50 protein-coding genes, 1 tRNA gene and 3 pseudogenes (2 of these 54 only partly in view) are annotated in these 56,912 nt (G+C 72.1%); 28 read left to right on the plus strand and 26 right to left on the minus strand.

Annotated features, from left to right (window positions below; all coding sequences use genetic code 11):
* Positions 1-810, plus strand: partial view of a peptidoglycan-binding domain-containing protein gene (locus tag OG738_RS28640; RefSeq protein ID WP_329045507.1) — the 3' portion only. The gene continues 30 nt to the left of window position 1, outside the view; the window shows 810 of its 840 coding nt (coding positions 31-840); its start codon lies beyond the left edge, outside the window; its stop codon occupies positions 808-810.
* 314 nt (positions 811-1,124) lie between these two features.
* Positions 1,125-1,943, plus strand: coding sequence for an LLM class flavin-dependent oxidoreductase (locus tag OG738_RS28645; protein WP_329045508.1), 819 nt, complete (start codon positions 1,125-1,127; stop codon positions 1,941-1,943).
* Here OG738_RS28645 and OG738_RS28650 read toward each other — a convergent pair.
* Positions 1,897-2,841, minus strand: coding sequence for a threonine/serine dehydratase (locus OG738_RS28650; protein ID WP_329045510.1), 945 nt, complete (start codon positions 2,839-2,841; stop codon positions 1,897-1,899). The two genes, OG738_RS28645 and OG738_RS28650, sit on opposite strands and share 47 nt — an antisense overlap.
* 80 nt (positions 2,842-2,921) lie before the next feature.
* Here OG738_RS28650 and OG738_RS28655 point away from each other — a divergent pair, with 80 nt between their 5' ends.
* Together OG738_RS28655 and OG738_RS28660 are read left to right on the plus strand one after the other, a co-directional pair.
* On the plus strand, positions 2,922-3,809 hold the full coding sequence (locus OG738_RS28655) for a LysR family transcriptional regulator (protein ID WP_329045512.1): 888 nt from the start codon (positions 2,922-2,924) through the stop codon (positions 3,807-3,809).
* 177 nt (positions 3,810-3,986) lie between these two features.
* Complete coding sequence (locus OG738_RS28660) at positions 3,987-4,910, plus strand: hypothetical protein (RefSeq protein WP_329045513.1); 924 nt, start codon at positions 3,987-3,989, stop codon at positions 4,908-4,910.
* A 12-nt stretch (positions 4,911-4,922) separates the two neighbouring features.
* On the opposite strand, the gene OG738_RS28665 is transcribed toward OG738_RS28660, so the two are convergent.
* Positions 4,923-5,846, minus strand: coding sequence for a LysR family transcriptional regulator (locus OG738_RS28665; RefSeq protein ID WP_329045515.1), 924 nt, complete (start codon positions 5,844-5,846; stop codon positions 4,923-4,925).
* A gap of 73 nt (positions 5,847-5,919) precedes the next feature.
* On the opposite strand from OG738_RS28665, the gene OG738_RS28670 reads away from it, so the two are divergent.
* The 3 genes from OG738_RS28670 to OG738_RS28680 are packed head-to-tail and all read left to right on the plus strand — an operon-like array spanning position 5,920 to position 8,331.
* Positions 5,920-6,822, plus strand: a complete 903-nt coding sequence (locus tag OG738_RS28670; protein WP_329045516.1) for a DMT family transporter — start codon at positions 5,920-5,922, stop codon at positions 6,820-6,822.
* Positions 6,823-6,859: 37 nt separating this feature from the next.
* A complete protein-coding gene (locus OG738_RS28675; RefSeq protein WP_329045517.1) occupies positions 6,860-7,756 on the plus strand; it encodes an NAD(P)H-binding protein in 897 nt (298 codons plus the stop codon).
* Complete coding sequence (locus OG738_RS28680; RefSeq protein WP_329045518.1) at positions 7,753-8,331, plus strand: CPBP family intramembrane glutamic endopeptidase; 579 nt, start codon at positions 7,753-7,755, stop codon at positions 8,329-8,331. Before OG738_RS28675 ends, OG738_RS28680 begins: the two co-directional genes overlap by 4 nt.
* On the opposite strand, the gene OG738_RS28685 is transcribed toward OG738_RS28680, so the two are convergent.
* Positions 8,328-9,392 (minus strand): serine hydrolase domain-containing protein, encoded by a 1,065-nt coding sequence (locus OG738_RS28685; RefSeq protein WP_329045520.1) that lies wholly within the window; start codon positions 9,390-9,392, stop codon positions 8,328-8,330. The genes OG738_RS28680 and OG738_RS28685 overlap by 4 nt on opposite strands.
* Positions 9,393-9,547: 155 nt before the next feature.
* Here OG738_RS28685 and OG738_RS28690 point away from each other — a divergent pair, with 155 nt between their 5' ends.
* A complete protein-coding gene (locus OG738_RS28690) occupies positions 9,548-11,335 on the plus strand; it encodes a glycoside hydrolase family 76 protein (RefSeq protein WP_329045521.1) in 1,788 nt (595 codons plus the stop codon).
* 46 nt (positions 11,336-11,381) lie between these two features.
* Here OG738_RS28690 and OG738_RS28695 read toward each other — a convergent pair whose 3' ends face one another.
* Positions 11,382-11,858, minus strand: coding sequence for a MarR family winged helix-turn-helix transcriptional regulator (locus OG738_RS28695; protein WP_329045522.1), 477 nt, complete (start codon positions 11,856-11,858; stop codon positions 11,382-11,384).
* An 82-nt stretch (positions 11,859-11,940) separates the two neighbouring features.
* On the opposite strand from OG738_RS28695, the gene OG738_RS28700 reads away from it, so the two are divergent.
* Complete coding sequence (locus tag OG738_RS28700; protein WP_329045524.1) at positions 11,941-12,582, plus strand: FMN-dependent NADH-azoreductase; 642 nt, start codon at positions 11,941-11,943, stop codon at positions 12,580-12,582.
* 18 nt (positions 12,583-12,600) lie between these two features.
* Here OG738_RS28700 and OG738_RS28705 read toward each other — a convergent pair whose 3' ends face one another.
* A complete protein-coding gene (locus OG738_RS28705) occupies positions 12,601-13,320 on the minus strand; it encodes a M24 family metallopeptidase (protein ID WP_329045525.1) in 720 nt (239 codons plus the stop codon).
* A 104-nt stretch (positions 13,321-13,424) separates the two neighbouring features.
* Here OG738_RS28705 and OG738_RS28710 point away from each other — a divergent pair, with 104 nt between their 5' ends.
* Positions 13,425-13,934 carry an ATP-binding protein gene (locus OG738_RS28710; protein WP_329045527.1) on the plus strand — a complete coding sequence of 170 codons (510 nt, stop codon included), beginning with the start codon at positions 13,425-13,427 and terminating at the stop codon, positions 13,932-13,934.
* Between the two features lie 67 nt (positions 13,935-14,001).
* On the plus strand, positions 14,002-14,628 hold the full coding sequence (locus OG738_RS28715; protein ID WP_329045528.1) for a response regulator: 627 nt from the start codon (positions 14,002-14,004) through the stop codon (positions 14,626-14,628).
* Here the strand turns inward: OG738_RS28715 and OG738_RS28720 are convergent.
* Positions 14,609-18,001 carry an indolepyruvate ferredoxin oxidoreductase family protein gene (locus tag OG738_RS28720; protein ID WP_329045530.1) on the minus strand — a complete coding sequence of 1,131 codons (3,393 nt, stop codon included), beginning with the start codon at positions 17,999-18,001 and terminating at the stop codon, positions 14,609-14,611. The genes OG738_RS28715 and OG738_RS28720 overlap by 20 nt on opposite strands.
* Positions 18,002-18,160: 159 nt before the next feature.
* On the opposite strand from OG738_RS28720, the gene OG738_RS28725 reads away from it, so the two are divergent.
* A complete protein-coding gene (locus OG738_RS28725; RefSeq protein ID WP_329045531.1) occupies positions 18,161-18,607 on the plus strand; it encodes an Lrp/AsnC family transcriptional regulator in 447 nt (148 codons plus the stop codon).
* A 1-nt stretch (position 18,608) separates the two neighbouring features.
* Positions 18,609-18,929 carry a hypothetical protein gene (locus tag OG738_RS28730; protein WP_329045532.1) on the plus strand — a complete coding sequence of 107 codons (321 nt, stop codon included), beginning with the start codon at positions 18,609-18,611 and terminating at the stop codon, positions 18,927-18,929.
* A gap of 119 nt (positions 18,930-19,048) precedes the next feature.
* Here the strand turns inward: OG738_RS28730 and OG738_RS28735 are convergent, their stop codons facing one another.
* Entirely contained in the window at positions 19,049-20,677 is a 1,629-nt protein-coding gene (locus tag OG738_RS28735; protein ID WP_329045534.1) for a thiamine pyrophosphate-binding protein, read from the minus strand.
* Positions 20,674-21,447 carry a cyclase family protein gene (locus tag OG738_RS28740; RefSeq protein WP_329045535.1) on the minus strand — a complete coding sequence of 258 codons (774 nt, stop codon included), beginning with the start codon at positions 21,445-21,447 and terminating at the stop codon, positions 20,674-20,676. The genes OG738_RS28735 and OG738_RS28740 overlap by 4 nt, the downstream gene beginning before the upstream one ends.
* Before the next feature lie 327 nt (positions 21,448-21,774).
* Here OG738_RS28740 and OG738_RS28750 point away from each other — a divergent pair, with 327 nt between their 5' ends.
* Positions 21,775-24,828: an RICIN domain-containing protein gene (locus OG738_RS28750; RefSeq protein ID WP_442875816.1), complete on the plus strand. Its 3,054-nt coding sequence runs from the start codon at positions 21,775-21,777 to the stop codon at positions 24,826-24,828.
* Positions 24,829-24,954: 126 nt separating this feature from the next.
* Here the strand turns inward: OG738_RS28750 and OG738_RS28755 are convergent, their stop codons facing one another.
* The 3 genes from OG738_RS28755 to OG738_RS28765 form a co-directional block, all read right to left on the minus strand.
* Positions 24,955-26,313, minus strand: a complete 1,359-nt coding sequence (locus OG738_RS28755) for an IS701 family transposase (RefSeq protein WP_329045537.1) — start codon at positions 26,311-26,313, stop codon at positions 24,955-24,957.
* Positions 26,314-26,378: 65 nt separating this feature from the next.
* Complete coding sequence (locus tag OG738_RS28760) at positions 26,379-27,224, minus strand: SAM-dependent methyltransferase (RefSeq protein ID WP_329045539.1); 846 nt, start codon at positions 27,222-27,224, stop codon at positions 26,379-26,381.
* 77 nt (positions 27,225-27,301) lie between these two features.
* On the minus strand, positions 27,302-27,496 hold the full coding sequence (locus OG738_RS28765) for a hypothetical protein (RefSeq protein WP_284742694.1): 195 nt from the start codon (positions 27,494-27,496) through the stop codon (positions 27,302-27,304).
* Positions 27,497-27,694: 198 nt separating this feature from the next.
* Here OG738_RS28765 and OG738_RS28770 point away from each other — a divergent pair, with 198 nt between their 5' ends.
* Both OG738_RS28770 and OG738_RS28775 read left to right on the plus strand, forming a co-directional pair.
* On the plus strand, positions 27,695-28,429 hold the full coding sequence (locus tag OG738_RS28770; protein ID WP_329045543.1) for a sugar phosphate isomerase/epimerase family protein: 735 nt from the start codon (positions 27,695-27,697) through the stop codon (positions 28,427-28,429).
* Complete coding sequence (locus OG738_RS28775; protein ID WP_329045545.1) at positions 28,426-29,529, plus strand: Gfo/Idh/MocA family protein; 1,104 nt, start codon at positions 28,426-28,428, stop codon at positions 29,527-29,529. The genes OG738_RS28770 and OG738_RS28775 overlap by 4 nt, the downstream gene beginning before the upstream one ends.
* Here OG738_RS28775 and OG738_RS28780 read toward each other — a convergent pair.
* Positions 29,526-30,113 carry a TetR/AcrR family transcriptional regulator gene (locus OG738_RS28780; RefSeq protein ID WP_329045546.1) on the minus strand — a complete coding sequence of 196 codons (588 nt, stop codon included), beginning with the start codon at positions 30,111-30,113 and terminating at the stop codon, positions 29,526-29,528. The genes OG738_RS28775 and OG738_RS28780 overlap by 4 nt on opposite strands.
* 96 nt (positions 30,114-30,209) lie before the next feature.
* Between OG738_RS28780 and OG738_RS44740 the strand changes: the two are divergent.
* The 3 genes and pseudogenes from OG738_RS44740 to OG738_RS28790 form a co-directional block, all read left to right on the plus strand.
* Positions 30,210-30,350, plus strand: a pseudogene (locus tag OG738_RS44740) (DeoR family transcriptional regulator); the annotation flags it as partial.
* A 151-nt stretch (positions 30,351-30,501) separates the two neighbouring features.
* Positions 30,502-31,014 carry a DeoR/GlpR family DNA-binding transcription regulator gene (locus OG738_RS28785; protein ID WP_442875817.1) on the plus strand — a complete coding sequence of 171 codons (513 nt, stop codon included), beginning with the start codon at positions 30,502-30,504 and terminating at the stop codon, positions 31,012-31,014.
* Positions 31,011-32,201, plus strand: a complete 1,191-nt coding sequence (locus OG738_RS28790) for an MFS transporter (protein WP_329045548.1) — start codon at positions 31,011-31,013, stop codon at positions 32,199-32,201. The genes OG738_RS28785 and OG738_RS28790 overlap by 4 nt, the downstream gene beginning before the upstream one ends.
* A 34-nt stretch (positions 32,202-32,235) precedes the next feature.
* Here OG738_RS28790 and OG738_RS28795 read toward each other — a convergent pair whose 3' ends face one another.
* Positions 32,236-33,162: a cation diffusion facilitator family transporter gene (locus OG738_RS28795; RefSeq protein ID WP_329045549.1), complete on the minus strand. Its 927-nt coding sequence runs from the start codon at positions 33,160-33,162 to the stop codon at positions 32,236-32,238.
* A gap of 55 nt (positions 33,163-33,217) precedes the next feature.
* On the opposite strand from OG738_RS28795, the gene OG738_RS28800 reads away from it, so the two are divergent.
* Positions 33,218-33,568, plus strand: a complete 351-nt coding sequence (locus OG738_RS28800; protein ID WP_329045550.1) for an ArsR/SmtB family transcription factor — start codon at positions 33,218-33,220, stop codon at positions 33,566-33,568.
* Here OG738_RS28800 and OG738_RS28805 read toward each other — a convergent pair.
* Together OG738_RS28805 and OG738_RS28810 are read right to left on the minus strand one after the other, a co-directional pair.
* Complete coding sequence (locus tag OG738_RS28805; RefSeq protein WP_329045551.1) at positions 33,565-34,368, minus strand: MerR family transcriptional regulator; 804 nt, start codon at positions 34,366-34,368, stop codon at positions 33,565-33,567. The genes OG738_RS28800 and OG738_RS28805 overlap by 4 nt on opposite strands.
* A 7-nt stretch (positions 34,369-34,375) precedes the next feature.
* A complete protein-coding gene (locus OG738_RS28810; RefSeq protein WP_329045553.1) occupies positions 34,376-35,635 on the minus strand; it encodes an amidase family protein in 1,260 nt (419 codons plus the stop codon).
* A gap of 108 nt (positions 35,636-35,743) precedes the next feature.
* On the opposite strand from OG738_RS28810, the pseudogene OG738_RS44745 reads away from it, so the two are divergent.
* The 4 genes and pseudogenes from OG738_RS44745 to OG738_RS28830 form a co-directional block, all read left to right on the plus strand.
* A pseudogene (locus OG738_RS44745) lies at positions 35,744-36,010 on the plus strand (maleylpyruvate isomerase family mycothiol-dependent enzyme); the annotation flags it as partial.
* On the plus strand, positions 35,976-36,314 hold the full coding sequence (locus OG738_RS28820) for a hypothetical protein (RefSeq protein ID WP_329045556.1): 339 nt from the start codon (positions 35,976-35,978) through the stop codon (positions 36,312-36,314). The pseudogene OG738_RS44745 and the gene OG738_RS28820, both read left to right, overlap by 35 nt.
* 150 nt (positions 36,315-36,464) lie before the next feature.
* The gene (locus tag OG738_RS28825; RefSeq protein ID WP_329045557.1) at positions 36,465-36,644 is read left to right on the plus strand and encodes a hypothetical protein; all 180 of its coding nucleotides are present in this window, start codon (positions 36,465-36,467) and stop codon (positions 36,642-36,644) included.
* Positions 36,645-36,696: 52 nt separating this feature from the next.
* Positions 36,697-37,143 (plus strand): nitroreductase family deazaflavin-dependent oxidoreductase, encoded by a 447-nt coding sequence (locus OG738_RS28830; protein WP_329045558.1) that lies wholly within the window; start codon positions 36,697-36,699, stop codon positions 37,141-37,143.
* Positions 37,144-37,467: 324 nt separating this feature from the next.
* Here the strand turns inward: OG738_RS28830 and OG738_RS28835 are convergent, their stop codons facing one another.
* The 3 genes and pseudogenes from OG738_RS28835 to OG738_RS28845 form a co-directional block, all read right to left on the minus strand.
* Positions 37,468-38,097, minus strand: coding sequence for a maleylpyruvate isomerase family mycothiol-dependent enzyme (locus OG738_RS28835; protein WP_329045559.1), 630 nt, complete (start codon positions 38,095-38,097; stop codon positions 37,468-37,470).
* 68 nt (positions 38,098-38,165) lie between these two features.
* Complete coding sequence (locus OG738_RS28840) at positions 38,166-38,966, minus strand: ANTAR domain-containing protein (protein WP_329045560.1); 801 nt, start codon at positions 38,964-38,966, stop codon at positions 38,166-38,168.
* A gap of 66 nt (positions 38,967-39,032) precedes the next feature.
* Positions 39,033-39,472, minus strand: a pseudogene (locus tag OG738_RS28845) (Hsp20/alpha crystallin family protein).
* A 103-nt stretch (positions 39,473-39,575) separates the two neighbouring features.
* Here OG738_RS28845 and OG738_RS28850 point away from each other — a divergent pair.
* Together OG738_RS28850 and OG738_RS28855 are read left to right on the plus strand one after the other, a co-directional pair.
* A complete protein-coding gene (locus OG738_RS28850) occupies positions 39,576-40,184 on the plus strand; it encodes an HSP18 transcriptional regulator (RefSeq protein WP_329045562.1) in 609 nt (202 codons plus the stop codon).
* 38 nt (positions 40,185-40,222) lie between these two features.
* Positions 40,223-40,402: a hypothetical protein gene (locus OG738_RS28855; RefSeq protein ID WP_329045563.1), complete on the plus strand. Its 180-nt coding sequence runs from the start codon at positions 40,223-40,225 to the stop codon at positions 40,400-40,402.
* On the opposite strand, the gene OG738_RS28860 is transcribed toward OG738_RS28855, so the two are convergent.
* From OG738_RS28860 to mdlC, 3 genes are read right to left on the minus strand one after another with little or no spacing between them, the layout of a single operon-like run.
* On the minus strand, positions 40,403-41,614 hold the full coding sequence (locus tag OG738_RS28860; RefSeq protein ID WP_329045564.1) for an MFS transporter: 1,212 nt from the start codon (positions 41,612-41,614) through the stop codon (positions 40,403-40,405). It lies immediately after the preceding gene.
* Between the two features lie 19 nt (positions 41,615-41,633).
* Entirely contained in the window at positions 41,634-43,061 is a 1,428-nt protein-coding gene (locus OG738_RS28865) for a benzaldehyde dehydrogenase (RefSeq protein WP_329045566.1), read from the minus strand.
* Between the two features lie 2 nt (positions 43,062-43,063).
* On the minus strand, positions 43,064-44,638 hold the full coding sequence (mdlC, locus tag OG738_RS28870) for a benzoylformate decarboxylase (protein ID WP_329045567.1): 1,575 nt from the start codon (positions 44,636-44,638) through the stop codon (positions 43,064-43,066).
* 96 nt (positions 44,639-44,734) lie between these two features.
* On the opposite strand from mdlC, the gene OG738_RS28875 reads away from it, so the two are divergent.
* A complete protein-coding gene (locus OG738_RS28875; protein WP_329045569.1) occupies positions 44,735-45,628 on the plus strand; it encodes a LysR family transcriptional regulator in 894 nt (297 codons plus the stop codon).
* Here OG738_RS28875 and OG738_RS28880 read toward each other — a convergent pair.
* Positions 45,625-46,407 carry a cellulose-binding domain-containing protein gene (locus tag OG738_RS28880; protein WP_329045570.1) on the minus strand — a complete coding sequence of 261 codons (783 nt, stop codon included), beginning with the start codon at positions 46,405-46,407 and terminating at the stop codon, positions 45,625-45,627. The two genes, OG738_RS28875 and OG738_RS28880, sit on opposite strands and share 4 nt — an antisense overlap.
* A gap of 1,178 nt (positions 46,408-47,585) precedes the next feature.
* Between OG738_RS28880 and OG738_RS28885 the strand changes: the two genes are divergently transcribed.
* Positions 47,586-47,669, plus strand: a tRNA-Leu gene (locus tag OG738_RS28885).
* A 143-nt stretch (positions 47,670-47,812) separates the two neighbouring features.
* Here the strand turns inward: OG738_RS28885 and OG738_RS28890 are convergent.
* The 4 genes in view from OG738_RS28890 to OG738_RS28905 are tightly spaced (each overlapping or abutting the next) and all read right to left on the minus strand, a layout consistent with a single transcriptional unit that may run on beyond the window.
* Entirely contained in the window at positions 47,813-49,927 is a 2,115-nt protein-coding gene (locus OG738_RS28890; protein WP_329045572.1) for a DEAD/DEAH box helicase, read from the minus strand.
* Positions 49,924-51,249 carry a BREX system ATP-binding protein BrxD gene (gene brxD / locus OG738_RS28895; protein ID WP_329045574.1) on the minus strand — a complete coding sequence of 442 codons (1,326 nt, stop codon included), beginning with the start codon at positions 51,247-51,249 and terminating at the stop codon, positions 49,924-49,926. Before brxD ends, OG738_RS28890 begins: the two co-directional genes overlap by 4 nt.
* The gene (gene pglZ, locus OG738_RS28900) at positions 51,246-53,930 is read right to left on the minus strand and encodes a BREX-2 system phosphatase PglZ (protein WP_329045576.1); all 2,685 of its coding nucleotides are present in this window, start codon (positions 53,928-53,930) and stop codon (positions 51,246-51,248) included. The genes brxD and pglZ overlap by 4 nt, the downstream gene beginning before the upstream one ends.
* Positions 53,927-56,912, minus strand: the 3' portion of a protein-coding gene (locus OG738_RS28905; protein WP_329045578.1) for a PglY protein. It continues 806 nt past the right edge of the window; the window shows 2,986 of its 3,792 coding nt (coding positions 807-3,792); the start codon falls outside the window, past its right edge; it ends in the stop codon at positions 53,927-53,929. Before OG738_RS28905 ends, pglZ begins: the two co-directional genes overlap by 4 nt.

A 56,912-nucleotide genomic window follows, 5' to 3' on the forward strand; every position in this document is an offset into this window, starting at 1 on the left:
CTGACTTCCGCGGCGCTGGCGGCGTTCGCCGTGGCCGTACCGGCGCAGGCCGCGCCCGCGGCCACGACGGCGCTGCCCACGGCGAACATGGAGGCCGTGCTGAAGGCGGCCCAGATCGACCCCCGCCGCGCCGACGACACCCAGACGCCGGGCGCGCACGACAGCGTCCTGCTGGTCGAGCAGGCACTGCAGGCGAAGGGCCTGCTGGCCGCGAACTACGTCGACGGCTACTTCGGCACCACGACGATCACGGCGTACTCGCAGTACCAGAAGTCGTTGGGCTACACCGGGATCGACGCTTCCGGCCTGCCGGGCGCGACGTCGCTGGAGAAGCTGGGCGAGGGCCGGTACACGGTGACGTCCCCGGTGTCCGCCGGCAGCCGCGTGGCCTTCCGCGGGGTCACGATCAACACGCGCACCAAGGCGATGCTGCTGGCGGCCGAGAAGATCGCCGGGATCACGGTCAGCCTCACGCAGGGCTCGTACAACCCCGGCGGCGTCGACGCTTCGGCCGGCACGCACGACGGCGGCGGCGCGATGGACATCTCGGTGTCCGGGATGTCGTCGGCCACCCGGACGACCCTGCTGAAGGCGCTGCGCAACGTCGGCTTCGCGGCCTGGTACCGCACGCCGGCGGAGGGCTTCGCCTACCACATCCACGCCATGGCGATCTCCGACCCGGATCTTTCTTCAGGCGCGCAGCACCAGACTGGGGACTATTACCTTGGTATGAACGGACTTGCCAATCGTGGTGCCGATGACGGGCCTTCGGTGGCCAAGGTGACTTGGGAGGAGTATCAGCGGGGCTGAGTTCAGGATGCGGCTTCGCCGTTGCGTGGGAAATCGGTGCTTCTTGTGGTCCTTTCTCGTTCGGTGCGAGAGCCCCGGTTCCCCACGCGGCGGTGAGTCTGGCGTGGCTCTTGATGATCACCTGACGGCACCCCGATCCCTGCCGTGGCGAGCGGCACCCAGGGCCCGGACGGCCCCAGCCTAGTGCGCGCAGACTTCGCAGTCCGTACCCGCGCCATGTCCTCTCGTGGTCGTTCCTCCGGCGATCCGCACTGGCACCACCGCCCGCCGCGGTGGTTTGATCGAAGTACCACTCACACCTTGGGGGTTCTTCGATGGCCAAGAAACCGTTCCGGTTCGGCGTGGTCGCGACTGCGGCCGAAGGGGGCGCGAAATGGCTGGCCACCGCCCGACGCGCCGAAGAGCTCGGCTACTCCACCCTGCTCTGTCCCGACAACCTCACCATGCCGACGCCCACCGCCGCGCTCGCGGCGGCCGCTGCCGTGACCACTGAGCTGCGGGTCGGCTCCTTCGTCCTCGCCAGTCCGCTGCGGACCTCGCGGGCCGCGGCCTGGGAGTCGCACAGTCTCTCCGTCGTGACCGGGAACCGGTTCGAACTCGGGCTCGGCACCGGGCTGCCGACCATGCGGCAGCAGGCCGAAGAGCTGGGGCTGCCCTATGGCTCGGGTCAGGAACGGCTCGACTCCATCTCCGAGACCATCGACCACGTCCGGCGGCTTGACGGCGACGGGCACACCCCCGTGTTGATCGCCGCCGGTGGGCCGAAGGCGCGTCGGCTCGCCGGGGCGAAAGCCGACATCGTCACGCTCGCCGGTGGGGTGCTGACCAGCCGGGACGAGATGGCCGGCTACATCGGCGAGATCCGTGACGCGGCCGGGGAGCGGGACGTCGAGCTGGCGTTGAACATCTTCGTCGTCGGTGAGCAGGTGCCGCCGTGGATCCGAGGGTTCATCGGCGTCGATGCCGAGACGCTCATCGAGCACGACTCGCTGACCATGATCCGCGGCAGCCTCGACGACATGGCCGGCGAGCTGGAGCGGCGGCGCGAGGAACTCGGCATCTCCTACATCACCGTCAACAGCGCCTTCATCGAAGAGTTCGCGCCGCTGGTGGCGCGGCTGTCGGGGAAGTGAGCGTCGCCGGGTCGGTGTTCGCGCCGCAGAGCAGCACGGCGACGCGTTCGCCCGGCGCCGGGCGGTAGGCGCCGGTGCGCAGCGCCGCGAAGGCCGTCGCGCCGCCGGGCTCGACAGCCAGGCGGTAGCGGTCCCACAGCGCCGCCCGCGCCTCGACGATCGCGGCGTCGTCCACCAGCACCGATCCCACGCCCGTCCGGGTCGCGACGGCGAACGCGATGTCGCCGAGCCGGGACGCGCCCAAGGAGTCCGCGGCGACGCCGGACACCTCGACCGCGACCGGTTCACCCGCGGCCAGGGCCGCGTTCAGCGTCGGCGCCGTGCGCGGTTCGACGCCGATCACCCGTGCCCGGCCTTCGACCGCGGCCGCGATGCCGGCCAGCAGCCCGCCACCGCCGACCGCGACCAGGATCGTGTCCAGTCCGTCGACGTCGGCCAGCAGCTCGAGGCCGGCCGTGCCCTGGCCGGCGCAGATCTCCGGCTGGTCGTAGGCGTGGCAGAAGAGCGCGCCGCGGTCCGCCGCGTCCTTCACCGCGGCGTCGTAGGCGTCCGCGTACTTGGTGCCGACCAGCTCGACCGCCGCGCCCAGCTGCCGCAGCTTCGCCACCTTGACCGCGGGCGCGTTCGCCGGGACGTAGACCCGCGCGGCGACCTCGAACTCCCGCGCGGCGTAGGCGACCGCGAGCCCGGCGTTGCCGCCCGAGGCGGCCACCACCCCGGCCGCCGACAGCTCGCCCGCGGCGATGATCCGGTTGAACGCGCCGCGGGCCTTGAACGAGCCGGTGTGCTGCAGCTGCTCGAGCTTGAACCACACGCCGTCGTCGGCGAAGACCGGCGTCCGCCGGACCCGGCCCTCGATCCGTGCTGCGGCCTGTTCGACGTCCGAAGTTCCGATCATGGGCCTCAGCATGCGCGGCGAGAGCCATAAGCACCAGCGACGTCTTCTACGCTGGCCTTAGCGATGCTTATGGAGGTCCCGTGCTCGACGCCCACCGCCTGGCCCTGCTCGCCGAGGTCGCGCACGCCGGATCGATCGCCGGGGCGGCCCAGCGGCTGTCCTTCACGCCGTCCGCCGTGTCGCAGCAGCTGGCCAAGCTCGAACGCGACGTCGGCGCGCCCCTGCTGCACCGCAACCCGCGTGGCGTCACCCTGACCCCGGTCGGGGCGGCCCTGCTGAGCCACGCGGAGACCATCGTCGGGGAGCTGCGCACCGCCGAGCGGACGGTCCGCGCCCTGCTCGGCGAGGAGCCGGCGCAGCTCACCGTCGGCACGTTCGCGAGCGCGGGCAGGACGCTCGTGCCCGCCGCGCTCGCCGAGTTCCGCCGCGACCACCCCGCCGTCGCGCTGCGGCTGCTGGACCTCGAACCGCCCGACGGGTACGGGCTGGTGAGCTCGCGCGACCTCGACCTGCTGATCACCCACCGCTATCCGGGCGCGCTGCTGCCCGACCCGCGCGGGCTGACCCGTTCGCTGCTGCGCTCGGAGCGGTTCCGGCTGATCCTGCCCGAAGGACACCCGAAAGCCCGCGTCCGCCGGCTGACGCTGCGGGCCCTGGCGGGGGAGGACTGGATCTCCGGCAGCCCGGGCGTGCCCAACCGCGCCTGCCTCGACCAACTCGCCGACGCCGCCGGCGTCACCCTCGGCGTCGCCTACGAAACCCGGGATTACCAGGTGATCCTGGCGCTGGTCGAGGCCGGCCTCGGCGTCGCGTTCGTGCCGGAGAGCGTGCTCGACCGGGTGGGGCAGGCGCGGATCGAGGTTCGTGACGCCGCCGACGCCCGGCCCGCGCGGGACATCTTCCTGGTGCACCACCGGCGGCCGGGGAAGCTGGTGGCCGAGATGGTCGAACGGCTCGGTCCACAATAGACAGACGTCCTTGATACCTCCCCAACGCGCAGTCTTCGCTGCCCGCCGGACCGTCCGCAGCGCACTGCCGCAGCACGCCCGCGGCCCGCACGCTGAAGGCCGTCATACCGGACACGGACAGGGGAGAACATGGTGGTGTGGTCAGGAAAGAGATGGGCACGCGGGCTCGGGATCGTCGTGAGCGGTCTCGCCGCGGCGCTCTGCGCGGTCGTCCCGGTGGCCGAGGCGGCGCCCGCGGCGTCGTCGGGGCAGTGGGTCGTCACCGACTACTCGGGCAACTTCGTCCGGGGCGGCGGGGTCACGTCGTACACGAAGCTGGGCACCGGCCGGTACGAGGTGACGTTCGACCGGAACGTCGCGGGCTGTTCGTACGTGGCGACGGTGGCGGATCCCGGGAACGGCCTGGTCTACAACCCGGGTCTGGTGTTCACGGCCGGTGGGCACAGCAGTGTCAACGGCGTGTACGTGGAGACGAAGAACCTGGGTGCGGGGCTGGCTGACTACCCGTTCCAGCTGCAGGTCCAGTGCGGTGGCCTGTGGGTGGCGACCAACTACTCGGGCAACTTCGTCCGGGGCGGTGGCGTCACGGGCATGACGCGGCTCGGGCCGGGGCGCTACGAAGCCACGTTCAACCAGGACGTGAGCGGGTGCACCTTCGCCGCGACCGTCGCGGATCCCGGCAACGGCCTGGTCTACAACCCGGGTCTGGTGTTCACGGCCGGTGGGCACAACAGTGTCAACGGCGTGTACGTGGAGACGAAGAACCTCGGTGCCGGGTTGGCCGACTATCCGTTCCAGTTGCAGGTCCAGTGCGGCGGGCTGACGGTGGCGAGCGACTACTCGGGCAACTTCGTCCGGGGCAGCGGCGTCACCGCGTTCACCCGCCTCGGCGTCGGGCGTTACGAAGCGACGTTCGACCGGAACGTCGCCGGCTGCTCGTACGTCGCGACGGTGGCGGACCCCGGCAGGAACCTCGTCTACTCCCCGGGTCTCGTCTTCACCGCCGGTGGGCACAGCAGCCCGAACGGCGTCTACGTCGAGACGAAGAACCCCGGCGGCGGGCTGGCCGACTACCCGTTCCAGCTGCAGGTCGCCTGCTGATCAGGTTCCGCTTCAGCCGAGGGGCCGCCCCGCGCTTTCGAACCGCGCGGAGGCGGCCCTGAGGGCGTCGAGGCACGCGCGCACCGCACCGCGATCCTCTTCGCCCGCCCGGCAGATCGCGTAGATGGTCCGGGTCAGCGCCGGGCGCGTCGCCAGGATCCGGACGCCCTCGGGTTGCTGCTCCCGGGCCAGGCGCGGCACCAGCGCGGCGCCGACGTTGCCCGCCACCAGCGCCAGCTGCGTCGGGTACGCGCCGACCGTGCAGCTGATCCGCGGCTCGAGGCGTTGCTTGCGCAGCACCTGCACCAGCCACTCGTAGCAGCCCGATCCGGCGCTCCAGCCGATCCACGGCAGATCGTCCACTTCGGACAGATCGACCGTCTTGCGGTGCGCGAGGCGGTGCCCGGCGGGCAGTGCGAGGTCGGCGACGTCGGAGAACAACGCGATCCGCGTCGTCGCGGGCGGGAGCACCGTCGGGCGGTCCGCCCAGCTCTCCAGCACCGCGACGTCGAGGTCGCCGGCCAGCACGCGGGGCATCGTCTGCTCCGCCTCGCCTTCGTGCAGGGTCACGGCCAGCCGCGGGTGCTGCGCCGCGAGCGTCGCCAGCGCGGGCGGCAGCAGCGCGTGCACCGTCGTCGGGATCGCGCCGACCCGCAGCGGCCCGATGACGTCCTCGCGCAGCAGGTCCAGGTCCGCTTTCGCCTCGGCCACCTGCGCCAGGATCCGCTCGGCGTGCCCGGCCAGCACCTGGCCCGCCTTGGTCAGCCGGACACCACGGCCGCGCGGCTCCAGCAGCCGCTGCCCGGCCTCCCGTTCCAGCTTCGCCAGCTGCTGCGACACCCCCGACGGCGTGACGTGCAGGGACGCAGCCGCCGCAGCGACCGAGCCCTGGGTGGCGACGGCGTGCAGCGCACGCATCCGCTCGAGTCCGAACACAGTAGCGATACTACCGGGTTTCCCGCAGAAACATTCGCTTGTCCTTGACAGTCGTGACCCGCACGCTGGAGGCGTGACCACGACCGAGCCCCGTTCCACGACCGCGCCGTTCACCGAGCGCTTCGACCCGCGCCTGCTGGCCGCGCTCGGCAGCTTCTGCATCTCCCTGTCGTCGGTCTTCATCAAGGTCTCGCACGCCAGCGGCAGCACGAGCGCGTTCTGGCGGTGCCTGCTGGCCCTGCCGGTGCTGCTCGCGCTCGCCGCCCGGGAACGGCGGAAGTCGGGGCCGGCGCCCCGCGTGCTCCTCCCGCTGCTGGCCGGCACCGGCCTCGGCCTGGACTTCGTGCTGTGGGGCGAGGCGATTCCGCGGATCGGCGCCGGCATCGCGACCGTGCTGCTCGCCGTCCAGGTGGTCATCGTGCCGCTGCTGGCGTTCGCGTTCTTCCGGGAGCGCCCGGCGAAGCGGTTCCTCTTCGCCGTGCCCGTGCTGCTCGGCGGCATCGTGCTCGCCGGTGGCTTCGCCGGGAGCGGCTCGTTCGGCCCGGACCCGGTCACCGGAGCCGTGTTCGCGATGCTTGCCGGTGCGGGGTACGCCGGTTACCTCTTCCTGATCCGGCTCAGCGGCGGCGCGGGCGCGCAGGCGCAGTCGCTGGTGCTGGCGACGGCCTCCGCGGGCGTCGTCGCCGTCGTGCTCGGTGTCCCGAGCGGCACGCTCGACCTGAGCCCGGGCCTGGAGACGTTCGGCTGGCTGGTCGCGCTCGCCGTCGTGGGTCAGCTGATCGGCTGGATCCTCATCTCCGCGGCACTGCCCCGGATGCCGGCCACCACCGGCGCGACGCTGATGTTGCTGCAGCCGGTCGGCGCGGTGCTGCTGGGCATCGGCCTGCTGGGAGAGACGCCGAGCGTGCTGCAGCTCGTCGGCTGCGCGGGCGTCGTCGCCGCGGTCTGCTTCGCCGGGCGGACCCGCCGCGGATGACCTGCGGGCCGGGGCCGTCCCGGCTACCGTCGGTGGAATGCGCGTACTGGTGGCCGGGGCTTCGGGGTTCGTCGGCAGCCGGTTGTGCCCGGCGCTGGCGGAAGCGGGGCACGAGGTCCTCGCGATGACCCGCCACCCCGCGAAGTACGACGGCGCCGGGACGCCCGTCCGCGGCGACGTCGCCGACGTCGGCTCCCTGCGTGACGCGCTCGAGGATGCCGAAGCCGCCTATTACCTGGTGCACTCGCTCGACAGCGCGGACTTCACGCGCCGCGACGCCGACGCGGCCCGCGCGTTCGCCCGGGCGGCGTCGGACGCGGGCGTGCGCCGGATCGTCTACCTCGGCGGCCTCGGGGACGACGACGACACGCTGTCGGAGCACCTGGCCAGCCGACGCGAGGTCGAGCGGCTGCTGGGGGAGACCGGGGTGCCGGTGACCGTGCTGCGCGCCGGGATCGTCATCGGGCACGGCGGGACGTCGTGGGAGCTGACCCGCCAGCTGGTGGAGCACCTGCCGGCGATGGTCACGCCGCGCTGGGTCGGCACGCGCACCCAGCCGATCGCCATCGCCGACGTCGTCCGGTACCTGGCCGGCGTCCTCGACCACCCGGAGGCGGAAGGCCGGACGTTCGAGATCGGCGGCCCGGAGGTACTGGCCTACCGGGACATGCTGCAGCGGGTCGCGGCGATCGAGGGGCGGCCGCTGGTGATCGTGCCGGTGCCGCTGCTTTCGCCCCGGCTGTCGTCGTACTGGCTTTCGCTGGTCACCGACATCGACGTCACCACCGGACGGGCGCTGATCGACTCGATGACGAACGAGGTCGTCGTGCGCGACGACGCGATCCGCCGGATCGTCGAGTTCGAGCCGATGGGCTACGACGAAGCCGTGCTGCAGGCGCTGGGCGAGCGGGCGAAGAGCAGGCGGTCCGCGTGAAGAAGGCGCTCCTCGCCGGGGTGACGGCCGCCGGGTCCGTGCTGCTCGGCGCGTCGCTGGCCAGCCCGCCGGGGTCGCGCCGGTTCCCGGTGCTCACGGCGTCGGTCGCGGCGACGTGGTTCGCCGGCGCCGGACCGGTGCCCCGGGGCCGCCGCGACGTCGTGCAGCCGGTCCTGGCCGGGGCCGGCGCGTTCGGCGTGTTCTACGGCTGCGCGCTGGTGGCCCGCCACGTCCCGCCGCTGCGGCGCGCGATCACCGGCGTGCTTTCCCACGCCCACCGCGGTTCGACGCCGTCGGTGGTGGCGACCGCGCTCGTGACGGGCGCGGCGGAGGAAGTCTTCTTCCGCGGCGCGCTGTACGACGCGTTCGGCGCCCGCCGGGCGACCGCGATGTACGTCCTTTCGACGACGGCGACCCGAAACCCGGCGCTGGTACTGGCATCGGCGGTGATGGGGACGCTCTTCACCGTGCAGCGCGGCCGGTCCGGCGGGGTGCAGGCACCCCTGCTGACGCACGTGGTGTGGTCGGCACTCATGTTGCGCTTCCTGCCGCGCCTGTTGCCGCCGGAACGCTAGGCCGTGATCGCTTCGTAGGCGGCCAGCACGACGCCCAGCCCGCGGCTGTATCCGTCGTCCCAGAGTGCCTGGTTCATCACGTACGACACGGCCAGGCGGTGGTCCGCGTCGGCCAGGACGATCGAGCCACCCCAGCCGCCCCACGTGCACGTCCGGTTCTCCACCCGGAAGCCCAGGCCGTAGCGCATCGGCGCGCCGAGGACGCGGTCTTCGCCGTGGAACTGCTCTTCGAAGACCCGTTCGGCCCCGGCCGGCGACAACAGCCGTACGCCGCCGGAAACTCCTTCGCACGCCAGCACCGACTGCACGGCGGCGACCGAGCGGGCGTTGCCGAAGCCGTTGATGGCCGGCACTTCCGCACGCCGCCAGGCCTCGGTGCGGGAATCCGAGACGCCGACGAGGAAGCCCGGCGGCTTGTCACCCTGCGGGTCGGCGATCAGCGGGGCGACGCGGTGGTCGTGCTCGGCGGCGAGCCCGATGTGGAAGTCCGCGCCCAGCGGGCCGGCCACCTCTTCGGCGAAGAACGTGCCGAGGCTGCGCCCGGTGACGCGGCGGACGACTTCGCCGACCAGGAACCCGAAGGTGACCGAGTGGTAGCCGCCGGCGGTACCGGGCTCCCACGCCGGAGCCTGCGCGGCCAGCCGTGCCGTCACGCCCGGCCAGTCGAAGAGGTCCTCGACCGTGATCGGGCCGTCGAAGTCCGGCAGGCCCGCGGTGTGCCCGAGCAGGTGCCGGACCCGCACGGATTCCTTGCCCGCGGCCGAGAACTCGGGCCAGTACCGCGCGACCGGCGCGTCGAGGTCGAGGTCGCCGCGGTCGGCCAGGACCAGTGCGCACAACGCGGTCATCGTCTTGGTGGTGGACCAGACGGTGGTGATGGTGTCGCGTTCCCACGGCACCGTGCGCGCGGTGTCGAGGTAGCCGCCCCACAGGTCGACCACCGGCTCGCCGTCCACGAACACGGCGACCGACGCACCCACGTCGTCGGTGGCGAGCGACGCCGCCAAGACGTCCTGCACTTCGCTGAACCGGTCTTCGCAGCTACCGCTGATGTCGGCCACGGCGGCCAGCCAACTCCGTCCGGCCGGGCCGCACCACTCATTTTCCGCGGTCGCGAATCTTTGTCCGGAACAAGCCAGAACCGGGGGAAATCCTTCAGAACCGCGGCCGGAGTTCCTATCCTGGAGCGCACCCCGGTGCGTGGAGAGGGATGTCGATGCGGACATTGCTCGTGCTGCTGCTCGTCCTCGGTTCCCTGGTTCCGACGTCCCTCCGGCCCGCCGCCGCGGCCACGGCGGTGTGCGTGACGTCGTGCGACACGCTCGATCCGTCGCGGGCCGCGCGGGAGAGCTTTCCCTTGCCCGACCTGGTGATCAACGGCCGCGTGGTGCGGCTGCACGCCTCCGACCCCGACGGCATGGCGTGGGCGAGCATCGACAACGGCGTCGCCGGCGACGCCGTCTGGCTCGACCGGTCCTGGGACGGCGGTGCCGGCTGGGAAGGCCTGCTGGGCAAGGCGAGCATCCCCGGCACGTGGACCGGCACCCGCACGCTCATGTACAACCTCACCGACCCGGCGAACCACCGCCGCGGGCTGGTCCGGGCGTGCGGGGACGCGCAGGGCGTCGCGTGCACCGCGTGGATCTACCCGGACGTCTGCGACGCGGCGTGCGACCGCACCGCGCCGGGCACCGGGGACAGCCAGCCGGTGGCCCCGACGACGCTCTTCGGCCGCACGATCCGGCTCCACTTCGACGGCCGGGGCCTGGCGTGGGCCGGGATCGAAGCCGGCGGTGCCGGCGACGAGATCTGGCTCGACCGCTCCTGGGACGCCGGCGCGAGCTGGCCGGACGGCTCCTCGCTGGGCCGCACGAGCGTCGCGCCGGGCGCGACCGGCACGCACACCACGGCGTTCGCGACGCGGGACCCGCGTGGCCGGCTCTACGGCGGCGCGGTCCGCGCGTGCGGCCGCGAAGCCACGCACGCGCAAGGAAGCTGCACGGCCTGGGCGCGTCCCGCGACGACCCGGGCCGCCGGCGCGCTCGACGCGCTCATGTGGTCCTACGAGCCGTACCCCGCGTGGTGGCCGTCGAGCTGGTGGAACTCGGCGGTCGCGGTGACGGCGGTGGCCGACGCGGGCGGGTTCGACGCCGCGCTGGCCCGCACCTTCGACGTCAACCGCGTCGCTTTCCCCGCCGGAGCAAGGAGTTCCGACGCGATCGATGGGGACTTCGTCAGCCGGGCCGTCGACGACAGCGCGTGGTGGGGCCTGGCCTGGATCGCCGTCTACGACCGCACGCACGACCCGCGCTACCTCACCGAGGCGACGACGATCGCCAACTACGTCACCGGGTTCTGGGACACCGGCAGCTGCGGCGGCGGGGTCTGGTGGAACCGCGAGCGGACGTACAAGAACGCCGTCACGGCGGGGTTGTACCTGCGACTGACCGCCTCGCTGCACCTGCGACTCTCGGGCGACACAGTCTGGAGCGGGCGGGCCCGGACCGCGGGCGACTGGTACCTGAACAGCGGGCTGATCAACTCCGCCGGCCTGGTGAACGACGGCCTGACGTCGTCGTGCGCCAACAACGGCCAGACCGTCTGGACGTACAACCAGGGCCTCGGCATCGGCGGCCTGCTGGAGCTGTGGCGCGGCAGCGGCGTCCAGTCCTATTTGGACGCGGCGAAGCGGCTCGCGGACGCGGCGATGGCGCGGCTCACCTCCGGCGGCGTGCTCGTCGAGTCCTGCGACACCGGCACGAGTTCCTGCGACGACAACCAGAAGCAGTTCAAGGGCGTCTTCCTGCGCTACTTCGGCGATCTCGCCACGGCGACCGGTTCGGCCACCTACCGCGCGTTCGCGCAGAAGCAGGCGGACACGCTGTGGGCGGCCGACCGCGACCCGCTGAACCGGATCGGCCAGCGCTGGACCGGGACGACGCCGAACGTGACCGACTGGCGGACCCAGGCGTCCGGGCTCGAAGCGGTCCTGGCGGCAGGGTAGGCCCGCAGCGCGGCGTGCCGCCCGCGACGTCGCCGCCGGCCGAGGGTCAGCAGGTCGGGGGCGCGGCCTCCGTGCAGGCTTCCACCTCGGTCTTGCTCGTCGCCTGGTGGAGCAGTTCGTAGAGCTGCTCGCGCTGGCCGCCGCTCAGCCCGCACAGCACCTCGTCCTCGACCGCGGCGAGCGCGAACTCGGCCCGGGCGAGCAGCTTCGCCCCGACGCCGGTGAGCTCCACGACGTGGCGCCGCCGGTCGACGGTCGAGCGGCGGCGTTCGATCAGGTTCTCGGTCTCGAGGTCGTTGAGCAGCCCGACGACGTTCGTGCCGTCCATCTGCAGTGTCTTCGCGAGGTCCTGCTGCGAGCTGCCGCCGAGGTCGCGCAGGACCGTCAGGGCGATCAGGTGGCGCGGGCGCAGGCCGAGCGGGGCCAGCACGGACTCGCTGCGCAGCCGCATCCGGCGCGAGAGGTGGTCGAGCAGCGCTCCGCACCGGTGCGGCGGCTGGTTGAGGACCGGCAGCGAGGTCATGCGCCCAGTATATGGGCACTCCAACGGTCGATGTGCTATTAATGGTTTGTCTTACATCAACGATCTATGGACGGCTAACGACATGGCGCATCTCCTCCACATCGACTCGAGCATCCAGGGCGAGCGCTCGGTGAGCCGCCGGCTCAGCGCGCGGGCCGCGGCCGCGTGGCGGGCCGCCCACCCGGACGGCACCGTCACCTACCGCGACCTGGGCGCGAACCCGCTCCCGCACCACGACGCGGCCGGCGGGCTGGCCGCCATGGTGCCGCCCGAGCAGCACACGCCGGAGCAGGCGCGGGTGTGGGCCCGGACCCAGGAGGTCATCGACGAGGTCCGGGCGGCCAACACGGTGCTACTGGGCCTGCCGGTCTACAACTACGCGGCGCCGAGCAGTGTCAAGACGTGGGTCGACCACCTGATCGCCCCCGGGCTCTCGGTCGACGCGGAAACGCGGGCCGGGCTGCTCGGCGGCCGCGAGTTCATCGTGCTGGCCTCGCGCGGCGGCGGCTACGGCGAAGGCACGCCCCGCGAGGGCTGGGACCACGCCGAACAGTGGCTCCCGCACGGCATCTCGACGATCGGCCTGGAGCCGCGGTTCATCACCGCGGAGCTGACGCTGGCGCACGTCAACCCGGCGATGGCGGAGCTCATCCCGCTGGCCGACGCGAGCCTCGCGACGGCCGAGAAGACCATCGACGACTTGTGGGTGCCGGCGCGCGTCTGATGGGCGGTGGGCCGGGCGTCACGAGTCCGCGGCGCTCGGCCCCAGCGTCAGCAGCTGCTCGAAGAACCCGCCGATGCCCCGTTCCCGGTCCACGAGGTGGACCTCGAGGATCCAGTGCGAGGTCCGGCCGCCCGAGTCCGGCCGCCGCATCGGGCCGTCGCTGCCTGGGGCGATGTACGAATCGATCTTGGCGCCGTCGATCGTCTCGTGCGGGAACCGGCCGACCAGGTGGCCCGCGATCTCGCCGCCGAACTCCCAGCCCGCTTCCCGCGCCAGCTCCACCATGTGCGCGTACAGCTCGGCGCCGGTGATGTCCGGCCGCGCGGCGAAGTACGCGCGCCCGGCGTCGAAGACCGGTGCCAGAGCCGAGCGCAGCCGGTGCTTCACCGGGTCGTCGCCGAGGACGAACGTGCGGCCGAAGTCCGCCTCCCAGTCCTCGAAGATCGGGCCGAAGTCGGCGAACACGATGTCGTCCTCGGCGAGCACCCGGTCCGGCGGGTTCTCGCGGTACGGGCGCAGCGTGTTGACGCCCGCGCGGACGATCCGCTTGTGCCAGTAGCGGCGGATCCCGAGCAGGTCACCGGCCAGGTCGCGGATCGCGTCGCTCGCCTCGGTCTCCCGGACACCCGGTGCCAGGATGCCGCGGTCGGCCACCGCCGCGAACAGCTCGACGGCCTTCTCCTGCGCGTCCAGCAACCGTTCGGCGCGCAGTTCCTCGTCTTCGACGACATCGCCCATGACCCCGACGGTAGCAACGTGGGTACAGCCGGTACCGTGCCGCCGGAGGCCGGGTGGCAAGATGCCGTGACCCGGACAGTCGACCTGGGCGAGGAAGGTCAGGTTTGAGCGCGCACACCTCCCAGATGGACGATATCCGGCTGGTCGCGCAACCGAGCGCGCTGCCGGTCACGGAACTGTTCGTCCGCCTGATTCTCACCGACTGGTCCCTGATGCCGATGCTGGACCAGGTGACCGCCACCGCGAAACGGCTGGTCGAGACCGTGATCGACGCCGGCGACCCGCGGTCACCGGCCTTCGTGACGCTGCGGCTGCGGCTGCGCGCCGAGGTGCTGGTGGTCGAGGTCGACGACGACGTGCCCGGCCTGCCGGAGCCGAAGGTCGCCGGGCCCGGCGAGCGGGTGGGCGTCACGCCCGGCCCCGGCGGCGCCCGCACGACCTGGTGCGAGCTGGAACTGCCCGGCGGGATCAACGCCAGGCAGGTGCGCCTGCCGCGGCGCCAGGACCGCCGCACGCTGGTCGACGAGCCGGTCTCGGGCGATCCGGTGGCCGCCGACCCCGAGGTGCTGGAGCGCCTGCTCACCCGGCTGAGCGGCTGGTCCGGCCAGAGCTGAACCGGTTCCGCGTCCCGATCCGTGCATCCAGGCAGGGAGAGGACGTGGAGGCGAGGAGGCAGCCGTCGTGCGGATCGTGATCGCGGAGGAAGACGCCCTGTTGCGCGAGGGACTGGTGCTGCTCCTGCGCAGTGAGGGCTTCGACGTCGCCGCCGCCGTCGACCACCCCGGTGACCTGCTGGCCGCCGTGGCCGCGGAGGCACCGGACCTGGCCGTCGTCGACGTCCGGATGCCGCCGACGTTCACCGACGAAGGCCTGCGGGCGGCCCTGGAAGCGCGTCGGCTCGCGCCCGGGCTGGCGATCCTCGCGCTCTCGGCGTTCATCGAGGACGGTTACGCGGGCGACCTCCTGGCCGCCGGGGGAGGCGGTGCCGGCTACCTGCTCAAGGAGCGCGTCGGGAAGCCGGAAGAGTTCCTCGACGCCCTGAAGCGCGTTGCCGCCGGGGGCACGGTGCTCGACCGCGACGTCGTCGCCGTCCAGCTCGCCCGGCCGCGACCCGGCGACCCCGTCGGCACGCTCACCGCCCGCGAACGCGAGGTCGTCGCACTACTGGCCGAAGGCCACTCGGTGCCGACGATCGGGCGGCTGCTCGGCATCGGCACCGCGGCCGCCCGGCAGCACGCCGGGGACGTCAGCGCGAAGCTGCGCGTCCCCGACGAGGCCCAGGCGATGCTCAGCTACCTGCGGGCGTGAGGACCTCGGCCTGCTTCGCGCGGTACCGGGCGACGTTCGCCAGCTTGACGTCCTCGTAGCCGCGCACCAGGTCCGGCAGCTCGGCCAGCGCCAGGATCCGCGCCCGGTCGGCGTCGGCCGCCTGGAAGGCCGTCAGCACCATCCCGCGGTAGTCCTCGATCAGCTCGCGCTCCACCCGCCGCACCTCGGCGCGGCCGAACGGGTCGAGCCGGGTGCCGCGCAGCCGCCGCAGCGCGTGCAGCAGCCGGAACGCCGGGCGGAACCACGGGCCGAGGCTGATCTTGCGCTTCATCCCCAGCGCGCGCAGGACCGGCGGGTGCAGGCGGTAGGCGTATCGCGTGCCTTCGCCGAACTGGTCTTCCAGACCCGCTGTGAACGCGGGGTCCAGCGAGAGCCGCGCGACCTCGTACTCGTCCTTGTACGCCATCAGCTTGTACAGGTGCTTCGCGACCGCTTCGGTGATGTCCGTCGGCCCGTCCTCGAGCACCCGCACCTGCTCGACGTACTCCGCGTACGCCCGCGCGTACCGCTCGTCCTGGTAGGCGACCAGATCCGGGACCCGGACGTCGAGCAGGCGCGCCAGCTCCGAACCGGGCTCCGCGTGCACCAGCTCGCGCACGGCGGGCTGCGCGACGGGACGCGCGGTAACCGATGGCGACGTGAGCGCGCCGGGGTCGGCGACCAGCTGACGGCCGCGGCGGAAGGCCTGGAGGTTCGCGGCCACCGCCGTGCCGTTGAGCTCGATCGCGCGCTCGATCACCGCGGCGGGCAGCCCGATCGCGCCGGTCTGGAAGGCCGCGCCGAGCTGCAGGACGTTCGCGAACTGGTCGTCGTCGAACAGCTCCTCGGCCAGGCCGCGCGCGTCGAGGGACACCGTGCGTTTCGTCGCCGCTTCCAGCGGTGCCAGGACGCTGCCGGGGTCCGGGAAGGACACCGTCGTGTCGACGACCATCCGGCCGGTCGGCACTTCGGTGGTCGAGACGACGGCGGTGGTGCGTGCCGCGTCGGCCACGCCGAGGTTCGCCGCGTCCGCTCCGACGAGCGCGTCGCACGCCAGGTAGAGGTCGCATTCGCCGGTGGCCAGCTTCGGGGCCTGCTCGACCGGTTCCGCCGTCACCTTCAGGTCGGACACGACCGCGCCGCCCTTCTGCGCCAGCCCGGTCTGGTCGAGCGTGCGGACGTGCCGCCCGTCGAGGACCGCGGCGGTGGCGAGGATCTGGGTCACGGTGACCACGCCGGTGCCGCCGATCCCGGTGATCCGCACGGTGAAGTCCGTGGCGGACGCCGGAGGCGCGGGGACGGCGTCGGTGGCCAGCTCGCCGAGCTTGCGCCGCTGCTTCTTCCCGGTCGGCACGACGGTGACGAACGACGGGCAGTCGCCGGCCAGGCAGGAGTAGTCGACGTTGCACGACGACTGGTGGATCGCGGTCTTGCGGCCGAACTCGGTGGCCACCGGCTGCACCGACAGGCAGTTCGACTTGGTGCCGCAGTCGCCGCAGCCCTCGCAGACCCGCTCGTTGATCACCACGCGCGTCGCGGGTGCGACCTGCTTGCCGCGGCGGCGTTTCCGCCGCTTCTCGGCCGCGCACTCCTGCTCGTGGATGAGCACGGTGACGCCCTTGACGCCGGCCAGTTCTTCTTGTGTGCGAAGGAGTTCCGTGCGGTCGCGGACCTCGACGCCGGCGGGCAGCTTGCGGCGGCGCAGCCGCGCGGGCGCGTCGCTGGTGATCACGACCCGCTTCGCGCCCTCGACGAGCAGCAGCTCGGCGACCTTCTCCACCGGCAGCCCGCCGACCGCGTCCTGGCCGCCGGTCATCGCCACGGCGGAGTTGTAGAGCAGCTTGTAGGTGATGTTCACGCCCGCCGCGACCGCCGCGCGCACGGCGAGGCTGCCGGAGTGGGTGAACGTGCCGTCGCCGATGTTCTGGACGAAGTGCTCGGCCTCGACGAACGGCGCCATGCCGATCCACTGCGTGCCCTCGCCGCCCATCTGCGTCACACCGAGGACGGTGCCGACCTGGTCGGGCTCCATGAACAGCGCCATCGTGTGACAGCCGATGCCGCCGCCGACCAGCGTGCCCTCGGGGACCTTCGTCGACGAGTTGTGCGGGCAGCCCGAGCAGAAGTACGGCGTCCGGGCGAGCAGCGGCACCGAGATGCGCTCGCGGCGACGGCGTCCCCGGTAGGCGTCGACCGACGGGATGCCTTCGGGAAGCCGTCGCGCCAGGCCGGCCGCGATGCCGTCCGGGTCCAGTTCGCCCAGCTCGGTGAACAGCGTCCGGCTGTCGGCGTCCTTCTTGCCGGTGATCGCGGGCGCGCCGGGAACGCCGTAGAGGACCTCTTTGAGGGCCGTCTCGAGGAACGCGCGCTTCTCCTCGACGACCACGATCTCGTCGAGGCCGTCGGCGAACTCGCGGACGATCCCGGGTTCGAGGGGGTGGATCGCGCCGAGCTTGAGCACGCGGATGCCGTGCTGCCGCAGGGCTTGCGCGTCCAGCCCGAGCGCGCGCAACGCCTGCTGGAGGTCCAGGGAGGACTTGCCGGCGGAGACGATGCCGATCCGGTCGGCCGGGCCGCGCGCGGTGATCCGGTTGACCCCGCTCGCGCGCAGGTAGTCGAGCACGAGCGGCAGCCGGACGGTGAAGAGGCTGCGTTCGAGCTCGGCGAGGCTGGTGCCGAGCAAGCGCGACGTCGGCGTGTGGCGGTAGGCATTGGCGATTTCCGGGGCTGTCCACTGTGGACTGACGGTCGCGGTGCCCGAGGCGTCGGCGACGTTGGCGACGACCTTCAGCGACGTCCAGACCCCGGCGGCCCGGGACAGCTCGACGGCGTGCATGCCGAGGTCGAGGACGTCCTGGGAGTCGGCCGGGTAGAAGATCGGGATCGCGAGGTCGGCGAGGGCGAGCTCGGAGGCGCAGGGGACGGTCGAGGACTTCGCGTTCGGGTCGTCGCCGACCAGCGCGACGGCGCCGCCGCGCGGGTCGGTGCCGGCCAGGTTGGCGTGCCGGAGGGCGTCGGTGGCGCGGTCCAGGCCGGGAGCCTTGCCGTACCAGAAACCGGTGACGCCGCGCCGCCCGCCGGCGCCCGCGACGAGCTGGCTGCCCATCACCGAGGTCGCGGCCAGCTCCTCGTTGAGGCCCGGCCGGTGCACGACGTCGTGCTTCTCCAGCAGCTTCGCGCGGCGGCCCAGTTCGAGGTCGTAACCGGCCAGCGGCGAGCCCTCGTAACCCGAGACGAACACGGCGGGGTCGCCGCCGCGGGCGCGGTCGTGGCGGACGCGGTCGAACAGCAGCCGGACCAGGGCCTGCACCCCGCTCAGGTGCACGGTCCCGGCTTCCCGCAGGTAGCGGTCCTCCAGCGTGAACGTCTCCACGGCGCGGGCCTCCTTCGCGTCGGTTGTGCTTCGGAGCACACTGCGGCGCTGGTCACCCTTCACGCAACGGCCGGGGCCGGATCGAGGTGTTACACGCAAAGTTCAGCGTATCCAGCGACGGGGTGGTCCCGATTTTTGCGTCCGTTTACGCTCGGCCGCATGACCGAAGACCTGCTCGACGCGACCGACCACGAGATCCTCGGCCTGCTGCGCGAGGACGCCCGCCGGACGCTGTCCGACATCGCCGGCCGGGTCACGCTGTCGACGGCCGCGGTCAAGCGCCGCATCGACCGGCTCCGGGAGACCGGCGTGATCACCGGGTTCACCGTGCAGGTCGACCACGCGAAGCTCGGGTGGGGGATCGAGGCGTTCACCGAGCTGAGGTTCGTCGGGAACACCAAGGTCGCGGAGATCCTGCGCACCACCACGCGGATGCCGGAGGCACAGGCGGTGTTCACGATCGCGGGCGACCCGGACGCGCTGGTGTGGCTGCGGGTGCGCGACATGGCCCACCTGCAGAAGACGATCGACGAGATCCGCCGCCACCACCAGGTGACCGGCACGAAGACGCTGATCGCGCTCGAGTCGTGGTCGCGGGGGAGCTGACGTGCGCGTCACGCTCGCGCAGCGCCCCGACCTGGCCGAAGCGACGCGCGTGTACGCCGCCGAGACCCGGGCGGACGGCTTGCCCGCCGATCGCTGGCTCCGCACCCACGTCCGGGCCGGCGGCCGGATCGAGGCCGTCGCGCCCTGCTCCGCGACGGTCCAGGCACCTCTCGAAGACTGGCGACGGTGGACCGGGCTGCCGTTCGACCGCGACGGGGGAGTTCTCGTCCCGGGTGCGCTCGCTCCGGTGTTCGTGTCGACGGCCCAGGACTTCGCGGTCTACGTTGAGCCGAACGTCTGGGTGTCGCACCGCGTGGGCTAGCCGCGCAGCAGGACGTACGTCACGCTCGAAGGAGTTTTCGGCCACTCGAGCCCCGTCGGCGGGTGCGGCCACCAGCGTGGCGGCGGCGTCGGCCGGCATCCAGCGATGCCCGGGCCGGGTCAGTGCTTGAACGCCTCCGCGAGCCACCACGCCCCGCCGTCGTCGGCGATCTTCGCGTCGATCACCAGGGGCGCGGTGCGCGGGCCCGCGAGCCACTCGCGCACCGCGAAGAGGTCTTCGGCCGAGCGCACGGTGACGCCGTCGGCGCCGAAGCCGCGGCCGATCGCGGCGAGGTCGGAGTCGGGGAAGCGGACCGTGGTCAGGTCGGCGTCGCCGAAGTGGTGGATCTCCGCGCCGTACGCGGCGTCGTTGTAGACGATCACCACCAGCGGCAGGCCGAGCCGGACGGCGGTGTCCAGTTCGGACAGTGCCATGTGGAACCCGCCGTCGCCGGTGCCCAGCACCGGCAGCCGGTCCGGGCGGGCGAGCGCGGCGCCGATCGCGGTGCCCAGGCCCAGCCCGATGCTCTGGAACGCCTGCGTGAAGCAGAACCCCTGCTCGTCGGGCACCGAAAGGTACGCGCTCGGGTAGCCCATGAAGTTGCCGGAGTCGATCGAGACGATCCGCTCGACGGGCAGCAGCTCGTCCAGGAGCTTGCTCAGCGTGCGCGGATCGATGCGGCCCCCGCGCGAGAGGTCGTCGTGCTCGACGTCGGTCCAGCGGCCGGCCGCGATCCGGGCGGCGACGTCCTCGGTGCGGTAGCCCACCGCCTTGTGGTCGCCCAGCTCGCTCAGGACGTCTTCCGCGGTGCACCCCGCGTCGCCGACGACGCCGAGGTCGATCGGCCGGTGCGCGCCGAGGGCGCTCTGCTCGAGATCGACCTGGACGAGCCGCGCGTGCGGGCTGAGCAGCTTCCCGTGGCGCGTGGTCCACATGTTCAGCGCGCAGCCCCAGCCGACGACGAGGTCGGCGCCCACGATCAGCTCGGCGGCCGTCGGCGAGGCGAACCCGCCCGAGATGCCGAGCGCGAACGCGTCGCCGTGGAAGAGCCCGTGCGCGACGGCCGACGTCGCCAGCAGCGCGCCGCAGCGCGAAGCCAGCTCGCGCACCGGTTCCCGGCTCCCGCGGGCGCCGCGGCCGGCGATGAACACCGGCCGCTCGGCGGCGATCAGCAGGTCCGCCAGGTCGGCCGCCGCGCCGATGTCCGGCCGCATCGGCGCCGGCCCGGCGATCGGGGGCACCGGCTCCGGCGGTTCGGGTGCGGACTGGACCTGGACGTCGAGCGGCAGGTTCAGCACGACCGTCCGGCGCTGCTGCAGCGCGGTCCGGAAGGCCCGCACGGTGTCGGCCACCGCGCTCGCCGCCGAGTGCACGCGCTCCGGCACCGCGCCGACCGCGGTGGCGAGACCGTCCTGGTCGACGCGGAAGTTCGACAGCACCGACGCGCTCGCGGAGTCGGCGGCGACGACGATCATCGGCGTCCGGCTCTTGGCCGCCTCGGTGATGCCGGTCATCGCGTTGGTCAGCCCGCAGCCCTGGTGCAGCGACAGGACCGACACTTTGCCGCTCATCCGCGCGTAGGCGTCGGCCATGCTCGCCGCGCCGCCCTCGTGGCGGGCGGCGACGAACCGGACGCCGCCCGCGCGCAGCGCGTTCGTCACCTCGAAGTTGCCGCTGCCGACGACCCCGAACGCCGTGCCGACGCCGAGGCCGGCCAGCGTGCGGCCGACGAGTTCGGCGACGTTCACCGCTCCACCAGTGCCAGCACGCGGGCCGGGCTGCCGGACCCGCCGACGATCGGCAGCGGCGAGACCACCAGCAGCGTCCCGGTCGGCGGCAGCGAGGCCAGGTTCTGCAGCTGCGTCAGGCCGTGCTTCCCGGCGCCCAGCAGGAGTTCGTGGCACGGGAACATCGGCTCGAGCGCCGGCGCCTGGCCCGCGTCGGTGCCGACGGTTTCGACGCCGAGCCCGGTGATCGGCGTTTCCTCGGCGAGCCACCGCGCGCACTCGGGCGAGACGCCGGGGGAGTGCGACCCGGCCTCGTCGGCGTTGAGGAACCGCTCCTGGTCGTCGCTGCGCGCGTCCCAGCCGGTGCGGTACAGCAGCCAGCCGCCGTCGGGCAGCGGGCCGTGCTCGGCCGTCCACGCGGTGACGTCGTCGATCGAGAGCAGGAAGTCGGGATCCTGCGCGGCCCGCGCCGAGAAGTCCAGCACGACCGCGGGCGCGACCAAGGTCTTCAGCGGCACCCGCGAGACGTCGTGACCGTCCTTTCCGGACACCCAGTGGACGGGTGCGTCGAGGTGGGTGCCGGTGTGCTCGCCGGTGTGGATGTCGTTCCAGTACCACCGCGGGCCGCGCTCGTCGTAGCGGCTGATCTCCTCCAGCCGGAACGGGATGGTGTTGGCGAAGGGCTCCGGCAGCTGCAGGATCGGCGTGGCCGCGCTCAGCGGCGCGGTCAGGTCGACGATCTCGATCGACCCGTCGGCGATCGCCTTGCTCAGCCCGTCCAACAACGACATGCCTGCCTCCCGGCGCCGGTGTGCGTCCCGCCCGAGACCCTATGCCCGGCGGCCGCTCCTCGACAGTGGCGCGCTCGCGGCGCCGGCGATCAACCCGAGCACCGTGCTCGAGGCGTACCGCGAGTTGGTCCTGGAGGGGCTCGCGGAAAGCCGGCCGGGGGTGGGCACGTCCGTCACCGGCAGCCTGGCCGAACCCGGAACCCGCGTTGCCGCGGCCGCGGCGGGGGAGAGGGAGCTGCCGGACCCGCAGAACGGTCCGTATCCACCCAGCGGCTGCGGCAACACCGGCGGAGCAGGACCGGAAGCGTACGACTCGGTCGCTTTTGGATGTTCCAGGGCATCGAGACCGGCATCTTCGTCCTGCTGACGGCGGCGCTGCCGTACCTCGCGCTCCGGAGGCTGCGCACGATCGCTGACCCGCTCTCGTGGTTCGTCGTGAACTCCGACGAACGGCGGATTTACAACGTTGTATCAGCGCGGTACAACTGTTTTTACAACGTTGTAAATCCGAGCGGAGGCCGTCCCGTGTCGCTGAGCCGCAGGCAGTTCGTCACCGGAGCCGTCGCCGCCACCCTGCTGACCGGGGCAACCGTCCCGAACGCGACGGCCGCCGCTCTGCGGTGCCGCAAGGTCGCTCCCGCGAAGGGCGGGTTCTACGCGCCGAACGCCGCGCCGCTGAAGCCCGCCGCCTTCCTCAAGCTGCCGCCCGGGGCCGTCACCGCGCGGGGCTGGCTCGCCGGGCAGCTGAACCTGCAGCTCGGCGGCCTCTGCGGCCACTACCCGGAGACCTCGCACTTCCTCGACTTCACCACCAGCGGCTGGGTCCACCCCGAGCGCACCGGCTGGGAAGAGGTGCCCTACTGGCTGCGCGGCTACGTCGATCTCGCCGCCGTCACCGGCGACGCCACCGCGAAAGCCACCGCCGGGAAGTGGATCGACGCCATCCTCGCCACTCAGCAGTCCGACGGCTTCTTCGGCCCGACGGCGCTGCGGACCGCGCTCAACAACGGCCCGGACTTCTGGCCGTACCTCCCGCTGCTGCAGGCCCTGCGCTCCTGGCAGGAGTACACCGGCGACACCCGCGTCGTGCCGTTCCTGACCCGCTTCCTCAAGTACATGAACGCCCAGGGCAAGAGCGCGTTCGACTCCAGCTGGGTCTCCGTGCGCTGGGGTGACGGCCTCGACAGCGTCTTCTGGCTCTTCAACCGCACCGGCGACACCTTCCTGCTCGACCTCGCCGACAAGATCCACGCCTACGGCGCCGACTGGGTCGGGAACCTGCCGAGCCTGCACAACGTCAACATCGCCCAGGGCTTCCGCGAGCCCGCCCAGTACGCGCTGCGCTCCGGCGACGCGAACCTGACCCAGGCCACCTACTCCGACTACGCCACGGTCATGGCGACCTACGGCCAGTTCGCCGGCGGCGGCTTCGCCGGGGACGAGAACGCGCGGCCCGGCTTCGGCGACCCGCGCCAGGGCTTCGAGACCTGCGGGATCGTCGAGTTCATGGCCAGCCACCAGCTGCTCACCCGGCTGACCGGCGACCCCGTCTGGGCCGACCGCTGCGAGGACCTCGCCTTCAACTCCCTGCCCGCCGCCCTCGACCCCGCCGGGCGCGCGGTCCACTACATCACCAGCGCCAACAGCGTCGACCTCGACAACGTGCCCAAGAGCGAAGGCCAGTTCCAGAACGGCTTCGCGATGCAGGCCTACCTGCCGGGCGTCGACCAGTACCGCTGCTGCCCGCACAACTACGGCATGGGCTGGCCGTACTTCACCGAAGAGCTGTGGCTGGCCACCCCGGACAACGGCCTCGCGGCGGCGATGTACTCCGCGAGCAGCGTCACGGCGAAGGTCGGCGACGGCACGTCCGTGACCATCACCGAGGACACCACCTACCCGTTCTCCGAGCAGGTCACCTTCACCGTCCGGACGCCGAAGCGGCTGGCCTTCCCGCTGTACTTCCGGATCCCCGCGTGGTGCGCCGCGCCGCGGCTGGTCGTGGCGGGCGCACCGGTCGCGGCGGCGGCCGGGCCGGCGTTCGTCAAGGTCGACCGGACGTGGGCGACCGGCGACGTCGTCACGCTGACCCTCCCGCAGCGGACGACGACGCGGACGTGGTCGGCGAACCACGACTCCGTCTCGGTCGACCACGGCCCGCTGACCTACTCGCTGAAGGTCGGCGAGAGCTACCAGCAGATCGGCGGGACCGCGCAGTTCCCGGAGTACGCGGTGCACGCGACGACGCCGTGGAACTACGGCCTGACGGTCGACGCGGCGCTCACCTTCTCCGCGGCCGGCGGCGCGCTGCCCGCCAACCCGTTCACGCCGGACACCGCGCCGGTCAAGATCACCGCGCCCGCCCGGAAGATCGCGGAGTGGACCGCGGACGACCAGAACGTCGTCACGCCGCTGCAGGCGTCACCGGCGCACAGCGAGGCGGCGGTCGAAACGGTCACGCTGATCCCGATGGGGGCCGCGCGGCTGCGCGTCACGTCGTTCCCGACGGCCGACCCGAACGGGCACCCGTGGCTGCCCGGCGGCGGGGGAGCGGGCTTCCGGATCGTGAACCGCAACTCCGGCAAGGTACTGGGCGTCGACCAGATGTCCACCGCGGACAGCGCACGAGTGGTGCAGTTCGCCGACAACGGCACCGACGACCACGTCTGGCACCTCGTCGCGAACGGCGACGGCTGGTACCGGATCCGCAACCACCACTCGGGCAAGGTGCTCGGGGTCGATCAGATGTCCACCGCGGACAGTGCGAAGGTCGTGCAGTTCACCGACAACGGCACCGCGGACCACCTCTGGCAGCTGGTCGACAACGGCGACGGCTGGTGGCGGCTGAAGAACCGCAACTCCGGCAAGGTCCTCGGCGTCGACGGGATGTCGACCGCGGACAGCGCGCAGGTCGTCCAGTTCGCCGACAGCGGCACGGCGGACCACGTGTGGTCACTGGTCCCGGACGGCCGGCTGCGGGTCGAGAACCGCAACTCCGGCAAGGTACTCGGGGTCGATCAGATGTCCACTGCGGACAGTGCGCGGGTCGTCCAGTTCGCCGACAACGGGACCGCGGATCACCTGTGGAGCTTCGAGCCGACGGCGGCCGGCTGGTTCCTCATCCGCAACGCCAACTCGGGCAAGGTGCTGGGCGTGGACCAGATGTCCACAGCGGACAGTGCGATCGTCGTCCAGTTCACCGACAACGGGTCGGCGGACCACGAGTGGCGCCTGCGCGACGACGGCAGCGGCTGGTTCCGGATCGTGAACCGCAACTCCGGCAAGGTGCTCGGCGTCGACCGGATGTCGACGGCCGACAGCGCTCAGGTGGTGCAGTTCGGCGACACCGGGACCGCCGACCACCTGTGGCGGCTGCGCTAGTAGTACTTTGTTAGGTTTGGTGATGCTTGTTGCGGTGTAACGGTTTCACCGTTTGGTGGCAGGTCAGGCATGCGCCGGTCCAGGTCGCGAGGAGCCGTTGCAGCTCGCGGATGGCTGTGTAGAGGGTCAGGCCGGCGCAGCCGCTTTTGGGTCGCCTCGCAGCAGGGTGAGGAACAGGTGTGCGGCAGTGACCAGGGTGACGTGGCGATGCCAGCCTTGCCAGGAACGGCCCTCGAAGTGGTCCAGGCCCAGGCCGGTTTTGAGTTCGCGGTAGTCGTGCTCGATCCGCCAGCGGATCTTGGCGTAGCGGACGAGATCGGCGGCAGATGTGGTGGCGGGAAGACTGGACAGCCAGTAGGTGACCGGTTCGGGCTCGTCGTCGGGCCACTCGGCGATCAGCCACCGCTCGGGCAGGGCGCCGTCTTCGGCGCCGCGGGGGACGCGGTGCCCGGCGGGCCGGACCCGCAGGAACACGAACCGGGAGCTCAGGGCGCCTTTGCTGCCTTCGCGCCAGGTGATGGTGAGCGCGGCCTCACGGCCGGCGGCGGCCACGTGCCGGGCCAGGCTGAGCGGTTCGTCGGTATAGACGGGCGTGGCGGCCGGTGGCCGGCCGCATCGGCCCGTGCCGGACCATTCCCGCGGGACGGGGGCCGCCTCGCTGGTGTGGGCCAGGGCCTCGCTTTTGAGTTGCACGTTGTAGGCGATGTTCCGCTCGTCGAGCGCGGCCCGGAACTGGCTGTTGTCGCCGTAGCCGGCGTCGGCGACCAGCACCGGTGGCCGCAGCCCGTGTTCGGCGAGTTCGTCCAGCATCTCGACGGCCAGCATCCACTTCGGACGGTGGCCTTCGTTCTCGGGTATGCCGCACCGGTTCCGGCGCGCCCTGGCGGCCTCGGTGACCGCCTCCACGTCCACCTCGGTCCCGGCGCTAACCTGCTCGCCTGCCGGCGCGGCTCGTGGTGCGTTCCTCAGCGTCTTGCGACGGTTGGCTTTGGCTGCCTTGACCGCCGCCGGGCCTGCTTTGGTGGTGTCCCATGACTCCGGCAGGAACAGCCGCCAGCCCAGCGGGCAGGAGGCGGTATCGGTGACCGCGTGCACACTGACCCCGATCTGGCAGTTGGCGACTTTGCCCAAGGTCCCGGAGTACTGCCGGGCCACGCCCGGTGAACTCGTGCCGTCCTTGGGGAAGCCGCTGTCGTCGACCGCCCAGGCGACCGGATCGACAGCCTCCACCGCTCGCTGGGCCAGCCGTGCTCGCACCGTGTCGGTGTCCCAGGTCGAGGTGGTCAGGAACTGTTGCAGTCCTTGATGATCCACTCCCAGGCGTTCCGCCATCGGCTGCATCGACTTACGTCGCCCGTCCAGCAACAGTCCCCGCAGATACGTCTCGCCCTTGGCCCGCTGATCCGACCGGGCCAAGGGAGCGAACACCTCCGCCGCGAAGGCCTCAAGACGTTGCCGGACATGGACAAGCTCGTCGGGAGTCACCGGGGCATGAAATCATCCAGCCTGCTTCACGTCCCCACGACACGCCAAGACCTAACAAAGTACTACTAGCGCTTGACGCCGACGATCCCGGCCACGCACTTCGCCGAATTCGACAGGGGCGTGAGCCGGGGACCGTCCGGCCACCACTCGTCGCACACCGCCAGGCCGGGCGCGGACGTCGCGTTCGGCGGCAGGAACTCCAGTCCCGGCAGCATGGCTTCGATCTCCACGCGGGTGCGGAACCGGCCGGCGCCCAGCGGGCCCTGGACCAGGATCTGCTCGATGCGCTTGGCGATCGCGGTCAGCTCCGGCACCTCGGGGTCGAAGAAGTGCGACAGCACCACGTACGAACCCGGGGCCAGCGCGTCGATGTACTCGCGCATGACGTCGACCGCGCCGTCGCCCTCGAAGTGGTGCATCGTGCCGACGTGCAGCAGCGCGACCGGCTCCGAGAAGTCGATGTGGCCGCGCACCTCGTCGTTGCCGAGCACCGCTTCCGGCTGGAAGATGTCCGCTTCGACCATGTGCGTGAAGTCGTTCTCCACGAGCAGCGCGCGGCCGTGCGCGAGGACCACCGGGTCGTTGTCGACGTAGACGACGGTGTGGTCCTTGTCGATGCGCTGGACGATCTGGTGCGTGTTCTCCGCCGTCGGCAGCCCGGACCCGCAGTCGAGGAACTGCCGGATCTTGGTCTGGCTCGCCAGCATCCGCAGCGCGCGGTTGTGGAATCCGCGGTTGCCGCGGGCGATGTCGACCGCCTCCGGCACGGCCGCGCGGATCTTCTCCATCACGACGCGGTCGACTTCGTAGTAGTTGTTGCCGCCGAGGAAGCCGTCGTAGATCCGCGCGATGCTCGGCCGGTCGGGGTCGACTCCCACCGGCTTCTGGCTCGGGGACAGCGTCTCGGACATGGCGACCTCGCAGGACTTCGGCGGGAAGCGGTGCGCCACCCAGCGTAGTAGTCCGCGTCCGCGCGGTGAACGCGAGGTCAGCCGCTGGGACGAAGTCGCTGGTCAGGGATGTCGTCGCGGGCGCGCTCGGCGCGTTCGCGGCGCAGCCGGGCGAGGTGCTGCTCGATCCGCCGGTCGAGGTCGCGTGCGGCCTCGGACAGTTCCGTCAGGTCGCGACGGGACGCCGGGTGGCCGACGGCCCCCGTGTCCACTTCGTCCCCTGCCCTGTCCACTGCCGGCACCTCCCGGGTCGGATCGGCTCTGACTGCGTCAAAGCGTTACTGCCCCAAGCGGCCTACGCCAAAACAACCGGAGCACTGAGCCCGGCAAGCCGGGTGCCGCCGTCCGGTGGATCGGGCGCGAAATCCCTGGTGCCAATTTTGACCAAGTGGTAGAAATTCAGCGGAACCCCATGACTCCAGGAGCCGGTGATGAGCGAGCTTTCCGTGCAGCTGTACTCGGTCCGCGACGCCTTCGCGGCCGACCCCGACGGCACCCTGCGGCGGCTCGCCGCGATCGGCTTCACGCGGGTCGAGCCGTACGGCGTCGTCGAAAACGTCGAAGCGCTGCGGGCCGGCCTGCCGTCGAACGGGCTGACCGCCCCGACCGCGCACGCCCGCCTGATCGGCGCCGACCAGGCGGCCGTCTTCGCCGCCGCGGCCGAGCTGGGCATCGGCCTGGTCATCGACCCGCTCGTCAAGCCGGAGCAGTGGCAGGACCCGGCCGACATCGCGGCCACGGCGGACGCGCTCAACGCCGCCGCCAAGGTCGCGGCCGAGCACGGTGTCGGAGTCGGCTACCACAACCACTGGTGGGAGCTGGAATCGCGGATCGACGGCCGCAGCGCCTTCGAGGTGTTCGCCGACCAGCTCGACCCGGCCGTCGCGCTGGAGGTCGACACGTACTGGGCGACCGCGGGCGGCGAGGACGCGCCCGCGCTGCTGCGCCGGCTCGGCGACCGCGTCCGCGCGATCCACGTCAAGGACGGCGGCCTGGCCACCGACGCCACCGGCCAGGTGCCCGCCGGGCAGGGCCGGGTGCCGGTCGCCGACGTGCTGGCCGCCGCGCCGGACGCGCTGCGCGTGGTCGAGTTCGACGCCTACGACGGTGACCTCTTCGAGGCCATCGCCGCCGGCCACGCCTACCTGACCGGCGCCGGCCGGTGACCGGCGGCCCGGTCGGCGTCGGGATCGTCGGCGCCGGCGTCATCTGCGGCACCTACCTCGAGAACCTGACGAGCTTCCCGGACGTCCGCGTGCTGCGGATCGCCGACCTCGACGTCGACCGTGCCGCGGCCCGCGCGGCCGAGCACGGCGTGCCGCGCTCGGGCACGGTGGCCGAGCTGCTCGACGACGCGGAAGTCGAGATCGTCGTCAACCTGACCATCCCGGCTTCGCACGTCGACGTGGGGCTCGCCGCCCTCGAAGCGGGCAAGCACGTCTGGGCCGAGAAGCCCCTCGCCCTGGACCGCCAGACCGGCCGCAAGCTCCTCGATCGCGCACAGGAGAAGAACCTGCGCGTGGCCAGCGCGCCCGACACCGTCCTCGGCGCCGGGCTGCAGACCGCCCGCCAGGCCATCGACGCGGGCCGGATCGGCCGGCCCCTGACCGCGTTGGCCCTCTTCCAGGTGCCCGGGCCGGAGAGCTGGCACCCGGCGCCGGAGTTCCTCTTCCAGGCCGGCGGCGGGCCGCTGCTCGACATGGGCCCGTACTACCTGACGACGCTGGTGCACCTGCTCGGCCCGATTCAGCGCGTCACCGGCGCCGGTGGCCGGGCGCGCGACACGCGCGTCATCGGGTCCGGGCCGCGGGCCGGCACGGAGTTCCCGGTGACCGTGCCGACGACGGTCACCGCGCTCGTCGACTTCGAGGCGGGCGGCTCGGCCCAGCTCGTGCTGAGCTTCGACTCGGCGCTCAAGCGGACCGGATTCGTCGAGCTGACCGGCACGCTCGGCACCGCCGTGCTGCCGGATCCCAACCGCTTCGACGGCTCGACGGCGCTGCACCTGCCGGGGCACCCCGAACCGGAAGAGCTGACAGCGCAAGGACATGCGGCTTCGCGGGGCACCGGCGCCGTGGACCTCGCCCGGGCGATCCGCGCGGGCGTGCCGGAACGCGCGTCCGGCGAGCTGGCCTACCACGTGCTCGACGCGATGCTGGCGATCGACGAGTCCCTGACGCGCGGGCAGGGTGTCGAGGTCGCGAGCACCGTCGAGGTCCCGCCCGCGCTGCCGGCGGGCTGGGACCCGTACGCGAAGACCCTCTAGAACGGGACGGTGAGCAGGTTCTGCAGGTAGAAGCGCAGCGATCCCACCAGGTCGACGTCGCCGGGGACGGTCAGCCACTGCACCTGCAGGCCGTCCATCAGCGCGATGAACGTCAGCGTCGCCAGGCCGGGGTCGACGCCGTCCCGCAGCTCACCGCGGGCGGCCAGAACCGCGAACGACTCGTGCACGCCGTCGCGCGCGGCCCGGTAGTGGCGCACGAAGTACTCGTGCGCCGGATGATCCGGGGAGACCGCCTCGGCGGCGAGCCGCGAGTAGAGGTCGACGATCCCGGGGTGGCGGACGTTGTGCTCGGCGAGCGCGACGAAGTGGCGCAGGACCTCGAGCCCGGGCGGCACGGTCAGCTGCTCGCGCTCGGAGTCCTCGGCGTCGCGCCGTTCGAGCACGGCGGCGAGCAGGGCCTCCTTGGTGGGGAAGTAGTACAGCAGGCCGGCGTGCGAAATCCCGACGCGCTTGGCGATCTCCCGCAGCGACGAGCCGTGGTAGCCGAGCTCGCCGTACGCGGCGGCCGCCGCCGTGATGATGTCCTCGCGGCGGATCCGGCCCTTCAGGTAGCCCCCGGTCACGGGGTCGCGGTGATCTCGGCGGCGTGCACGGCCCCATCATGCCGCAGCGACTTTTCGCACAAGCGACGTGAGCGGACGAACAAATCGATTGTGCGAATGCTCGCGGCTTGCGAACATCGCCGAGTGAAGAGTGCGGAACGGCAACGGATCATCGTGGAGCGGCTGCGCGACGCGGACCAGGTCGCCGTCGCGGACCTGGCCTCGGCGACGGGTGCGTCGGAGATGACCGTGCGCCGCGACCTCGACCACCTGGCCTCGCGCGGCGTGCTGCGGCGAGTGCACGGGGGAGCCGTCCCGGCGTCGCCGTCGGGGATCGAGCCGCCGTTCGCCGCGCGGGCGACGGCGGCCATCGAGACCAAGCGGGCCATCGCGGCCGCGGCCGCCGAATTTGATCCGCGACGGCGAAACGATCGTCCTGGACAGCGGCACCACGGCCCTGGAGCTGGCCCGGCTGCTGCGCGGGCGCCCGGTCACCGTCATGCCGCTGTCCCTGCACGCGGTCCGCGAGCTGGCCGACGACCCGGACGTCCGGCTGCTGCTGCCGGGCGGCGAGCCGCGGCCGGGGGAACTGTCCCTGGTCGGCCCGCTGGCGCTGGCGTCGCTGCGGGCGCTGCGGTTCGACGTCGCTGTGCTGAGCCCGTGCGCGTTCGGCCTCGACGCCGGGCTCACCGCGTTCGACCTGGGTGACGCCGAGGTCAAGCAGGCGGCCCTCGACGTCTCGGCCCGGGCGATCGTCCTAGCCGACGGCGCCAAGTGGGGCCGCGCCGCGCTCGCCCACGTCTGTCCCGCCGCGCGCGCGGACGTCCTGATCACCGACCCGGGCGCGCCCGAGGACCAGCGCGAGGCGCTGGCCGACCTCGGTGTGCTCGTGCACGTCGCCGTCCCCCTGGAGAGCCGATGACGACCGCCCCGCCCCGCCCGCGTGCCGCCCGGTTCGCGACCTTCATGTTCTTCGGCCTCAACGGGTTCGCGATGGGCATGTGGGTGGTGCACATCCCGAACGTCGAGCGCGCGACCGGCATCTCGCACAGCACGCTGGGCGCGCTGCTGCTGGTGCTCGGCGGCGCGGCGTTCGCGGGCATGCAGATCTCCGGGCCGCTCGTCGACCGGCTCGGCCACCGTCGCTTGGTCCCCGCGGCGGGCGTGCTGCTCGGGCTTGCCTTGTGCGGCCCGGGATTCGCGAACTCGTGGTGGACGCTCGGGCTGACGCTCATCCTCTTCGGCTTCGGCAACGGCGCGATCGACGTCGGGATGAACTCCCACGCGGTGGTGGTCGAGCGAGCCTACCCGCGGCCGATCATGGCGGCGTTCCACGCGATGTGGTCGATCGGCGGCGCGTTCGCGGCGGTCATCGGCGCGGCGACGCTCGGCGCGGGCGTGCCGACCGGCGTCACGCTCACCTGCACCGGCGTGCTGTGCGTGGTGCTTTCCCTGGTGTCGGCGCGGTTCCTGATGGAGCCGTCCGACGCGCCCGCCGCGGCGGCTTCCGAGCCGTCACCGGTGGCGCGCCGTCGCACCCCGGGACGCGTGGTGTGGCTGCTCGGTCTGCTGGCGCTCGCGCTGATGCTGTCGGAGGGCGTCGCGAACGACTGGGCGGCGCTGCACATGGAGAAGGTCCTGGGCACCTCGGCCTCCACGGCCGCCTTGGCGTACGGCGCGTTCGCGGTGGCGATGACGACCGGCCGCTTCCTGACCGACCGCGTCGCGGCTTGGGCCGGCCCGGCGGCGATCGTCCGCTACGGTGCGACGCTGGCGGCGGTGGGCCTGACGACGGCCGCGGCGGCGCCGTGGGTCCCGCTGTCGCTGGTGGGCTGGGCGCTGTTCGGCCTGGGGTTGTCCGGTGGCGTCCCGCAGCTGTTCACCGCGGCGGGCAACCTGGACACGCGGGCGTCGGGCGCGTTGATGGCCCGGGTGGTCGGGCTCGGCTACGTGGGCCTGCTGGCCGGACCCGCGCTGATCGGCGGGCTGACGCGGTGGATGCCGTTGAACGTGACCTTCGCGGTGCCGGTGGTGCTGTGCGTGCTGGCGGCGGTGTTCGCGGGCGTGCTGAGCCCGAAGCCGGCCCCGGTGGAGGAACCCGTCGGCTGATCCCCGCCTTCACGGCGTTCGGGCTGCGCCGGAGTCAGTGCACGCGCTCGGCGGCCGGTTCGGTGTGGACCACCACCGCGGTCAGGTGGGGGACCACGTGCACGAGCCGGTGCTCCACCTCGTGCGCGAGCGTGTGGGCCTGCGTGACCGTCAGGTCCGCGGCGACCGTCACCGCCAGCTCGGCCCGCAGGTGGTGCCCGATCCATCGCATCCGGAGGTCACGGGCGCCGAGCACGCCGTCGACGTCGAGCGCGGTCCGCTCGGCCAGTTCGACCGACGCCGGGTCGACGGCGTCCAGCAGCCGCCGGAAAACCTCCTTCGCCGCGTCCCGGAGGACGAACACGATCGCGACGGTGATGCCGAGCCCGACGATCGGGTCCGCGGCGGGAAAGCCGAACGCGACCCCCGCCGCACCCGCGACGACGGCCAGCGAGGTGAAGCCGTCCGTGCGGGCGTGCACGCCGTCGGCGACCAGCGCGGCCGAGCCGATCTCGCGGCCGACCTTGATCCGGTACCGCGCGACGACCTCGTTCCCGGCGAAGCCGATCACCCCCGCCGCGGCGACCACCCACGGGTGCCCGACCGGCTGGGGATCGACCAGCCGCCGGACGGACTCGTACCCGACGAGCACCGCCGAAGCCGCGACGACCAGCACGACGACCACCCCGGCGAGGTCCTCCGCGCGCCCGAGGCCGTAGGTGTAGCGCCGCGTCGCCGCCCGCCGGCCGAGCAGGAACGCGACGCCGAGCGGGACGGCGGTCAGCGCGTCGGCGAAGTTGTGGATCGTGTCGCCGAGCAGCGCGACCGACCCGGTGACGAGCACGAGCACCAGCTGCGCGACCGCGGTCACGAACAGCGCGGCGAACGACCACGTCAGCGTGCGCAGGCCGCGCGAGCTGGATTCGAGCGCGTGGTCGACGCGGTCGGCGGAGTCGTGGCTGTGCCCGTGTCCGTGTCCCATGGTCGTGAGTCTATCTGCGCACACACGCAGATACGCAAGTAGTAGGGTTCAGGGCATGCACGCGTCGCTGCCGGAGTTCGACATGCCCACCGACGAGCAGGTTCACCTGGCGGCGGAGTCGTTCCGCCTCCTCGCCGACCCGACCCGCATCAAGGTGCTGTGGGCGCTGCTGCAGGGCGAGTCTTCGGTGGCGTGCCTGGCCGAGCTGGCGGGCGCGGCTCCGACGGCGGTGAGCCAGCACCTGGCCAAGCTCCGCCTGGCGGGCCTGGTGAAGGGCCGTCGACAGGGAACGTTCGTGTACTACTCGGCGGCGGACGACCACGTGCGCGGGTTGCTGGCCCAGGCCCTGCACCACGCGGACCACCTGGACCGCGACCTCCCGGCCGAGCACGCCCACCGGCCCTAGCCGATCGGCTCCTGCAGCTCCGTCACCCAGCCCGCGGCATCCTCCGGGCAGTCCAGGTACAGCTCCCGCTGCGGCCCCGCCGACGCGAACCCGTGCTCGTCGATCCACCGGACCACCGCCTGCCAGCTCGGCAGCACGTCGTCGATCGCGCCGCGGTGGACGAGCGTCGCCGCCCTCGTCGCCGGGAGGTCCGCCACCGTCAGCCCGTTGAGGTCACCCGGCCCCACCGACGCCGGAACCGCCGCGTGCACGACGACTTCGTCCTCGGCGCGCTGCTCGTAGTAGCACGTCAGCCGCCCGGCCGGGGTGACGTCCGCGGTGGCGAGGCGGTGGCCGAGTTCGGCGCACAGCGGGCGGACCACCGGGCCGATCGCCTCCGGCGCGAACCCCGCCGCCACGCCGGTCAGCTCCACCACCCGCATCGCCGGCAGCTCCTTGATCACGACGTCGGGTGCGCGCCCCTCCTCCTCGATCGTCCGCAGCCGGGCCTCCACCTGCGCGAGCCTTGCCGCGCCCTCGGCCAGCGCCGCCTCCAGCTCCGCGCGCCGCAGCGTCAACATGCCGCGCACCTGCTCCGCCGTCACCTCGTCGGCCAGCAGCGTCGCGACCTGCTCGAGGGTAAACCCGAGGTCCTTCAGCGCGACGATCCGGTTGAGCCGCGCCAGCTGGCCCGCGGTGTAGCTGCGGTAGCCGGTCGCCGGGTCGACGCGTGCCGGCCGCAGCAGCCCCAGCGCGTCGTAGTGGCGCAGCATCCGGACCGACACCCGGCCGTGGCGGGCGAAGTCGCCGATCGAGAACACGCACCGATCATTCCGCAGGCGGGACGAACCCGCCGAGGACGTCCGCGGCGAGGTCCGCGAACGTGATCGGGGTGTCGTCCTCGTGCGCCGGCCCGACGACCTGCAACCCGACCGGCAGCGCGCCCGCGAGCGGCGCGCTCACCGCGGGCAGCCCGGGCAGCGACGCCTGCGCGATCCAGAACACCTGGTCGTCGTAGCGGTCGCGGTCGTCGTGCTTCGGCGCCGTCGTGAACACGGTCGGGCAGAGGAAGACGTCGACGTCGGCGAAGTACCGGGCCCAAGCCGCGCCCAGCGCCGCCCGCTGCCGCTCCTGCTCGGCCGCCCCGGCCGGTTCACCGCCTTCCTGCGCGGCGAAGAACCACTCGACCTGGAAACCGAACGCCTCGGCCTGGACGCGCGGATCGACGCCGTCCGGCCAGCCTTCGTGGATCTTGACGCCGGTCCGGGCGAGCGCGTCGACGGCGTCGGACAGGACCTTGCCCACCTCGTCGGTCACCGGGCAGTGCGGATCGTCGAGGACGACGCCGACCCGGAAGTCCGCGAGCCGCGACCGGCGTGACGGCGGTCCCGGCTCGCCGGTGACGCTCAGCGCGAGCCGCAGGTCGGCGGCCGAGCGGGCCAGGGGACCGACCGTCGACGGGAACTCCCGGACGAGGCCGGCGGGCTGCCCGGGCGGCTGGAAACCCCGCAGCGGCACGGTTCCCGGCGTCGGCTTGAGGCCGTAGACGCCGCAGTACGCCGCCGGGATCCGGATCGACCCGGCCAGGTCGGAGCCGTACTCCACAAAGGACAGTCCGGCGGCGAGCGCGGCGGCCGCGCCCCCGCTCGAGCCGCCCGGCGTCCGTGCCTTGTCCCGCGGGTTCAGTGTCCGGCCGTAGAGCGGGTTCACGGTCCGGCCGAAGTCGGCGAGCAGGTGGTGCACGTTGGACTTGCCGACGACGATCGCGCCTGCCGCATGCAGCCGCTCGACGACCACGGCGTCCCGGTCCGCGACGGCGTCGGCGAACGCCGGCTCGCCCCAGGTGGTGGCCAGTCCGGCGACGGCGAAGGCGTCCTTGATGGTCATCGGGACGCCGTGCAGTGGGCCGCCGGTCGTCGCGTCGGCGGTGGCCGCCGAGTTCAAGGCGAAGTCGCGCCGGGTCGCGACGACGGCGTTGACGTCGGAGGCGTCGATGCGGGCGAAGAGCTGTTCGGTCAGCTCGCGGGACGAGAGCGTGCCCCGGCGGAGGTCGGCGGCCACCTCGGTGGCGGTGCGGAAGAACGTCATGGGTCCGGGATAGCGGCTGACACGGTGTCAGGGTCAACGGTCGAGTCCGGCCGGCCCCGTTCGTCCTGGGGAGGAAGACCACCTCGACGAAGGAGCGAAATGGACACGATGGACTTGTACCGGCGCGCGCAGGCCGGGTTCGACGCGGCGCTGGCCGCGGTGCGCGACGACCAGTGGCAGACGCCGTCGGCGTGCGCGGAGTGGTCGGTGCGGGATGTCGCCGGGCACGTGGTCTGGGGCCAGCGTCAGCTGCGGGCATGGGCGAGTGGCGAGGCCTACGCCGAGACCGCGGGCGCGCCGGGAGCGCCGCACCCCGCGGTGCTGGCGGGGGGAGGACCCCGTGGCGACGTGGCGGGCCGCGGCGGTCGCGACGCTGACCGAGGCGGAACTGCGACGCCCGGTGTCGCTGCCGGGGCTCGGCGAGGTGCCGGTCGCGGGCATCGTCACGCTGCTGAGCACCGACCTGGTCGCGCACAGCTGGGACATCGGCTCGGCCACCGGGCAGGACGTGCGCGTCCCGCCGGAGCTGGTGGCGGTGGCGTTCACCTGGGCCCGGGCGAACGTCGTGCGGCGGCCGGGGTTCTTCGGGCCGGAGCTGGTCCCGCCCGCAGGTGTCGACGAGCAGACGCGGATGCTGGCGTTCCTCGGCCGCCGGGCCTGGGCGCCGGTGCCGGCGTAGGGAGTCCCTCTGAGCTGCGGAGTTCAGCGTCGGCCGAGGTCTTTTCGCCTGTCGGCTCCTACCCGTGGGTGTTTTCGGTTCGCGCCGCGGTGGTAGCCACGAGTGATCGCCGTCCGAACCGCGGACGGCAGCGTGGCGGAGGGAAGACCGATGCCGACCGCAGCCCGCATGACCGCACCTCCGGCGCCGCCCGAGCCGGTGCCGCCCGATCCCGCCGTCCCGGACCCGTCGCTGCCCGGTCCGGCCCCCGATCGGCCGGCGCCGCAGCCGGGCACGCCCGTCCCGGACCCGTTGCCGCCGGAACCGCAGCCCGGTCCCGAGCGGCACTGAGTATGGATCACAGATGATATGAGCTTCATATAATCTGGTGTACGGTCGTGACATGACAACAGCACAGAACTACCGGCGGATGGTCAACGCCGGGAACAAGATCGTCGTGGGGCTCCAGCGGCTGGGCGTGGCGTTCGGCCCGATGCAGCTGCTCACGGTCCCCGGACGGCGCACGGGAGTGCCGCGCACGTTCCCGATCGCGGTCATCCCCATCGACGGCGACCGTTACATCTTCCAGGCCTACCCGAAGGCGGCCTGGGTCGCGAACGCCCGAGCGGCGTCCGAAGTGACGCTCACCCGCGGCCGCCGCACCAAGCCGGCCCGTCTGACGGAGGTCCCGGTCGAGGAGCGCCGCCCACTCCTGCGCGAGCTGGTGGCGAGCAGCCCGGCCAGCGTCGGAAAGCGCCTGGTGACCACGGGCCTCGCGGACGCACCGACCCCGGACGCGGCCGCCGCGGCGGCGGAGCGCATCGCGGTGTTCCGCATCGAGCCCCTCTGAGCGGGAGCCTCTCGGCGCGGTGAGGGGGAGCGGACCGATGTGGCCGGGCTGGGCGCGCAACCAGGCGCGCGGCGGCGAGCCAAGCCGCCGCGGCTGGATCACGGTCCATCCCAGCGGCCAGGCCCGGACCGCCGCCGGCCCGTTGGTGGCATCCGTCCACCCGGGGTGGCCCGGCCCCCGTCCGGGTGGCGGCCTACCCGGCCGCCTTGGCGTGGCCGGTCCCGATCGGGCGCCTTGCCGCGGTCGGGCCCAGCCTCGCCGCTGGTGTTCGGCTGCACCCCCGCCCACCGAGCGCAGCCCAGCTCACCAGGGCCACAGCCAGGCTCAAGCCGTCCGGTACCGGGCCGAGAGCTGCTCCAACCCGGCCCCCGACAGCCGGTCCAGCGCCGCCGAGCGGCCGGTCATCGCCATCACCAGTGCGAGCAGCGGGCCCGTCACCTCCGGCCCGCTGCCCGCCGACCATTCCGCGTCGGTGGCCCGCAGCGTCAGCCCGGCCACCCGGTTCTTCGCCCCGATCAGCATGTTGGACCGCCGGTAGAACTCGGCGACCCGGATCAGCGTCGCGGCGGGGAACGCGCGGTCGAGGCCGAGCGGCCAGCGGATGTCCGTGCCGTGCACGACGATCTCGCCGAGCCACGTGTCCGCCGGGCCCGGCGGGCTCGTCGTGTCGTTCACGTGCGCGCGCAGCCGGGCGAGCGTCGCCGCGGGGCCGTCCGCCGTCTCGCGCGCGACGTTCTTCGCCGTCATCGCGGTGAACCGGAACCCGGCGCCGGCCAGCCGCGTGAAGAACGCGACCGGCGGCAGCGTCGCGGTCGAGACGAGGTGGCCGAGCACGTCGTGGACCGTCCACTCGCGACACAGCGACGGCGTCGACCAGGCGGTCACGTCGGCGAGGTCGTCGGCCAGCGCGGCACGTTCGCGGTGGATCTCGGGCCAGGGGCCGGAAGCCGGCATCGGACCTCCTCGGGCCGTCCGGGATCGGCGATCCCGGTGCACGCACGTCGTCCGCGACGCCGGGAGCGTTACACGCCGGCCAGCTCGGCCTCACCCGCGAACGCCCGCAGCACCTGCTCGGCGGCGGCGCGCGCGGCCGGACCCGGGTGGATCGTGCGGTCGCCGTCCGGCTGCGGCGCCGGGGCCCCGGCCAGCAGCTCCACCAGCGCGACCGCGAGCTCGCGCACCTTGACGTTGAACTGCTGGCTCGCCCGCCGCAGCGTCGCCCAGGCCTCGTCGGGGTCGCAGCGCCGCAGGGCGATGACGATGCCCTTCGCCTCCTCGAGCGCGGCCCGCGACTGCAGCAGGTCCAGCAGCTGCTCGGTCCGGTCGGGCCGGGCCGCTTCGGCGACGAGCAGCGCCGCCGTCGTGAGCCTTTCGTGCCGCCGCAGCACTTTCAGCGACTCTTGGGTGGCAGGCCGGTCGAGCGTCACCGACAGCACCATGCTGCTCTCGCCGTCCCACGGCGCGGGCAGTGCCGCGACGCCGCGGACGCGCGACCACTCCGCCGCCGGCTCGGGGTGCCGCTCGAGCACCCCGCTCAGGGTCAGCGACGGCCAGCGTTCGTCGGCGAAGACGTCGGCCGTGACGACCGGCTCGCCCGTGCGGTCCGCCGTCGGGACCGGGCCGCCGAACCCGTTCAGCTGGGCCGGGACGAACAACTCGGCGAGCCCGCGGGTGGCGGCCGTGTGCAACGGCTTTCCGTTGTGGTGCACGGACAGCGCCGCGCCGACGGCGCCTGGCACGTCGGCGGCGATCCGCTCCAGGAGCTCTTCGAGCAGCGCGGTCACCGGGACACGCTTGCCCGTCAGGGTCTTCTCGCTGGTCACGTGACCTCCTCCGACGGCCTGGGGAGCGGGGCCGGGCGCCCGGCCCGGACCCCGCTGCCTCCGAGATCAGGCCTTGATTTCCCGGCGTCCGCCGGATCCGGCGACGGTGATGCGACGCGGCTTCGCCTTCTCGGCGACGGGGATGCGGACGGTCAGCACCCCGGCGTCGTAGTCGGCGGTGATGTGCTCGGTGTCCAGCGTGTCGCCGAGGAACAGCTGGCGGGAGAACACGCCGAGCGGCCGTTCGGAGACCTCCAGCTGGATGTCGTCGCCGGCCGGCAGGGGACGGCGTTCGGCCTTGACGGTGAGGACGTTCCGCTCGACGTCCAGCTCGACGGCGCCGGGATCGACGCCCGGGAGGTCGAAGCAGACCACGAACTCGTCGCCGGCGCGGTAGGCGTCCATCGGCATCGCGGCGGGCTTGGACCAGGTGCCGGGCCCGCGGTGCCGAACACCTGCTGGGCGAACCGGTCGAGGTCGCGGAAGGGGTCGGTGCGCATCAACATCGGGATTCACCTCCAGGAACGACGACTCTGGCGTCAACACGCACCTCTGTTCTAGCATGTCGTCAGAACGATGACAAGCAACAGGTCGTCGGAAGGATGACGAATGGACCACAGTGATCCCGCCGGTGCGCTGCACCGGATCCACGACGCGGTCGCGGCCGCCCGCGCCGGCTCGGCCGACCAGGATGGGCTGCTGTCCGCGCTGGCCGGCCTGCGCGTGCTGCGGGAGGAGCTCGCGGGCTGGGAGCCGGAGCTGATCACCGCGGCTCGCGCGGCGGGAGCCAGCTGGGTGGCGCTGGCGCCGGCGCTCGGCGTGGCGAGCCGCCAGGCCGCGGAACGCCGTTACCTGCGGCTCCAGCCGTCGAACACGGGGGAGAAGACGGGCGAGGCCCGAGTGGACGCCGAGCGCGACCGGCGGGCGGGCGATCGCGCGGTCGCCGACTGGGCCCGGCGCAATTCGGCGATCCTGCGCCAGCTGGCCGGCCGCGTGAGCGCGCTGGACGGCCTGGGGCCGGCGGCCCAGGCGAGCGCGGACCGCCTGGGCGCGGCCCTCGGCGACGACGACCCGGCGACGCTGCTGCCGCCGTTGGCCGCGGCTCAGCCACACCTGGCCGAGGAGCACGCGGGGCTGGCGAAGCGGCTGGGCGAGATTTCCGAGGAGACGGACCGGCTTCGCCGGGACGCGGCGGGGAACCGGCGGTCCCGGGACTGAAGTGTCTGAGCCCGGCCGAGATCGGGTACCACCCGGGCATGGACGACCGCGACCAGCTCCCCGACCGGACGGAAACCCGCGCCGAGCTGCTGCCGGAAGAGCAAGCCGTCGACAGCGCCGACCCCGAAGGCCAGGCTCGCGAGGTGCTCCGCGACTCCGACCGCCGCACCGAAGACCCCGAGCCCACCATGCGCCGCCGTCCCGAGGAGACCACCTGACTACACCGCCGTCAGCTCCGAGGACGTCCGTGCCTCGCCGCGCAGCGCCAGCACCGCGACCAGCCCGAACGCGGCCACGACGGCGAAGAAGTAGAACCCCCACGGGTACGCGACCCCGGCGGTGACCAGCGCACCGGTCACGAACGGCCCGAGGATCGAGCCGAGCCGGCCCACCGCCGACGTCAGCCCGAGCGCGGTGCCACGTGCCCGCGCCGGGAACGCCTGCGCCACGTACCCGTAGATCAGCACCTGCGCGGAGAACACGAACACACCCGTCAGCAGCACGACCGCGTTGAGCACGAAGGCGTTCCCGATGCGCAGGCTCAGCGCCGCGAGCAGCACCGCGCCCGCGCCGAACCAGATCCGGGCGATCGGCCGGATGCCGAACCGGTCGGCGATCGTGCCGGCCAGCACGAGGCCGAGCACCGCGCCGATGTTGAGCACCAGCAGCAGCGTGATCGACGTCGAGATCGGGTAGCCGGCCGTGCGCATCAGCTGCGGCAGCCACGTGTTGAGGCCGTAGACCAGCAGCAGCCCCATGAACGACCCGGTCCACACGGCGATGCTGATCCGCCGGAAGCGTGCACCCAGCAGGTCGCGGAGCCCGACACGCTCGGTGGCGGGTTCCTCCTTGGCGGCGAGGTAGGCCGCGGATTCGGGGAGCTTCCACCACATCAGCGGCACGGCCAGCAGGCCGACGAGCCCGCCGCCGTAGAACAGCAGGTGCCAGTCGTCCTTCGCGTACAACGCCAGGATCGACGTCAGCACCGCGCCGACGTGGTAGCCGGTCATGGTGAACGTGCTCGCGCTGGCGCGGCGCCGCGCGGGCAGGTTCTCCGACATCACCGTCAGCGCCACCGGCATGCACGCGCCGAGGCCGAGCCCGGCGACGAACCGGAAGATCCCGAACGTCGCGACGTTCGGCGCCACCGGCGTCAGCAGGGTGAACAGCGAAAACAGCAGCACCGAGCCGATGAGCATGCCGCGGCGCCCGAAGCGGTCGGTGAGCGGGCCGAGGCAGGCCGCGCCGACCGCCACGCCGATCAGCGACACCGTGGCGACCAGCGTCGCCCCGGCCGCGGTGAAGCCGAGGTAGCCGCTCTTGAGCAGGGTCGGGATGGTGGCGCCGAGCGCGACCAGGTCGTAGCCCTCGAGCAGGACGGTCAGCCAGCAGAGGACCGCCGTCCACACGGGACGGGGAGACGTCGTCATTGCCGTACTCCTAGGGGTTTCAGAAGGGGTAGCCCGCGATGTCCGCGCGGACGGTCAGCCACTGGGTCTCGGTGAAGGCCTCGATGTTGGCCTGGGCGCCGCCGAAGCGGGAGCCGTTGCCGGAGTCGCCGACGCCGCCGAACGGCGCGGTGGGCTCGTCGCCGACGGTCTGCTCGTTGATGTGCACCTTGCCCGAGCGGACCTCGTCGGCCAGCGTCATCGCGGTGCCGACGTCGCCGAGGATGCCGACCGACAGGCCGTACTCGGAGTCGTTGACGATCCGTGCGGCTTCGTCGAGGTCGCGGTAGGCGCGCACCGGCGCGACCGGGCCGAAGATCTCCTCACGCCAGGCGGGTGTGTCGTCGGACAGTCCGAAGAGGACGGTCGGCGGGTAGTACGGCGCATCGGGCTTCCCGCCCGCCAGGACCGTCGCGCCCGCGGCGACGCTGCGGTCGACGACGTCGGTGACGTGCGCGAGCTGCCGATCGTCGATGATCGGGCCGAGCGCGACGTCGCTCTCGGCCGGGTTTCCCACGGGGAGCCGCCGCGCCTTCTCGGAGAGGGCTTCGACGTAGTCGTCCACTTGGGACTCGTGGACGAGGTGCCGCCCGGTCGTCATGCAGATCTGGCCCTGGTGCAGGAACGAGCCGAACGCGCCGGCGGACGCGGCCTTCGCGACGTCGGCGCCCGGCAGCACGACGAGCGCGTTGTTCCCGCCCAGCTCCAGGTGCACGCGCTTGAGCGCCCGGGCGGCGGCCTCGCCGACCTTGCGCCCGGCCGCCGTCGAGCCGGTGAACGACACGACCGACACCTCGGGTGCGTCGACCACCGCGGCGCCGACGGTGGCGTCACCCGGCAGGAGGTGCAGCAATCCGGAAGGCAGCCCGGCCTCCTCGAAGACGCGCACCAGGCTCACCCCGCCGGACACCGCGGTCCGCAGGTCCGGCTTGAGCAGCACGGCGTTGCCGAGCGCGAGCGCGGGCGCGACCGAGCGGATCGCCAGGATCAGCGGGAAGTTGAACGGCGAGATCACCGAAACCACCCCGGCCGGGACGCGCCGGGCCAGCGACCAGCGCGGTTCGCCAGTGCTCAGCACCTCCCCGCGCGGATGCGTGGGCAACGCCGCGGCCTCGAAGCAGATCCCGGCCGCCATCTCGGTTTCGATCCCGGCCTTCGGCCGCGTCGAACCGGCTTCGCGGACGATCCAGTCCTGCACCTCCGCCGCGTGCGCCTCCCACAGCTCCCCGGCGCGGCGCAGCACCGCGGCGCGCTCGGCGGGCTTGCGCCGCGCCCAGTCGCGCTGAGCTCTCGCGGCGATCGAAGCCGCCTTCGCGACGTCGTCCGGAGTCGCGATGCCCACGCTGCCCAGGGTTTCGCCGGTCGCCGGTTCGACGACCGGACGGGTGCCGCCGGTGCCGTGGAGGAAGGGGGTCTCGAGCAAGGCCATGGTCACTCCGGGGAGGTCGGTTCGGTGTCGACCTGGATCAGCCGCGGGCCGTCCGGGGTCGTCTTGAGCTGGGTGCGGAGGTCGTCTTCGTCGGTGACAGTGGTGGCGTCGACGCCGTAACCCGCCGCGATGGCGGTGAAGTCCAGGCCGGGGATCTCGGTCCCGGGCACGTCCGGTGTGCCGAGCAGCTCGCCGAACCACCGCAGCGCGCCGTAGACGCCGTTGCGCAGGATCACGAACGTGACCGGGACGCGGTGGTGCGCGGCGGTCCACAGCGCCGTGATGCCGTAGTTGGCCGAGCCGTCGCCGATGACGCCGACGACCGGGCGGTCCGGGCTGCCCATCGCGACTCCGACGGCGGCGGGCAGGCCGAACCCGAGGCCGCCGGCGGCCGGGAAGAAGTACGAGCCCTCGCGGCGCAGGTCCAGCTGCCGCCACCACGCCGAGTTCGTCGACGTCGATTCGACGACGTAGCGGGTGTCCTCGGCCTGGGTTTCCCGCAGCGCCGCGAAGACCTGCTCCGGGTGCAGCGCGGTCGTCCCGGTCTTCGGTGCCGGGTTCCCGGCGAAGTCACCGCGCGATCCGCGTCGCGGCACCTTGGCCAGCAGCGCCTCGATCACCGGCGCGGGGTCGGCGACCAGCGCCTCGCCCATCGGCGCGCGGGCCGCCGCCCCGAAGTCGTCGGTCACCTGCACCAGCCGCGTGCCCGCCGGCAGGTACGCACCCGGCACGTACTGGTGGTAGCGGAACACCGGCGCGCCCAGCACGAGCACGAGGTCGTGCCCGGTCAGCGCGTCCGAGATCGGCGCGATGCCCGCGGGCAGCACCCCGCGGAAGAGCCGGTGCCGGTTGGGGAAGGGCAGCCGGTGCGGCGACGGCGCCACCCACGTCGGCAGGTCGAGGTGCTCGGCGAGCGCGACGGCGCGGTCGAACAAGCCCAGCGCGTCGAGGTCGCCACCGAGGACGAGCGAGGGGTTCTTCGCCGTGGCAACACTTGTCGCGAGATCGTCGAGCTGGGTCTCGCTCGGAATAAGTCCTCTTTGGACGCTCCGGTCGAGCGTCGCGGCCGCGTTCGCGTCGAGTTCGGCGGCCCAGTCGTCGTAGGGCACCGAGAGGTACGTCGGGCGCCGGTGCAGCTCGGCTTCGAAGACCGCCTGCGCGAGCGACCGCGGGACGTCTTCGGCGCAGCTCGGCTCGCCGGCCCACCCGACGAGGGGTCGCATGAGCTGCGTGGCGTCGACGTTGGCGAGCATCGCCTCCATGCCGATGGCCGCGCGCACCTGCTGGCCGGCGGTGAGCACCAGCGGAGTGCGGGAGTAGGCGGCGTTGGTCAGCGCGCCCATCGCGTTGCCCGAGCCGGCGGCGGCGTGCAGGTTGACCAGCACCGGGCGGCCGGTCACCTGGGCGTAGCCGTCGGCCATCCCGACGACGGCGCCTTCGTGCAGCCCCAGGACGTAGCGGAAGCCGTCCGGCAGCTCGGCGAGGAACGGCAGCTCGTTGGAGCCGGGATTGCCGAAGATCGTGGTCAGGCCCCTGCGGTGCAGGAACTCGTGGGCGAGCCGGCGGGCGGTGGGCATGCGCGGGTCCTCCTCGGTCGGGTTGGCCCAGACCTTAAGGAGGAGAGCGGGCTGTGTTCCAATAAATGTTGCCTCGCTCGTTCATAGACGGGATCGATGATGCGGGACTTCGACCTCAACCTCGTGCGCACGTTCGTCCTGCTCTACGAGACCCGCAGCGTGACCGCGACGGCCGAGTCCCTGCACGTCACGCAGCCGACGATCAGCTACAGCCTGCAGAAGCTGCGGCGCCGGTTCTCCGACGAGCTGTTCCGCCGCACCGGCGGCGGCCTGGTGCCGACGACGACCGCCCGCGCGCTCTACGAACCGCTGCACAGCGCGCTGTCCGGCATCGAGACGGCGGTCAGCGGCGCGTGGTCGTTCTCGCCGTCGACCGCCCGGGCGGCGTTCACGCTGTGCCTGTCGGACCTGGGGGAGATCTCGCTGCTGCCGCGCCTGATGGCGGCGCTGCCCTCCCGCGCGCCCGGCGTCCGGCTCACCGTCCGCCCGCTCGACGTCGAGGGCGCCGCCGACCAGCTCGGCCGCGGCGAGATCGACGCGTTCATCGCGTCGTCGCTGATCAGCTCCCAGCGCGTGGCGCGGATCCCGCTGTTCTCCGAGGGCTACCTGGGGATGGTGGCCGGCGACCACCCGCGCCTGGGCGCTTCGGTCGACTTCGAGCAGCTGGCGGCGGAGCGCCACGTGACGGTGTTCGGCCCGACCGGCCACGACGGCCCGCGCCGCGCCCTGGAGGCGCGCGGGCTGCTCGACCGGGTGGTCCTGGAGGTGACCCGCTTCGCGGCCCTGCCGTACCTGGTCCAGGACGGCGAGCTGGTGGCGATGGTGCCGCGCCTGGTGGCGGAGATGTTCGCGGCCCAGCACCGCGTCCGGCTCTTCGAGCTGCCCTTGGAAGTCGAGCCGGCGCAGGTGTCGGTCTACACGCGACACCCGCACGCCCGCAGCCCCGCGCAGCACTGGCTGGTGGACTTCATGCGGGAGGTGCTGGGTTAGCCCGCGTCGCACCGCTTGCCGTTGAGGGTGAACGCCGTCGGCGCCGGGTTGCCGTGGTCGAAGGCGCCGTTCAAGCCGGTGCTGACGGTCGCACCCGGCGCGAGGGTGGCGTTGTAGGACTCGGCGTTCACGGTCACGCGGCTGCCGCTCTGGCTGTACTCGCCGTCCCAGCCGTGGGTGACGCGCTGGCCCGCGGTGAACGTCCAGGCGAGCGTCCACGGCGAGAGCGTCTCGCTGCCCTTGTTGGTGATCGCGACGCCCGCGGTGAAGCCGTCGTTCCACTGGTCCGTCACGGAAAACCGAACGACGCACGTCGCGGTCTCGACGGGCGCGGGCGGCGGGGGCGGCGGCTTGGGCACGGCCGACGACGTCGCGGTCTGCCGCAGCACGGTCGGGATCGGCGTCGGACTCGGTTTCGGCGCGGCCGGCGTCGTCGAGCGAGGAGTCGTCGCCGGCGCGAGCGGGCCCGGCGGCGCGGCCGCCTGCCGCTGGGGCGAGCTTTCCGACGTCACGGCGATGAGCACCAGGCTGCCGACCACCACGACGGCGCCGGCGGCCGCGGAGAACCACCGGATTCGCCGGCCAGCCCGTTGCTGGCCGGCCGCGGCCTCGCGCGCCCGCTGCTCGAGCCGTTCGCGGTAGCCGTCGCCGGTGTCCTCCTCGCGCATGGGCGTGGCTGGAGCCGCCCCGCCGAGCGAGCGCGGCGTCGCCCCGGTCTCCCGGAGCAGCTCGGCGACGGAGATCTCACCGTCGTCCCGCCGCTGATCGGCGCGCGCCATCCGAACCTCCCGTTCCGCGGCCCGACCGGCGAATCCTAGGAAGCCACGGCGACCTTGTAAACCGCGTGCACGCCGCGCACCCGCCGTGCACCCGCCGTGCACGGCGATCCTCGACGACTCGGAGCGCCGGTTCGCCCTGACCCCGGACTCCGCCGGCACTGACCGCCCGCGGCGGCGAAGGCCCCCGCGCTGCGGCACGCGATCTGGCCGCCCCTGCCGGACACCCGCAAGCCGAGGCCGCGGCGTTCGCGAAGGAGCTCGACACAGTCGCGTACCGCCCGACGAGCGCCGAGGCCGGGCGGACGTCGGGTGTCCCGGGCGCCGACGACCTGGCGAACGTGTTCTTCTACGACGCCGAGCACGAAAGCGCGTTCGCCGGCGCGCGACCCGTAGGCGGTGCTCAACCCGACGGCTGCATGACTTCGTCACCTGGTTCGCCGCACATCGCGACGCGTTCGGAGGACTGTGACGAAATACCGCCCCGCGGCGGCCGGCCGCGCTCCGCGTGACCGATGCGATGCGGTTCGAATGCGATGCGGTTCGAAGTCCTGGGCCTGTCCGGCTCATTGCAGCGCGCCGCCGGTACGACCTGGCCCACGCCCATTGGGCAAAGTCGGCGCGCCTGGACGTCACGCAGTCCGTGGCCCTGCTTTCACACCTCCTGGCCCCCGTCGATCGCCAGCCGACGAAGACCCGCGAACTGGCGACGCGCAGAGCGGGTTTCCCCAGGTCCTCAAGGCTATAGGCGCGCGCCTGGCAGCCCGCCCGACGCGGACGATGGGCGAGGCTCTGAACCGCGTGGGCCGCCCGGCCCAGGCTCCCCGGCAACGCCCCCGGAATGCCAGGCGAACGCTACAAGTCGGCGCCGGCCGAGCTGACCCCTGGCAGACCAGGCGTTCAAGCAGCTGTCAGCGTTCCCGACGTTCTCGACAGCGGTGGCCCCGAAGGACTTGGAGCTGCCCCAGCCGACACTGCAGCACTGTTGGGAATCCCTGGCGGACGTTCACTTACTGAACGTCCGGCCCGGGACCGCTACGCCTACCGGGACCCAGTCTGCCTGCTCGCTGAATCGATGCAGCGAGCCCAAAACTCGTCGATCATGCCAGAGGGTTGTCGAGTGCCGACCCAGACCCCCCTGAACGGGGGTGAGGGGGAGCCGTATACTCTTTCTTCAGCAGGTCCGAGTGGCGGAATGGCAGACGCGCTAGCTTGAGGTGCTAGTGCCCTTAACGGGCGTGGGGGTTCAAGTCCCCCCTCGGACACGTGTGGGTTCAAATCCCTAGGGACTTGAACCCAGTAATTTTTGGACCGGTACGGCCCTGATCCTCAGAGATCAGGGCCGTTGGCTTTTGTAGTTCCTCGAGGCGCCGGTGGTCTGCCTCACCGAGTGGAACGAGCTCGGTCGTCACTTCCCGGGGCCAACGACAAACCGGACGGGCTCATTGAGCACCGCCGCCGCCCGGTCCGTGTCCGCGAGCCTCGCCGCGAGAGTGGCGATGGCGAGCCGGCGGGGAAGCGCCTCGCTGAACTTCAGCCCAGCCAGCGCCCGCTCGTCGATGTCCGGGAGACACAGGCGCTTCGTCGCGTCCGCGGTGCCTGACTGCCACATCTGCCGGGTCAGGTCCGAGCGAAGGCGGACCGATACGTCGTCGAACCGTTGCTTCTCGTCGACCAGATGACCCATTGTCGCGGCAAGAGTCGCATTGGCGCGGAAGCCGGCCCACGTCCACCAACGCACATCCAGGCCCTGCTGGCTGATGACCGTGCCGCCAGGATGCACCGAGCTGAGCCGATCTTCACGCAGCTCTGCCATCACGCGCGTCGCGCGCTGGGTCAGGTGGACCGTGGGGTCCTCGCCGAGTAGCACTTCGCGGGCGGCGCGGGAGAGGTCGAAACTTACGCCGCTGATGCCGGGCGTCATCCAGCGGGCTCGGCCTCCCGATTCGGCAGGTTCCACGAAGCACCGGCGGCGCTTCCAGTCGATCCACGTGACCTTCCAGCTGCGGCCGCCCAGCAGCAGCAGACGGGGGCCTTCGACCTTCTCGGTCAGCAGCGCCGGATCCGTCCGGCCGATCTCGCGTCGGCCTTCGAGGACGGTGAACTGTGGTGGAGCGGTGAACACCGCCGTCATTCCCATGAAATGCTGACGGCCGAAGCGGCGTTCCGCCTCGGTCCCGATGAACAGCAGTTCACCGTCTTGGTCGATAAAGCCCTGCTCGAGGAGGTAGCGGGTGATCGGCTCGGCGCTGCGGTTGAACGGCGCCAGCCCGTTCCACGCCTCGCTCCAGAGCTTGCTGCCGACCGAGTTCTCCTGCAAACACAACGCGAGGATCTGCTGTGCGACGATGTGGCGAGGCTCGGGCGGTGCGTGCACCGGCTCGACGAATCCGCGACTCCACAACAAGACCAGCGCGTACGCCCACAGCAATGAACTCTTGTCGAGGGCAAGGAAAAGACAGTTCCGTGTGTTTCCCGGCCGGCGGCCGGTGCGCCCCAGGCGCTGCAGGAAGGACGCCACTGTAGACGGTGCGTTGATCTGAATGACCCGGTCGAGGTCTCCGACGTCGATGCCCAGTTCCAGAGTGGAGGTGGACACGATGACGCAATCACGCACCTCGGCGAACGCTTCTTCCGTCCGTCTGCGTTCGTCAAGCGATAGGGATGCGTGCGACAGGTAAGTCGTCACACCTCGCTCCCGCAGCGCAGCCCCGATCTCCTCGACCAGCTGCCGGGAGTCGCAGAACACCAGCCGTTTCTCGCCGCGGTGCAGAGCGGCGATCACAGTCGCCGCGTTGTGCACCGAGCCGACGTAGTCGATCTCCAGCTCGCCTGGCGGAGTTGTTCCGGACGCCGGCTTGACGTCAGGGGCGACCACCCGCCCTTCCCGCTCGTCGCGGCCCGACCCCTGCAGCCACGTCATCAGCTCCTGCGGGTTGCCCACGGTCGCCGAAAGCCCGACCCGCTGGATGGGCGCGCCGGTGATCCGCGTCAGACGTTCAAGGACGGCGAGTAGATGCCACCCGCGGTCGTCACCGGCAAATGCATGCACCTCGTCGACCACGATTGCACGTACTCCGGCGAATAACTGGGTGTGGTCGACGTTGACGCTGACCAGCATCGCCTCGAGTGACTCGGGTGTGGTGAGCAGCAGGTCGGGTGGATCGCGCAGGATTGCGCGGCGCACGTTCATGGATACGTCGCCGTGCCACAGCGCTACCCGGCGTCCGAGCCAGCCCGCGTACGTCTCCAGCCTCGGCAGCAGGTTGTTCAGCAAGGCCTTGAGCGGGCACACGTAGAGCACTGACAGCCCGGTCCAGTTGTGCTCTTCCATCGCACTGAACAGCGGAAAGCAGGCCGCTTCGGTCTTGCCGCCTGCGGTCGGGGCGAGCAGCACCGCGTCATGGCCGTCGAGGACCGGGTCGATGGCCTGCTCCTGCAACGGCCGCAGCGATCGCCAGCCCAGGGTGTTGACGATGTGGTGCACCAGTGCAGGGTGCAACCGCGCCAACGCCTGCGTCACGGCACGTCCAGCTCGACGTCGTTCGCACTCGCGGCGGCGTTGCGCTCGGTCTCGGTCAGCTCCGTGCTCGATACAGTCAGCGCGTAGTGCGATCGAGGATCGAAGTCCTCGAACTCGTCGACGCGATCGAGCACGTCGGCCACCAGTTTGCGCAGGTACAGCCGCGGTGCGACGCCGACCTTGCCGCCGAGCTGCCCGGTCAGCGCCGAGGCCAGGTCCTGCAGGTACACGTCGTCGATCAAGGCCGCGATGCGTTCAGGGTGGCGCGCCACGCTCGCGTACAGGTCGCGGGCCCGCTGCCCCAGCTCGACGAGCCGGTCGAGGTCGAAGCCGAGCAGCCGCAACTGCACGGCGCGCGGCGAATCGAACCGGGCGTCGGTGCTGAAGTCGGTGGCGAGCCGCTGGGCCAGTGGCGGCAGGCGCTGCACACCTTGCTGGCCGTCGAAGAACGGCGGGGTGCCCGTCATCACCAAAAACAGGCCGGGGAAGCGACCGGCGTCGATCTCGTCGAGCAGTTGCCGAAGTGCGTTGAGTCCCTTCTCCCGCACGTCGCCACGCACGCGTTGCAGCGTCTCGGTCTCGTCCAACACCACGAGCAGTCCTGGGTGGCCGCAGTCTCGCAGCACGGTGAGCAGGCCTTGTAGAAACCCGAGCGCGCCGAAGTGGTCAAGGTCGCCGCGAACCCCGGCGGCGCGCCTGGCCGACGCTGCGACCGACTTTTGCCCGCCGAGCCAGGCGATCAGCGCCTCCGCGGTGGCATTGTCGCCGGCCGTCACCGCGTGTTGGTAGCCGCGTAGCGCGGCGGCGAACGCGGGTGTCGTCCGCGCGACGTCCGCGAGGCGCTGCTCCATGAGCCGCTCCACTTCGGCCGACAGCGCCTGCTCGTCGTCCTCGGCGACGTCACCGGTCTCGATGACCTGCTCTTCGAGGGTGTAGAGCCAGGAGTCGACGACCGCTCGCAGCGCACTGGGTTGATGGGTCGCGGTGGTCAGCCGCTCGGTGAGGCGGCGGTAGACGGTCTCCAAGCGGTGCAGTGGCGTCTCAGTCTCGGAAATCTGGATCTCGGTGGTCGCGAGACCTCGTCGTTTCGCCCGCTCGGCCAGCCATCGGGTGAAGAATGTCTTGCCGGACCCGTACTCGCCTCGCACGGCATGAAACGCGGCACCGCCACGGGCCACCGTGGCCAGGTCTTCGTCCATCGCCGTGGCGAAGCGGTCGAGGCCGACGGCGAGCAGGTCGAGTCCGGAGCGCGGCACCGTACCCCGCCGCAGGGCGTCCACTGCCTCACGTCGCCGTACCTCGCTCGCCTGGCCTGTTGTCACACTCGCACTCCGAACTGTGCCTGAAGCATCTCGCGATCAAGCTTGACACTGCGATCGCCGTCGCGCAGGGACAACACGGAGTAGCCGTCGACGTTCAACAGCCGCTGCAGCGTGGCGGCGAAGAACTCGGGACGTCGCGCAGCACGGCCCGCGCGCTCCGCGACGGCGCTGAGCGAGAGCGATCCGTCAGCGTCGAGCAGCGCGTCGATCACCGTCGCCACGGTCTGCTTGTCCGGGGCCTTGGGCACGAAGGCCCGTTGCGCGGCGTAGACCTCGGTGGCCACGACCTGCGCACCGACCGATTCGACCGGCGTCTCCACCGTGAACAGCGGCACCGCCGATTCCGGCTCGGGCTTGCGCCGGCTGGGCTTTCGGGCGGGAGCGGACGGCTCGGCCAGCATGGTACGTCGCTGGTCCCACCAATCAGGGGTCACGGTCTCGGGGGAGAGCACATGCCATCCAGCCGGGACGAGCTCTTCGGACGGCGCCAGCACCAGCACCGGGACGACCATCTCGGCCAGCGACGCACCTCCGTGGTAACCGGACTTCCGCGGGGTGTAGCGAATGTCCTCACGCCAGGGGGCGGTGACCTGCCCACCGCCGAGGAGCACACGGGGGCCGGACAGTTCGACTTCCCCGTCGCTCGCCGCGCCGGTACGCCAGCGTGCCGACTCCACCCCAGAGGCCTTCACCGGTTTCTCTGTTGCCGATCGTTCCAGCACGTGGCCGTGGTCGGCGACGAACAGCACAGGCCGTCCGTACCCACGCGCCGCGTCGAGCAACTCGGGAAGGTAGGTGATGTCGTGAATCGACCAGCCGGTGCGCTCGCCTTCTTTGCCATGATCCAGTGCGTCGTCGATGGTATTGAGCACGACGCCGACGACGCCGTCGCCGGCGAGGGCCGCGATGAGCGCCTCGGACAGTCGGTGGCCGGCATGGCCCGCGAGGTCGTTCTTGTGAAACAGCGTCGCGTCGCGCCGGTGCTTGCTCCAGAACGCGGCGAACCCGTCCCGTTCGACCGGTTGGTCGCCGACGTTCAGGGCACCGGAAAGGAGGCTCGCGCGGCCCGCGCGGGTCACCGACGGGATCACTGTTACCGCGGCGACGCGTTCGCCCTGCCGTGGCGAAGCTTCTCGCCACCCGCGAGCGGCGGCCTGCTCACCGAATGCGGTGCCGACCGCGGTGCTCATGCCGTCGAGAACGACGACGAGGGGCGCATGGCGGCTCGCGACCGGGCGAGCGACCTTCTCCAGAACATCCTCGATGAGCAGGCATCCGCCGGGATCGTTGCTGGACGCCCGGGGCACCCAGCCGGCGAGCCGCGCTGCGAAGTGCTCGTCGAGCTGGTCACGCCGGTCACGTGCGGCCTGGTACAGCGCCCGGTAAGCCTGAGCCACGACGGGGTCGCCACCGGCGTCACCGACCCACAGCGTCATCAGGGCGCGATCCACCCACGCCCAATCCGTGATTTGGTCGCGTACGGCTCCCGCGACGGAGACGACGTCCGGAACCGCCGACGTGAGCCACCGATGAACGCGCACCGCCATCTCCGCGGCCCGGAGGCGTTCCGGATACAGCCGCGCCAGCCCGTGGTTGCGGACCTCGTCGAGCGCCCGCTCGACAGCACTGATGCTGCCCTTGGCAGGCGTTGGTGAGAGTGTCGACGCGAGGGTGCGCAGCGAGCCCGCGTAGCTGGACGGCAGGAACCGACTGTCGAGAAGAGCCTCAGTAAGGTGTGCGCTCGCGGCGAGCCGGTCGGCGCGGTCTGCGACGGCGGTGACCCGCTGCCGGGCGAGGGCGGCGAGCAGCCCGCCGGACTCGGCCTCGCTGAGCCAGCGCTCCATCGTCCCCTCGACCGCGTCGGTGAACGCGCGCAGTGCCTGCGGCTTGACCCCGGCCAGCAGGCCGCCGAAGGCGAGCGCGGCTTCGGGGGAGGCGTTCGGGCGCGTGGCGACCGTTCCGATGACGCCGAGCGGCATGGCGTCGGCCGCACGTCCTTCTGCGGCGAGCCGAAGGATGATCCGGGCGACTTCGCCGACCGTGCCGGCCAGCCAGTCGGCGACGCCGGCCCGCTCGGGCTCGGCCAACCGGGCGAACCGGTCGGGTCCGGCTGGTTCGAGCGACCAGGCGAGCAGGGCACCGGGATCAAGACCGCCCTCGGGTAGCGTTCCGCCGCCGAGCCGGGCGCCGATGAGCGCGCGCACCGCCGCATCGCGAGTGAGCACCGATCCGTTGCGGGGCCAGCCGCCCGGCGGTTCGGCGTCGAGCAGGGCGTTGATCAGCCACGGCTCGGTGCGGATGCGCGGGTCGAGATTGGCCGCGCCGAATCGCTGCGCCACGATCCGGGCCCGGTCGACGGTGCGGGTGGAGCGGCCGAGTGCGTAGCCGCGGACGTCCCAGCCGAGCTGGGCATCATCGACGCTCGTCGCCACCACGAGTAAGTCGTCGGCTCCGCGCTCGGCTTGGTGCCGCTGCCAGGCCTCGACGATGCCGAGCACGGAGTGCTGGTCGGTGACGTGTACCTGCCTGCGCTCCTCGGCAAAGCTGACGGTGAAGTCGCTGCTCCCGTCCTCGTACCGGCCGTAGACCAGTACGAGGCGACGCTGCTTGGCTTGGGGCAGCCAGTCTGCGAGCAGTGTTTCGATCATCCGCCTGCTCAGCTGTGGCGGCGCGGCGGTCACGGCTGGTCCTCACCCACGATGTGCCAGTCGAGCACGATGTCGACGCCGGGATGGTCCTTGGCGTAGTCACGAATCTCCGTCGACAGCTCGTCCAAGATTTTCTGGAGCCGCTGCTCGACGACGCTCGTCGTGATCCGACGCCGGGATGGCACCTGGCGCCGGTGATCGAGTGAGGAGCCATCCGCCGAACTCACCGAAGGAGTGGGGCTGAGCTGGTCCGGAGAGGGCGCCGGCGGCGTGGGCAGGGCGGGCGGGGGGCTCACCACGGACACCATCCGCGCGGCCTCGTCCACGAGTCCGACGGCCCGGTGGCGGATACCGCCGAGCACCGGGACGAGGGAGCGGGTGAACTCGTCGGTGATGGCGGCGTCGCGGATGTCGTCTACCAGCCGCCGTGCCTTCACCCCCACGGCATCTTCCCGATCGGCGAACCGGCGCACGGACTCGACGAGGCTCCAGTCGACCCGGTCGAGCGCATCGAGCACCTGTGGCGCCGTGGCGATGGCGTTGCCGAGCACCTGGTCGCTCACCTCGTGGCCGGTGGTGGACAGTTCGCGCACGACCGCAGTGGCGTCGCGAGTGGCTGACAGCCGGGCGAGCAGGTTGGCGGCGTCTCGGGCGATCACGATGCGAGCGGCCGACGTGGGCACGCCCAGCTCGTCGGCTCGTGCTTCCAGCGAGCGACGCAGGTTGTTGACCGCTCCCTCCAGGCTCGCCACCTTGTCGCGTACGTCGGAGGCGAGCCGGTTGACGTTGCGCGCGAACAGCAGGTCGGGCACGTTGACGCCGAACAACGCCGAGACCCGGGCACGGGCACGGGCGAACTCGTCGGCGGACGGAAGCTCCTGGGCGCGCAGCGCGTGCCCAGGGCCGATCTTGTCGAGGTCCGGGGCTTCCCGCAGCGGCGAGCCGTGCATCACCCAGGCACGGTCGGACAGCAGCGCGTAGGTCGCGATGACGAGGTTGCCGACTGGCTTGTCCAGGCCGGTGTAGCCGAGCTCATCGATCCACGAACGGATGTCCTCGACCGAGTAGTCACCGCTCACGCCGTGCTGCCCGGCTGCCTGCTCAATGCGGCGCCGCCATTCGGTGGAGACGTTGAGTGGGCCGTCGGAGACCTCGCCGAGTTCGAGCGGATGCACGATCCGCTTGACGAGTGCGAGGTGCTGCCGGTCGACCACGACGCGACGCTGCCCGTCCTCCATCGCCCGGGTGATCCAGCCGAGTACGGACCTCAGCTCGCCCAGCGTGACGGGTTTGCGGTTGCCCGTGGGGTCGAAATTCGGGTGCTTCGGGTAGAGCGCGGCGAACAGGTCGTCCGCGAGGGTGAGCCCATTCTGCTCGAAGCCCGCGCCGGCGGCCAGCCGCGGAGTGTGCCCCGGGAACAGCGACAGCACGTGTCCGTCGTCGCCGACCTGGGCGCCGAGGGTCGCCTCTTCGGCTCGGGCGATGCCGTAGACCTGCTGCAGGGAGGCCGTGAGCTGGGATTCGAGGGTGTCGGCCTGAGCCTGCAGCTGGTGGCCCACCTTGACCCGGTTCTCCGCCGACATCTCGCCGGCGTAGTCGTCGAGCCGGTTGCGGTCGAGCAGGTACTGGATCTTGAGCAGCCGTCCGAGCTGATTGGATTTCTGCCCCGACAGGAAGTGCGGGATCCAGACGACCGTGGCGGCTTCGAGGCCCTCCCGGCGCAGCCGGTTGACCCGTGCGGAGTCGTCGCTCGGCGCGTGGCCGAGCTGGTCGAAGGGGTAGTCGAGGATGATCCGGACGCGTCCGGGCACGCTGGGCGTGAACTGCAGGTCCGGCAGGTCCTGGCTGTCTCGGACGTTGGCGAAGACGAACTCGGCGGTGCGGCGGGTGCCCTTCCACACGACCTCGCGTTCGCAGACGAACTCTTCGGTGTTGCCGATGCCGAGCTGCTTCCACAGCTGTTTCTTGGTCCAGATGCGGCGGGCACCGACCGAGTCCTGCTCGCCGACGGCGTCCAGCAACGGCTCGATGTCCAAATTGGACAGCTGTAGCCGGAACACCGGGTCCTCGTCGCCTTCGGAGCGCAGTTCGCCGAACTCGGCGGCCAGCTCGCGCAGCCGGCTGACCACCATCGCACCGGGGGCGACGGTGCGGGAGCGGATGGAGCCGTGGTTCAGCGCCGCCAACCGGGTCCCGGTCAGCCGCGCGAGCGCGGACACGTTGGGTGCCAGGGACGCGAGGAGCAGCGTCTTCACGAAGCGGTCGTCGGCGACGAACCGTGGGTCGCTCTCGCTGCCGTACTTCTCCAGCAGGTACGCGCGGACCCGGGCGTGGAAGCGGTGCGCGGTCTCGGACTCCTGCCGCAGCCGGTCGGTGAAGGCGTCGCCGGTGCCGTCGCCGAGGACATCCCACAAGTCGCCGAGGGGGATGAGTTCGCCGAGCTTCATGTCGGCGCGGCGCCGGTACAGCATTTCTTGCAACAGCTTGAGGCCGGTCCGTTCGCGCTGCAGCGCCCCGGACAGCGCGACGAGCACGTTGAGCAGCGCGGGGGAGATCGGGTAGACGTCGCGGAAGTCCGTCCAGTCGGCGCCGGTGGCGCCGTTGGCGTCCAGCAGCACGTCGCGGACGGTCGAGTTGGTCGACTCGATGGCGGCGAAGGCGCTCTCCAGCGCGGTCCGGCCCTCGGAGCTCTTCGGTTTGAGGACGCGTTCCTTGATGATCGCCGGCAGGTTGCGGTCTTCCAAGGACACGACGTCGAACCGTTCGGCCAGGTACTGCACCTGCGCTTCCAGGTTCTTGACGTCCGCGCCGGTGACGTCCTCGCCGACGAGCTTGGACAGGTCGCGCTGCCGGGAGATGAAGGACACGATCGGCAGCGCGCGGTCGGCGTCGCCGGACTCGATGAGCTTGACCAGCTTGCTGACCTGCGTGTTGACGAACTCCTGGTCGGCCATGTGCGCCTGCAGCCACAGGATCAGCTCGTCGAGGAAGAGGATCAGCCCGTCGTAGCCGAGG

The sequence above is a fragment of the Amycolatopsis sp. NBC_01488 genome (genome assembly GCF_036227105.1).
In the GTDB taxonomy this organism is placed as follows: Bacteria; Actinomycetota; Actinomycetes; order Mycobacteriales; family Pseudonocardiaceae; genus Amycolatopsis.

Bases quoted from the DNA above. Each gene is read 5' to 3' on its own strand.
- OG738_RS28790 (WP_329045548.1), top strand. From the start codon at position 31,011: ATGACGACCGCCCCGCCCCGCCCGCGTGCCGCCCGGTTCGCGACCTTC.
- OG738_RS28700 (WP_329045524.1), top strand. From the start codon at position 11,941: ATGGCGCATCTCCTCCACATCGACTCGAGCATCCAGGGCGAGCGCTCG.
- OG738_RS28695 (WP_329045522.1), bottom strand. From the start codon at position 11,858: ATGACCTCGCTGCCGGTCCTCAACCAGCCGCCGCACCGGTGCGGAGCG.
- OG738_RS28835 (WP_329045559.1), bottom strand. From the start codon at position 38,097: ATGCCGGCTTCCGGCCCCTGGCCCGAGATCCACCGCGAACGTGCCGCG.
- OG738_RS28770 (WP_329045543.1), top strand. From the start codon at position 27,695: ATGAGCGAGCTTTCCGTGCAGCTGTACTCGGTCCGCGACGCCTTCGCG.
- OG738_RS28875 (WP_329045569.1), top strand. From the start codon at position 44,735: ATGATGCGGGACTTCGACCTCAACCTCGTGCGCACGTTCGTCCTGCTC.
- OG738_RS28880 (WP_329045570.1), bottom strand. From the start codon at position 46,407: ATGGCGCGCGCCGATCAGCGGCGGGACGACGGTGAGATCTCCGTCGCC.
- OG738_RS28800 (WP_329045550.1), top strand. From the start codon at position 33,218: ATGCACGCGTCGCTGCCGGAGTTCGACATGCCCACCGACGAGCAGGTT.
- OG738_RS28860 (WP_329045564.1), bottom strand. From the start codon at position 41,614: ATGACGACGTCTCCCCGTCCCGTGTGGACGGCGGTCCTCTGCTGGCTG.
- mdlC (WP_329045567.1), bottom strand. From the start codon at position 44,638: ATGCCCACCGCCCGCCGGCTCGCCCACGAGTTCCTGCACCGCAGGGGC.
- OG738_RS28650 (WP_329045510.1), bottom strand. From the start codon at position 2,841: ATGATCGGAACTTCGGACGTCGAACAGGCCGCAGCACGGATCGAGGGC.
- OG738_RS28850 (WP_329045562.1), top strand. From the start codon at position 39,576: ATGGACCACAGTGATCCCGCCGGTGCGCTGCACCGGATCCACGACGCG.
- OG738_RS28795 (WP_329045549.1), bottom strand. From the start codon at position 33,162: ATGGGACACGGACACGGGCACAGCCACGACTCCGCCGACCGCGTCGAC.
- OG738_RS28645 (WP_329045508.1), top strand. From the start codon at position 1,125: ATGGCCAAGAAACCGTTCCGGTTCGGCGTGGTCGCGACTGCGGCCGAA.
- OG738_RS28725 (WP_329045531.1), top strand. From the start codon at position 18,161: ATGACCGAAGACCTGCTCGACGCGACCGACCACGAGATCCTCGGCCTG.
- OG738_RS28690 (WP_329045521.1), top strand. From the start codon at position 9,548: ATGCGGACATTGCTCGTGCTGCTGCTCGTCCTCGGTTCCCTGGTTCCG.
- OG738_RS28830 (WP_329045558.1), top strand. From the start codon at position 36,697: ATGACAACAGCACAGAACTACCGGCGGATGGTCAACGCCGGGAACAAG.
- OG738_RS28825 (WP_329045557.1), top strand. From the start codon at position 36,465: ATGCCGACCGCAGCCCGCATGACCGCACCTCCGGCGCCGCCCGAGCCG.
- OG738_RS28675 (WP_329045517.1), top strand. From the start codon at position 6,860: ATGCGCGTACTGGTGGCCGGGGCTTCGGGGTTCGTCGGCAGCCGGTTG.
- OG738_RS28750 (WP_442875816.1), top strand. From the start codon at position 21,775: ATGTTCCAGGGCATCGAGACCGGCATCTTCGTCCTGCTGACGGCGGCG.
- OG738_RS28810 (WP_329045553.1), bottom strand. From the start codon at position 35,635: ATGACGTTCTTCCGCACCGCCACCGAGGTGGCCGCCGACCTCCGCCGG.
- OG738_RS28705 (WP_329045525.1), bottom strand. From the start codon at position 13,320: ATGGGCGATGTCGTCGAAGACGAGGAACTGCGCGCCGAACGGTTGCTG.
- OG738_RS28760 (WP_329045539.1), bottom strand. From the start codon at position 27,224: ATGTCCGAGACGCTGTCCCCGAGCCAGAAGCCGGTGGGAGTCGACCCC.
- OG738_RS28855 (WP_329045563.1), top strand. From the start codon at position 40,223: ATGGACGACCGCGACCAGCTCCCCGACCGGACGGAAACCCGCGCCGAG.
- OG738_RS28740 (WP_329045535.1), bottom strand. From the start codon at position 21,447: ATGTCGTTGTTGGACGGGCTGAGCAAGGCGATCGCCGACGGGTCGATC.
- OG738_RS28865 (WP_329045566.1), bottom strand. From the start codon at position 43,061: ATGGCCTTGCTCGAGACCCCCTTCCTCCACGGCACCGGCGGCACCCGT.